Annotated in this window: 57 protein-coding genes, 1 tRNA gene and 1 pseudogene (1 of these 59 cut by a window edge); 25 read left to right on the top strand and 34 right to left on the bottom strand. The window is 69.4% G+C overall.

Features of this window, described 5'->3' with window-relative positions; all coding sequences use genetic code 11:
- The 3 genes in view from MQH10_RS26820 to MQH10_RS11410 are tightly spaced (at most 46 nt apart) and all read left to right on the top strand, a layout consistent with a single transcriptional unit that may run on beyond the window.
- On the top strand, positions 1-1426 hold the final stretch of the coding sequence (locus tag MQH10_RS26820; RefSeq protein ID WP_242564181.1) for an autotransporter outer membrane beta-barrel domain-containing protein. 1604 nt of this gene lie to the left of the window's left edge; the window shows 1426 of its 3030 coding nt (coding positions 1605-3030); its start codon lies off the left edge, out of view; it ends in the stop codon at positions 1424-1426.
- 3 nt (positions 1427-1429) lie between these two features.
- Positions 1430-1705, top strand: coding sequence for a hypothetical protein (locus tag MQH10_RS11415; RefSeq protein ID WP_242564180.1), 276 nt, complete (start codon positions 1430-1432; stop codon positions 1703-1705).
- Positions 1706-1751: 46 nt separating this feature from the next.
- Positions 1752-2138, top strand: a complete 387-nt coding sequence (locus MQH10_RS11410) for a VOC family protein (RefSeq protein ID WP_242564179.1) — start codon at positions 1752-1754, stop codon at positions 2136-2138.
- A gap of 9 nt (positions 2139-2147) precedes the next feature.
- Here MQH10_RS11410 and metW read toward each other — a convergent pair whose 3' ends face one another.
- Positions 2148-2801: a methionine biosynthesis protein MetW gene (gene metW / locus MQH10_RS11405; RefSeq protein ID WP_242564178.1), complete on the bottom strand. Its 654-nt coding sequence runs from the start codon at positions 2799-2801 to the stop codon at positions 2148-2150.
- Entirely contained in the window at positions 2798-3955 is a 1158-nt protein-coding gene (gene metX, locus MQH10_RS11400) for a homoserine O-acetyltransferase MetX (RefSeq protein WP_242564177.1), read from the bottom strand. The genes metW and metX overlap by 4 nt, the downstream gene beginning before the upstream one ends.
- Before the next feature lie 93 nt (positions 3956-4048).
- Between metX and MQH10_RS11395 the strand changes: the two genes are divergently transcribed.
- The 4 genes from MQH10_RS11395 to MQH10_RS11380 all read left to right on the top strand — a co-directional run bounded on the left by MQH10_RS11395 (position 4049) and on the right by MQH10_RS11380 (position 7502).
- Positions 4049-4546, top strand: coding sequence for a SixA phosphatase family protein (locus MQH10_RS11395; RefSeq protein WP_242564176.1), 498 nt, complete (start codon positions 4049-4051; stop codon positions 4544-4546).
- Between the two features lie 5 nt (positions 4547-4551).
- Positions 4552-4893: a DUF952 domain-containing protein gene (locus MQH10_RS11390; RefSeq protein ID WP_242564175.1), complete on the top strand. Its 342-nt coding sequence runs from the start codon at positions 4552-4554 to the stop codon at positions 4891-4893.
- Complete coding sequence (locus MQH10_RS11385; protein ID WP_242564174.1) at positions 4890-5933, top strand: quinone-dependent dihydroorotate dehydrogenase; 1044 nt, start codon at positions 4890-4892, stop codon at positions 5931-5933. Before MQH10_RS11390 ends, MQH10_RS11385 begins: the two co-directional genes overlap by 4 nt.
- Positions 5934-6185: 252 nt before the next feature.
- The gene (locus MQH10_RS11380) at positions 6186-7502 is read left to right on the top strand and encodes a sensor histidine kinase (protein ID WP_336605082.1); all 1317 of its coding nucleotides are present in this window, start codon (positions 6186-6188) and stop codon (positions 7500-7502) included.
- Between the two features lie 163 nt (positions 7503-7665).
- Here the strand turns inward: MQH10_RS11380 and ggt are convergent, their stop codons facing one another.
- Positions 7666-9345, bottom strand: a complete 1680-nt coding sequence (gene ggt, locus MQH10_RS11375) for a gamma-glutamyltransferase (RefSeq protein ID WP_272886880.1) — start codon at positions 9343-9345, stop codon at positions 7666-7668.
- Between the two features lie 141 nt (positions 9346-9486).
- Between ggt and MQH10_RS11370 the strand changes: the two genes are divergently transcribed.
- On the top strand, positions 9487-10509 hold the full coding sequence (locus MQH10_RS11370; RefSeq protein WP_242564173.1) for a P1 family peptidase: 1023 nt from the start codon (positions 9487-9489) through the stop codon (positions 10507-10509).
- A gap of 97 nt (positions 10510-10606) precedes the next feature.
- Positions 10607-10683, top strand: a tRNA-Arg gene (locus MQH10_RS11365).
- 176 nt (positions 10684-10859) lie between these two features.
- On the opposite strand, the gene MQH10_RS11360 is transcribed toward MQH10_RS11365, so the two are convergent.
- Both MQH10_RS11360 and MQH10_RS11355 read right to left on the bottom strand, forming a co-directional pair.
- Positions 10860-11387, bottom strand: coding sequence for an SMI1/KNR4 family protein (locus tag MQH10_RS11360; RefSeq protein WP_242564172.1), 528 nt, complete (start codon positions 11385-11387; stop codon positions 10860-10862).
- On the bottom strand, positions 11384-11986 hold the full coding sequence (locus MQH10_RS11355) for a hypothetical protein (protein ID WP_242564171.1): 603 nt from the start codon (positions 11984-11986) through the stop codon (positions 11384-11386). Before MQH10_RS11355 ends, MQH10_RS11360 begins: the two co-directional genes overlap by 4 nt.
- A gap of 705 nt (positions 11987-12691) precedes the next feature.
- On the opposite strand from MQH10_RS11355, the gene MQH10_RS11350 reads away from it, so the two are divergent.
- The 4 genes from MQH10_RS11350 (at position 12692) to MQH10_RS11335 (ending at position 16585) form a co-directional block, all read left to right on the top strand.
- Positions 12692-13147: a hypothetical protein gene (locus tag MQH10_RS11350; RefSeq protein WP_242564170.1), complete on the top strand. Its 456-nt coding sequence runs from the start codon at positions 12692-12694 to the stop codon at positions 13145-13147.
- 92 nt (positions 13148-13239) lie between these two features.
- Positions 13240-14982 (top strand): copper resistance system multicopper oxidase, encoded by a 1743-nt coding sequence (locus MQH10_RS11345; RefSeq protein WP_242564169.1) that lies wholly within the window; start codon positions 13240-13242, stop codon positions 14980-14982.
- Complete coding sequence (locus MQH10_RS11340) at positions 14982-15902, top strand: copper resistance protein B (RefSeq protein ID WP_242564168.1); 921 nt, start codon at positions 14982-14984, stop codon at positions 15900-15902. The genes MQH10_RS11345 and MQH10_RS11340 overlap by 1 nt, the downstream gene beginning before the upstream one ends.
- A gap of 68 nt (positions 15903-15970) precedes the next feature.
- A complete protein-coding gene (locus MQH10_RS11335; protein ID WP_242564167.1) occupies positions 15971-16585 on the top strand; it encodes a hypothetical protein in 615 nt (204 codons plus the stop codon).
- Between the two features lie 2 nt (positions 16586-16587).
- Here MQH10_RS11335 and MQH10_RS11330 read toward each other — a convergent pair whose 3' ends face one another.
- The 3 genes from MQH10_RS11330 to MQH10_RS11320 form a co-directional block, all read right to left on the bottom strand.
- The gene (locus MQH10_RS11330; protein WP_242564251.1) at positions 16588-17427 is read right to left on the bottom strand and encodes an alpha/beta fold hydrolase; all 840 of its coding nucleotides are present in this window, start codon (positions 17425-17427) and stop codon (positions 16588-16590) included.
- Positions 17428-17737: 310 nt separating this feature from the next.
- A complete protein-coding gene (locus MQH10_RS11325) occupies positions 17738-18181 on the bottom strand; it encodes a MarR family winged helix-turn-helix transcriptional regulator (RefSeq protein ID WP_242564166.1) in 444 nt (147 codons plus the stop codon).
- A gap of 93 nt (positions 18182-18274) precedes the next feature.
- Positions 18275-19381: a beta-N-acetylglucosaminidase domain-containing protein gene (locus MQH10_RS11320; protein WP_242564165.1), complete on the bottom strand. Its 1107-nt coding sequence runs from the start codon at positions 19379-19381 to the stop codon at positions 18275-18277.
- Between the two features lie 32 nt (positions 19382-19413).
- Here MQH10_RS11320 and MQH10_RS11315 point away from each other — a divergent pair, with 32 nt between their 5' ends.
- The 3 genes from MQH10_RS11315 to MQH10_RS11305 are packed head-to-tail and all read left to right on the top strand — an operon-like array spanning position 19414 to position 24292.
- A complete protein-coding gene (locus MQH10_RS11315; protein ID WP_242564164.1) occupies positions 19414-20844 on the top strand; it encodes an MBOAT family O-acyltransferase in 1431 nt (476 codons plus the stop codon).
- Positions 20845-20846: 2 nt separating this feature from the next.
- Complete coding sequence (locus tag MQH10_RS11310) at positions 20847-22406, top strand: alginate O-acetyltransferase AlgX-related protein (protein WP_242564163.1); 1560 nt, start codon at positions 20847-20849, stop codon at positions 22404-22406.
- A gap of 23 nt (positions 22407-22429) precedes the next feature.
- Complete coding sequence (locus MQH10_RS11305; protein ID WP_242564162.1) at positions 22430-24292, top strand: tetratricopeptide repeat protein; 1863 nt, start codon at positions 22430-22432, stop codon at positions 24290-24292.
- Here the strand turns inward: MQH10_RS11305 and MQH10_RS11300 are convergent.
- The 3 genes from MQH10_RS11300 to MQH10_RS11290 are packed head-to-tail and all read right to left on the bottom strand — an operon-like array spanning position 24278 to position 27267.
- Positions 24278-25318, bottom strand: coding sequence for a tetratricopeptide repeat protein (locus tag MQH10_RS11300; RefSeq protein WP_242564161.1), 1041 nt, complete (start codon positions 25316-25318; stop codon positions 24278-24280). The two genes, MQH10_RS11305 and MQH10_RS11300, sit on opposite strands and share 15 nt — an antisense overlap.
- An 8-nt stretch (positions 25319-25326) precedes the next feature.
- Entirely contained in the window at positions 25327-26433 is a 1107-nt protein-coding gene (locus MQH10_RS11295; RefSeq protein WP_242564160.1) for a 2OG-Fe(II) oxygenase, read from the bottom strand.
- 30 nt (positions 26434-26463) lie between these two features.
- The gene (locus tag MQH10_RS11290) at positions 26464-27267 is read right to left on the bottom strand and encodes a class I SAM-dependent methyltransferase (RefSeq protein ID WP_242564159.1); all 804 of its coding nucleotides are present in this window, start codon (positions 27265-27267) and stop codon (positions 26464-26466) included.
- A gap of 80 nt (positions 27268-27347) precedes the next feature.
- Here MQH10_RS11290 and MQH10_RS11285 point away from each other — a divergent pair, with 80 nt between their 5' ends.
- Positions 27348-28610, top strand: coding sequence for an MgtC/SapB family protein (locus MQH10_RS11285; RefSeq protein WP_242564158.1), 1263 nt, complete (start codon positions 27348-27350; stop codon positions 28608-28610).
- Here the strand turns inward: MQH10_RS11285 and MQH10_RS11280 are convergent.
- Positions 28607-29008 carry a hypothetical protein gene (locus MQH10_RS11280; protein WP_242564157.1) on the bottom strand — a complete coding sequence of 134 codons (402 nt, stop codon included), beginning with the start codon at positions 29006-29008 and terminating at the stop codon, positions 28607-28609. The genes MQH10_RS11285 and MQH10_RS11280 overlap by 4 nt on opposite strands.
- Before the next feature lie 118 nt (positions 29009-29126).
- Between MQH10_RS11280 and MQH10_RS11275 the strand changes: the two genes are divergently transcribed.
- Complete coding sequence (locus MQH10_RS11275) at positions 29127-29396, top strand: hypothetical protein (protein WP_242564156.1); 270 nt, start codon at positions 29127-29129, stop codon at positions 29394-29396.
- Between the two features lie 3 nt (positions 29397-29399).
- Here the strand turns inward: MQH10_RS11275 and MQH10_RS11270 are convergent, their stop codons facing one another.
- The 3 genes from MQH10_RS11270 to MQH10_RS11260 all read right to left on the bottom strand — a co-directional run bounded on the left by MQH10_RS11270 (position 29400) and on the right by MQH10_RS11260 (position 31406).
- A complete protein-coding gene (locus tag MQH10_RS11270) occupies positions 29400-30056 on the bottom strand; it encodes a DUF4118 domain-containing protein (RefSeq protein WP_242564155.1) in 657 nt (218 codons plus the stop codon).
- Positions 30057-30153: 97 nt separating this feature from the next.
- On the bottom strand, positions 30154-31260 hold the full coding sequence (locus tag MQH10_RS11265; protein WP_242564250.1) for a glutamate carboxypeptidase: 1107 nt from the start codon (positions 31258-31260) through the stop codon (positions 30154-30156).
- Positions 31261-31265: 5 nt separating this feature from the next.
- On the bottom strand, positions 31266-31406 hold the full coding sequence (locus MQH10_RS11260; RefSeq protein WP_242564154.1) for a hypothetical protein: 141 nt from the start codon (positions 31404-31406) through the stop codon (positions 31266-31268).
- A 162-nt stretch (positions 31407-31568) separates the two neighbouring features.
- Here MQH10_RS11260 and MQH10_RS11255 point away from each other — a divergent pair, with 162 nt between their 5' ends.
- Complete coding sequence (locus MQH10_RS11255) at positions 31569-32765, top strand: MFS transporter (protein ID WP_242564153.1); 1197 nt, start codon at positions 31569-31571, stop codon at positions 32763-32765.
- Here the strand turns inward: MQH10_RS11255 and MQH10_RS11250 are convergent.
- From MQH10_RS11250 to MQH10_RS11180, 15 genes and pseudogenes are all read right to left on the bottom strand, one after another.
- A complete protein-coding gene (locus MQH10_RS11250) occupies positions 32762-33631 on the bottom strand; it encodes a glycosyltransferase family 4 protein (RefSeq protein ID WP_242564152.1) in 870 nt (289 codons plus the stop codon). The genes MQH10_RS11255 and MQH10_RS11250 overlap by 4 nt on opposite strands.
- Positions 33532-33975, bottom strand: a complete 444-nt coding sequence (locus tag MQH10_RS11245) for a hypothetical protein (RefSeq protein WP_242564257.1) — start codon at positions 33973-33975, stop codon at positions 33532-33534. The genes MQH10_RS11250 and MQH10_RS11245 overlap by 100 nt, the downstream gene beginning before the upstream one ends.
- Entirely contained in the window at positions 33972-35087 is a 1116-nt protein-coding gene (locus tag MQH10_RS11240; RefSeq protein WP_242564256.1) for a hypothetical protein, read from the bottom strand. Before MQH10_RS11240 ends, MQH10_RS11245 begins: the two co-directional genes overlap by 4 nt.
- A 793-nt stretch (positions 35088-35880) precedes the next feature.
- Positions 35881-36633, bottom strand: a complete 753-nt coding sequence (locus tag MQH10_RS11235) for an ABC transporter ATP-binding protein (protein ID WP_242564151.1) — start codon at positions 36631-36633, stop codon at positions 35881-35883.
- On the bottom strand, positions 36630-37466 hold the full coding sequence (locus MQH10_RS11230; RefSeq protein WP_242564150.1) for an ABC transporter permease: 837 nt from the start codon (positions 37464-37466) through the stop codon (positions 36630-36632). Before MQH10_RS11230 ends, MQH10_RS11235 begins: the two co-directional genes overlap by 4 nt.
- 87 nt (positions 37467-37553) lie before the next feature.
- The gene (locus MQH10_RS11225) at positions 37554-37964 is read right to left on the bottom strand and encodes a DUF6152 family protein (protein ID WP_242564149.1); all 411 of its coding nucleotides are present in this window, start codon (positions 37962-37964) and stop codon (positions 37554-37556) included.
- Positions 37964-38728, bottom strand: coding sequence for a hypothetical protein (locus MQH10_RS11220; RefSeq protein WP_242564148.1), 765 nt, complete (start codon positions 38726-38728; stop codon positions 37964-37966). Before MQH10_RS11220 ends, MQH10_RS11225 begins: the two co-directional genes overlap by 1 nt.
- Positions 38729-38735: 7 nt before the next feature.
- Complete coding sequence (locus MQH10_RS11215) at positions 38736-39116, bottom strand: DUF6152 family protein (RefSeq protein ID WP_242564147.1); 381 nt, start codon at positions 39114-39116, stop codon at positions 38736-38738.
- Positions 39117-39153: 37 nt separating this feature from the next.
- On the bottom strand, positions 39154-39909 hold the full coding sequence (locus MQH10_RS11210; RefSeq protein WP_242564146.1) for a hypothetical protein: 756 nt from the start codon (positions 39907-39909) through the stop codon (positions 39154-39156).
- A gap of 135 nt (positions 39910-40044) precedes the next feature.
- Entirely contained in the window at positions 40045-40434 is a 390-nt protein-coding gene (locus MQH10_RS11205; protein ID WP_242564145.1) for a VOC family protein, read from the bottom strand.
- Positions 40418-41194 (bottom strand): arsenate reductase/protein-tyrosine-phosphatase family protein, encoded by a 777-nt coding sequence (locus MQH10_RS11200; protein WP_242564144.1) that lies wholly within the window; start codon positions 41192-41194, stop codon positions 40418-40420. Before MQH10_RS11200 ends, MQH10_RS11205 begins: the two co-directional genes overlap by 17 nt.
- 58 nt (positions 41195-41252) lie before the next feature.
- Positions 41253-41402, bottom strand: coding sequence for a DUF2256 domain-containing protein (locus MQH10_RS11195; RefSeq protein ID WP_242564143.1), 150 nt, complete (start codon positions 41400-41402; stop codon positions 41253-41255).
- A pseudogene (locus tag MQH10_RS11190) lies at positions 41402-42885 on the bottom strand (cryptochrome/photolyase family protein). Before MQH10_RS11190 ends, MQH10_RS11195 begins: the two are co-directional and overlap by 1 nt.
- Positions 42886-43625: 740 nt before the next feature.
- Positions 43626-44549 carry an ImmA/IrrE family metallo-endopeptidase gene (locus tag MQH10_RS11185; protein WP_242564142.1) on the bottom strand — a complete coding sequence of 308 codons (924 nt, stop codon included), beginning with the start codon at positions 44547-44549 and terminating at the stop codon, positions 43626-43628.
- A gap of 4 nt (positions 44550-44553) precedes the next feature.
- The gene (locus MQH10_RS11180) at positions 44554-44934 is read right to left on the bottom strand and encodes a helix-turn-helix domain-containing protein (RefSeq protein WP_242564141.1); all 381 of its coding nucleotides are present in this window, start codon (positions 44932-44934) and stop codon (positions 44554-44556) included.
- Between the two features lie 159 nt (positions 44935-45093).
- Here MQH10_RS11180 and MQH10_RS11175 point away from each other — a divergent pair, with 159 nt between their 5' ends.
- Genes MQH10_RS11175 through MQH10_RS27080 form a run of 3 tightly spaced genes read left to right on the top strand, consistent with a single transcriptional unit; the run spans position 45094 to position 47926 of the window.
- Positions 45094-46200: a multiubiquitin domain-containing protein gene (locus MQH10_RS11175; protein ID WP_242564140.1), complete on the top strand. Its 1107-nt coding sequence runs from the start codon at positions 45094-45096 to the stop codon at positions 46198-46200.
- Positions 46197-47597, top strand: a complete 1401-nt coding sequence (locus tag MQH10_RS11170) for a ThiF family adenylyltransferase (protein ID WP_242564139.1) — start codon at positions 46197-46199, stop codon at positions 47595-47597. Before MQH10_RS11175 ends, MQH10_RS11170 begins: the two co-directional genes overlap by 4 nt.
- Positions 47594-47926 (top strand): ubiquitination-like system serine protease family protein, encoded by a 333-nt coding sequence (locus MQH10_RS27080; protein ID WP_419720767.1) that lies wholly within the window; start codon positions 47594-47596, stop codon positions 47924-47926. Before MQH10_RS11170 ends, MQH10_RS27080 begins: the two co-directional genes overlap by 4 nt.
- On the opposite strand, the gene MQH10_RS11165 is transcribed toward MQH10_RS27080, so the two are convergent.
- Positions 47923-48876, bottom strand: coding sequence for a hypothetical protein (locus tag MQH10_RS11165; RefSeq protein WP_242564138.1), 954 nt, complete (start codon positions 48874-48876; stop codon positions 47923-47925). The two genes, MQH10_RS27080 and MQH10_RS11165, sit on opposite strands and share 4 nt — an antisense overlap.
- A 19-nt stretch (positions 48877-48895) precedes the next feature.
- Positions 48896-49468 carry a DUF6932 family protein gene (locus MQH10_RS11160; RefSeq protein WP_419720766.1) on the bottom strand — a complete coding sequence of 191 codons (573 nt, stop codon included), beginning with the start codon at positions 49466-49468 and terminating at the stop codon, positions 48896-48898.
- Positions 49469-49843: 375 nt separating this feature from the next.
- Between MQH10_RS11160 and MQH10_RS11155 the strand changes: the two genes are divergently transcribed.
- Together MQH10_RS11155 and MQH10_RS11150 are read left to right on the top strand one after the other, a co-directional pair.
- Positions 49844-50899 (top strand): glycosyltransferase family 2 protein, encoded by a 1056-nt coding sequence (locus tag MQH10_RS11155; protein WP_242564136.1) that lies wholly within the window; start codon positions 49844-49846, stop codon positions 50897-50899.
- Positions 50899-51261 (top strand): DMT family transporter, encoded by a 363-nt coding sequence (locus MQH10_RS11150; protein ID WP_242564135.1) that lies wholly within the window; start codon positions 50899-50901, stop codon positions 51259-51261. Before MQH10_RS11155 ends, MQH10_RS11150 begins: the two co-directional genes overlap by 1 nt.
- 217 nt (positions 51262-51478) lie before the next feature.
- Here MQH10_RS11150 and MQH10_RS11145 read toward each other — a convergent pair whose 3' ends face one another.
- Both MQH10_RS11145 and MQH10_RS11140 read right to left on the bottom strand, forming a co-directional pair.
- Positions 51479-52219, bottom strand: a complete 741-nt coding sequence (locus MQH10_RS11145) for a PIG-L deacetylase family protein (RefSeq protein ID WP_242564134.1) — start codon at positions 52217-52219, stop codon at positions 51479-51481.
- Position 52220: 1 nt separating this feature from the next.
- Positions 52221-53069 carry a GNAT family N-acetyltransferase gene (locus MQH10_RS11140; RefSeq protein WP_242564133.1) on the bottom strand — a complete coding sequence of 283 codons (849 nt, stop codon included), beginning with the start codon at positions 53067-53069 and terminating at the stop codon, positions 52221-52223.
- 111 nt (positions 53070-53180) lie between these two features.
- On the opposite strand from MQH10_RS11140, the gene MQH10_RS11135 reads away from it, so the two are divergent.
- Positions 53181-54566 (top strand): hypothetical protein, encoded by a 1386-nt coding sequence (locus MQH10_RS11135; RefSeq protein WP_242564132.1) that lies wholly within the window; start codon positions 53181-53183, stop codon positions 54564-54566.
- The last annotated feature ends 131 nt before the right edge of the window (positions 54567-54697 follow it).

Genomic DNA, 54697 nt, shown 5'->3' with positions numbered 1-54697 from the left:
CGTGACCAAGGGCCGGCTGACGGCGACCAACCCCCAGAGCGTGGGGCTGACCAGCCTCAATCTCGGTGCGGCGGGCGAGCTGATGATGACGGTCGATCCGACCGCCAACGCCAACACCCGCTTCGACGTCGCCGGGGCGGCCAACATCGCCACGGGCGCCAAGATCGGCCTGCGCCTGACCTCCAAGCTGACCGAGGCGCACAGCTACACCCTGATCAAGGCCGGCGCGCTCACCGCCGGGACCCTCGACCAGAGCCTGCTGGGTTCGACCCCCTGGCTCTACCAGGCGACCTTGCGGGTCGATCAGCCGCAGAACGCCGTGGTCGCCGACGTCCGCCGCCGCACGGCCAAGGAGGCGGGGCTCAACAGCGCCGAGGCCCAGGCCTATGAGGCGGTGTTCGCCAATTTCGACCGCGACGCCGGCGTGCGCGACGCCCTGCTGGGCAAGACCGAAGGCGCATCTTTCGCCAAGCTCTACGACCAGTTCCTGCCTGACCACGCGGGCGGCCTGTTCCAGGTGATGGCGGCCGGCGCCCAGGCGGCCGGCCGGGCCACCGACCAGGACGCCCCGCGCCTGACGGGCGACGGCCTGCGCGGCTGGACCCAGGAGATCGCCTTCATCGTCCGTCGCGATCTCGACCGGGCCTCCAGCTATGACGGGACCGGCTTCGGCGTCGCCGGCGGGGTGGAGACCCCGCCGACCGACCTGGGGGTGCTCGGCCTGCAGACCAGCTTCCTGGGGGTGAACGTCGACGAGAAGGGCTCGGCGGCCGCGGAATCCCTCGACGGATCCCTGGCCCAGGTCGGCGCCTATTGGCGCGGCGGCGACGCGAACCTGACGGCGGCCGTCTCGATCAATGGCGGCTACGCCTGGATGAAGAGCTCGCGCGCCGTCTCCGACGCCGGGGCCGGGCTGCAGCGCCTGGCCAAGTCGGACTGGCATGGGACCAGCCTGGCCGCCCACGCCGATCTCGGCTGGCGGTTCGACGCCGGCGCGGTCTTCGCGCGGCCGGAGGTCACGGTCGACTATTTCCGGCTCCGCGAGGACGGCCGCCAGGAGCATGGCGGCGGCTCGGCCATCGACCTGAAGATCGATGACCGGACGGGCGAGCAGCTTGCCGCCTTCGCGGGCGTCACCCTGGGCGGCCGGTGGGGCGGGGAGAGCGCCTTCGCCTGGACCCCGGAGCTGACGCTCGGCTGGCGTCAGGTGTCCGGCGACGGGGCGGGCGTCACGACCGCCCGCTTCGTCGCCGGCGGCCCGGCCTTCTCCATCGCCGCGCCGGACCTGTCGGGCGGCGGCGGGGTGGCCCGCATCGCCCTGCGCGCCCAGGGCGAATATGTCGACCTCACGGTCGAGGCCGGGGGCGAGATGCGCGACGGCTATGAGACCTATGACGCCCGGGTCGCGGCGCGCCTGGTGTTCTAGGCCATGGGCGGTCCGGAGGTGCTCTCCGGCCTGGCGGCGATCGCGCTGGGCGTGGCCGATCTCTGCCGCCAGGGCGCGACAGAGGGCTGGCTGAGACTGTCGGCGGTGATGGCCTTTTTGGGCCTAGCTGTCGCCATCGGCCTGGGCGTCGCCGACTGGCGGGCCGTGGCCGAGACGCCGCTGGTGGTGATCGCCTGCATGGGCCTGGCCGAGCTCGCCCTGGCCTGGGCGGACGTCCGTCGCCTGCGCGGCCTGCCGCCGCCGTCCTGGCTGGCGTGAGCGGGGGGCCTGGACTAGGGGTTGGAAAACCCAGGAGGAGACGCCCTTGAAGATCCAGCCCTTCCTCATGTTCCAGAACGGCCAGTGCCAGGCCGCGCTCGACCTCTATGTGTCCCTGATCCCCGGCGCCCAGGTGCTGGAAATCGCGCATTTCCCGGAGGGCCAGGGCGCGCCGGCGATCATGCGCGCCGTGCTGAGCCTCGGCGGCCAGACCGTGATCTGCAATGACAGCCCGGTGAAGCACGCCTTCGACTTCACCCCGTCCTTCTCGCTGTTCGTGGACTGCGAGACCGAGGCCGAGGTCGACCGACTGGCGGCGGCCCTGGGGGAGGGCGGCTCGGTCCTGATGCCGGTGGGCGACTATGGCTTCAGCCGCCGGTTCGCCTGGGTCTCCGACCGCTTCGGAGTCTCCTGGCAGATCAACCTGCCCTGACCGCCCGGCCTAGCCGAACAGGTCCTGCCGGGGCGCGGGCGCCGCGTCGGCCTTGCGGCTCAGCAGGAACAGGCCGGTCTCGGCGCGCCAGTTCTCGATCGCCCGGGTGGGGTCGATCGGCCTGGCCGGCTTGCCGTTGGACAGAGCCGCGCAGGCGTCGATCCGCAGGTTGAGGTCGTCGCACAGGGCGGTGAAGTCGTGCAGGGTGCAAAGGTGGATGTTGGGCGTCGAATACCAAGGGTCCGGCAGGGCCTTGGTCTCCGGCATACGGCCCTTGGCGAGCAGGGCCCAGCGCACCCGCCACTGGCCGAAATTGGGCACCGAGACCACCGCCTTGTCGGCGATCCGCAACAGCTCCGACAGCACGTGCTTGGGCTCGCGCATCTGCTGCAGGGTCTTGGACAGGATGGCGTAGTCGAAGGCCTGGGTCGGGAAATGGTCGAGGTCGCGGTCGCCGTCCCCCTGCACCACGGCGAGGCCCCGCGCCAGGCAGGCCGAGACGCCCTTGGTGGAGATCTCCAGCCCCTGGCCGTCGCAGCCCTTTTCACGGGTCAGGAGTTCGAGCAGCTCGCCCTCGCCGCAGCCGACGTCCAGCACCCGGCTGCCGGGCCGCACCAGGCGCAGGATCTCCTTGAAGTCCTCGCGGATCGGGCCGGCCGTCACGCGATCCCCCGCTTTTCCGCCGCCGCGGCCAGGAAGCCGCGCAGGGCTGAATCCAGGGCCGGCTCATCCAGGAAGATGGCGTCGTGGCCCTTGTCGGTGGTGATCTCGGCGAAGCTGGCGCGGCAGCCGGCGGCGTTCAGGGCGCGCACGATGTCGCGGCTCTCGCTCGTCGAATAGAGCCAGTCCGAGGAGAAGGAGAGCACGCAGAACCGCACGTCGCGGGCCTTGCGGAAGGCCTGGGCCAGCACCCCGCCGTGCTGGGCGGCGAGGTCGAAATAGTCGAGCGCGCGGGTGATGTAGAGATAGGAGTTGGCGTCGAACCGGTCGACGAAGCTCGAGCCCTGGTGGCGCAGATAGCTCTCCACCTGGAAGTCGGCGTCGAAGCCCCAGGACAGGCCGTCACGCTGCAGCTCGCGGCCGAACTTCCGCTGCAGGGCCGATTCCGACAGATAGGTGATGTGCGCGGCCATGCGGGCGACGGCCAGACCCTTGTCCGGGCGCACGCCGGCCAATTCATAGGCGCCGGCCCGCCAGTCGGGATCGGCCATGATCGCGGCGCGGCCGACCTCGTGGAAGGCGATGTTCTGGGCCGAATGGCGCGGCGCCGCGGCGATGCAGATCGCCGAGAACAGCTTTTCCGGATAGTCCGCCGCCCACTGCAGGACCTGCATCCCGCCCATGGAGCCGCCGACCACGGCGAACAGGGTGTCGATGCCCAGGGCTTCGACCAGCATCTTCTGGGCCCGCGCCATGTCGGCGATGGTGATCACCGGGAAGGCCAGGGCATAGGGCGCACCCGTCTCCGGATTGATCGAGGCCGGGCCGGTCGAACCCATGCAGCCGCCGATCACATTGCTGCAGATGATGAAGTAGCGGGCCGGGTCGAGCGGCAGGCCGGGACCGACCACGCGGGTCCACCAGCCTGGCTTTCCGGTCACCGGATGGGTCGAGGCCAGATACTGGTCGCCGGTCAGGGCGTGGCAGACCAGGACGGCGTTCGACTTGTCGGCGTTGAGCTGGCCATAGGTCTTGTAGGCGATTTCGAGCGGCGCGATCTGGGCCCCGGAGTCCAGGCGCAGGGGCTGGTCGATCGGGAACCGCCAGGTTCCGCCGCCGGACGCCGCGTCGAGGGGGACTGTCGCCGTTTCGCTCATCGCGCCGCTTGGACAGCGGGGCGTATTATCTGTCAACCGCTTCGCGCGCGCGCTCTGGCCGGGTATGAACCTTGTCAGGGCTATGGAGTGAGTATGGACCGGCTGATCCTCTTGCGGCACGGCGACGCCGAGCGGGACTCTGAGAGCGGCGACGATTTCGACCGCCGCCTGTCGTCGCGCGGCCAGGCCGAGTCGACCCGCATGGGCGAGACCCTGGCCGAGATGGGCCTGATCCCGGACCTTGCCCTGGTCTCCGCCGCCGCCCGGGCCCGCGAGACCTGGGCCGCCGTCGCGCCGTCCTTTCCCAAGGCCCAGGCCCGGTTCGACGACGCCCTCTACCTGGCCGAGGCCGAGGTGTTCCGCCGCGCGGCGCTGGCCGCCGGCGCGGCGACCGGTTGCGTGCTGGTGGTCGGCCACAATCCCGGCCTGCAGGAACTGGCCATCCGCCTGCTCATGGAAGCCTCCGCCGGGGGCGCCCTGATCTCCCGCGTGCAGTCGGGCTTTCCGACCGCCGCCGCGGCGGTGTTCCTCATCGATTCGGCCGGGCGTCCGCACTATGACGGGCTGTTCTTTCCCAGGGACCGGACCTGATTCCGATGAGGCGCATCTACAAGATCCTGCCACGCGCCGACTGGGCCGAGGTCGAGATCGCCGGCGTGTTCGACGGCTCGGCGGTCGATCACGCCGACGGCTTCATCCATTTCTCCACCGCCGCCCAGGTCGCCGAGACCGCGCGCCGCCACTTCGCCGGCCAGGTCGATCTGGTGGTGTTGGAGATCGAGTCCGAGGACCTGGGCCCCGCCCTGCGCTGGGAGCCCTCTCGCGGCGGCGACCTCTTCCCCCATCTCTACGGCGTCCTGGACAAGGCCAAGGTCCGCGCCGTCCATGAGGCGCCCCTGGGTCCCGACGGGATCCCGGCCATCGGGATCCTGCCATGAGCCTCTTGCACGACGGCGTCGCCCGCGCCCTGCACCTGCTGGACGCCGAGGACGCCCACGGGGTGACGATCCGCGCCCTGGAGGCCGGTCTCGGACCGCGCGCCGCCGCCCCCGACCCGATCCTCGCCACCACCGTCGCGGGGCTCGCCCTGCCCAATTGCGTGGGCCTGGCCCCCGGCTTCGACAAGAACGCCCAGGTGTTCGGCCCCATGCTGGCCGCCGGCTTCGGCTTCGTCGAATGCGGCACGGTCACGCCCCTGCCCCAGGCGGGCAATCCGCGGCCGCGCCTGTTCCGGCTGAGCGAGGACCAGGCGGTGATCAACCGCATGGGCTTCAACAACCAGGGGGTCGAGGCCTTCGCCGCCCGGCTCGCCCGCCGCGGGCCCGGCGTGGTCGGCGCCAATATCGGCGCCAACAAGGACGCGACCGACCGCATCGGCGACTATGTGACCGGCCTGACCCGGCTCTGGGGCCTGGCCAGCTATTTCACCCTCAACATCTCCTCGCCCAATACGCCGGGCCTGCGCGCCCTGCAGACCAAGGCGGCGCTGGAGGAGCTGCTGGGCCGCACGGCCGAGGCCGCCGCCGCCCTGCCGGCCGCGGGGCGCGTCCCCATGTTCCTCAAGGTCGCGCCCGATCTGGAGGACGGCGAGGTCGAGGCCATCGTCGAGGCCGTGGTGGCCCACGGCCTGTCGGGGATCATCGTCTCCAACACCACCATCACCCGCCCGGCGCTGAAGAGCCGCCACGCCGGCGAGACCGGCGGCCTGTCCGGCGCGCCCCTGCGGCCGCTCGCCCAGTCGATGATGGCCGCCTTCCACGCCGCGGCCGCCGGCCGAACGGCCCTGATCGGCGCGGGGGGCATAGCCTCCGGCGCCGACGCCTACGCCCGCATCCGCGCCGGCGCCCAGGCGGTCCAGCTCTATTCGGCCATGGTCTATGGCGGGCCGGGCCTGGTGACCCGAATCCGGCGCGATCTGGCCGCCCGCCTGCGCGCCGACGGCTTCGGCGCCGTCGCCGAGGCGGTGGGCGCAGCTTGACCTTCGGGCCTTTCCCCTGGGACGCGAGGCGGGGCCGCGTTGCTCTCCACCTCGCGATGACGTAACGGGGAGTCGTCATGGCCGACGCCCCTGAGCCTCAGACGTCCTTGAGGCGCCCCGGAAGGCGCTTCTTCTGGCCGGGCGGCCTGTCCGCACGACTGCTGATCCTCACCACCCTGTTCGTCGCGCGCCGGCGCGCTCGCCCTGCCGCCGACCCTGGCGGCCTTCGAGGAGCAGTGGCTTCTCGACCGGGTGCGGGCGGCCGAACTCGCCTCGCTCTCCACCGAGGTCGCCCCCGACCGCGGCGTCACCAAGCAGCTCTCCGACCAGCTCCTGACCGGCGCCGGGGTCGAGACCATCGCCATCCAGGCCGACGGCCTGCGCCGGCTGGTGCTGCAGGGCCCGCGCCTGGCCCAGGCGCCCTATCTGGTCGACCTGCGCGACCAGGCGCCGGTGTCGTGGATCACCGCGCCCTTCCAGACCCTGTTCGGCGGCGACGGCCGCATGGTCCGGGTGATCGCCGAGCCGCGCTTCCGCAAGGCCGACTTCGTGGAGATCGTCGCTCCCGACGCCGAGCTGAAGCGGGCGCTGTCGGACTATGTCGGCCGGCTGATCCTGGTGGTGGGCTTCGTGGCGGGCCTGGCCGGCCTCCTGGTCTATCTCTCGCTCAATCTGTTCCTGGTCCGCCCCATGCAGCGGATCACCTTCGCCATGGAGCGGTTCCGCGCCGACCCTGACGATCCGGCTTCGCACCTGGAGCCCTCCGGCCGCCGCGACGAGATCGGCCGCGCCGAGGTGGAGCTCGACCGCATGCAGGCCGACCTGCGGGTCGCGCTCAACGCCCGCGCCCGACTGGCGGCGCTCGGCGAGGCGGTGGCCAAGATCAATCACGACCTGCGCAACATGCTGACCAGCGCCCAGATCGCCTCGGAGCGGCTGGCGGCGGTCAAGGACCCCCAGGTGGCCCAGGCCATGCCGCGTCTGGAGCGGGCTCTGGACCGGGCCGTCAAGCTGGCCTCCGACGTGCTGGCCTATGGCAAGACCCAGGAGCCGGCGCCGGACGCCCGACCCGTGCCCCTGGCGGATGCGCTGGAGATGGCGGCGGAAGAGGCGCGGCTGCTCGACAAGGCCGTGCGGTTCTCCAACGAGGTCGACCCCGCCGTCCAGGTCCAGGCCGATCCCGACCAGCTGCACCGCATCCTGGTCAATCTCCTGAAGAACGCGCGTGAGGCCATCGAGCAGCAGGCCGGCCGCGACGCGCCGGGTGTCATACGGGCGAGCTTCGTCCAGGAACCGATGTCCGGCCTGATCCGCCTGGCCGACAATGGTCCGGGCGTGCCCGACCGCGCCCGCGAGCGCCTGTTCCAGCCCTTCGCCGGCTCCAGCCGCCCGGGGGGCGCGGGCCTGGGCCTGGCCATCGCCCGCGAGCTCGCCCAGGGCCACGGCGGCGATCTCAGCCTGGCCGACAGCGGGCCGGAAGGCGCCGTGTTCGAACTGCGTCTGCCCGGCGTCCCGCCCCGCCTCGACAAGCCGAAACGGGCGCGGCGGAAGAAGCCGACGGCGGAGTAGGGGCCACACCCCTACCGCTCATCCCGGCGAAAGCCGGGACCCAGATGGACAAGCTCAGAGGCTGGCTCCATGGGCGCGGAGCCGCTCCAGTCCGCTACTCAGTTCTGGGATCTGGATCCCGGCCTTCGCCGGGATGAGCGGATTGTGGAAGGGGCCGGGAGCCTCAGGGCTGCTTCGCCACGCCCTCGCGGCGGGGATCGGCGCCGCCGTCCAGGCCCTTAGGCGTGACCATGATGCCGTGAAGGCCGGAGCCCTCGCCGCCGAAGCCGGCCATCACCTTGACCCCCTTGGCGGCCAGGCCGTCGACCACCCCCGGCGCGAACTTGGCGGGCTCGGAGGCGTAGGTGTCGCCGCGGGCGATCAGGTTCGGCAGGGCCACGGCCTCCTGCATGGTGAGCTTCCAGTCCAGCACCCCGACCAGGGCCTTGAGGTTATAGGCCAGGATCGCCGGGCCGCCGGGGGAGCCCACCAGGCCGGCCAGCTTGCCCTTGCGGTCGAGGATGATCGCCGGGGCCATGGAGGAGCGCGGGCGCTTGCCGCCGGCCACCGCATTGGCGGCGGCCACGCCGTCCTTCTCCTTCGGGGCGAAGGAGAAGTCGGTCAGCTGGTTGTTCAGGAAGAAGCCGTCGACCATGCGGCCGGTGCCGAAAATGCTTTCGACTGTGGTGGTCATGGACACCGCGTTCCCGGCGGCGTCGACGATCACCATGTGGGTGGTGCCGCCCGGCTCCTTGGTGGCGTCCGGCGCGCGCACGCCGGCGCCCTTCGGCTTGCCCGGCTCCGGCGCGGGGCCGGCCTTGTCCGGGTTGATCAGGGCGGCGCGGGCCTTCAGATAGGCCGGGTCCAGCAGGCCGGCCATCGGCACATCGACGAAGTCCGGGTCGCCGTAATAGCGGTCGCGGTCGACATACATCAGCCGCTCGGCCTGGCTCATCAGATACCAGCCCTGGACCTTGTCCGGCCCGTACTTGTTGATGTCGGTGTTGGCGAGGATGCCCAGCCCCTCCAGCAGGGCGGGACCGCCCGACGGCGCCGGCGGGGTGCAGACCACATAGACGCGGTAGGGGCGGCAGACCGCCTCGCTGACCTTGGGCTTGTAGGCCTTGAGGTCGGCGAGCGTCATGGTCCCGGGCAGGGGTCCCTGGGTCGTGCGGTTGACGATGTCCTGGGCGATCGGGCCTTCCAGCAGGGCCTTGGGGCCCTCGGCGGCGATCTTGCGCAGGGTCGCGGCATAGGCCGGGTTCTTCAGGGTGTCGCCGGCCTGGTACTTGGTCCCGTCGGGCTTGGTGAAATAGGCGACGGCGTCCGGCTCGCGGGCCTGGGGCGCGGGGCCGGTGATCATGCCGGCCAGGCGGGGGCTGACCACGAAGCCCTGGTCGGCCAGACGCTCGGCGTCGACGAACAGGCCCGACCAGGCGAGCTTGCCGTGCTGGGACTGGGCAAGCGACAGCATGGCGACGGCGCCCGGCACACCGGTGGCCCGGCCCGAGAGCAGGCCCTGGAGGAAGGGCAGGGGCTTGCCGTCGGCGCCCAGGAACATGTCCGGCGTCGCGCCGGCGGGCGCGGTCTCGCGGCCGTTATAGGCGGTCACCTTGCGGGTCTTGGCGTCGTAATAGGTCATGAATGACCCGCCGCCGAGGCCGGAGCTCTGCGGCTCCACCAGGCCAAGCACCGCCTGGATCGCCACGGCCGCGTCCACCGCCGAACCGCCGCGGCGCAGAACGTTCAGTCCCGCCTCCACGGCCAGAGGATTGGCGGCGGCCACCATGCCCTTGGAGGCCGGGGCGGCGGCGGCCGGGGCCTTCGGCTTGGCGTCTGCCGGCGCGGCGACGGCGGCGGACATCGCCAGGGCGGTGGCGAGGGCGAGGACTGAACGCTGAATGGAGGACAAGGCGGACCCGCGGAACAATGGCTTCAAGTGATGGGGCCAACATAGCGAGCCGCGCGTGGACAACAAACGCCTGGGCGTGCACTTCCTGCGCTCATGAGCGAAAGACCCTCCGCCGCCCCCGGTTTGCGCAATCTGATCACCGACGTGCCCGGCCTGAAGATCGGCCAGGCCCAGGACGCGGCCGCCCGCACCGGCGTCACCGTCATCCTGCCCGACGACCGCGCCGTGGCGGGCTGCGACGTGCGCGGCGGCGGCCCCGGCACGCGGGAGACCGACGCCCTGAACCCCGAGAACCTGGTCGATGCGGTCGACGCCATCGTGCTGTCCGGCGGCTCGGTCTATGGCCTGGCCGCCGCCGACGGGGTCACCGCCTGGCTGGGCGCGCGGGGCCGCGGCTATGGGATGGTGACCCGGCCGGACGTGCCGCCCTCGCCGGTGGTGCCCGCCGCCATCCTCTATGACGTGGCCAATGGCGGCGACCGCGCCTGGGGCGAGGATCCGCCCTATCGCCGCCTGGGCCGCGAGGCGGTGGCCGCCGCCGGCCTGGAATTCGACCTCGGCACGGCCGGGGCGGGCTATGGCGCCATGGCCGGAAGTCTCAAGGGCGGAACCGGCTCGGCCTCGGTGGTCGCCGCCGACGGCCTGACGGTGGGCGCCATCGTGGCGGTGAACAGCTTCGGCTCGGTGGTCGCGCCCGGCGGCAAGGCGTTCTGGGCGGCGCCCTACGAGTTGGCCGGCGAGTTCGGCGGCCTGGGCGCGGCGGGCATCTCCGCCGGCCCCGACGACTGGGGCCTGGCCAAGGCCGACCCTCAGCAGCGGATGAACACCACCATCGCCTGCGTGGCCACCGACGTGATCCTCACCCCCGCCCAGGCCCGTCGCGTAGCGATGATGGCCCAGGACGGCCTGGCCCGCGCCATCCGCCCGATCCACGCCCCCTTCGACGGCGACGTGGTCTTCGCCCTGTCCACCGGCCGCCGGCCCTTGGGCGAGGACGCCAATTTCACCCTGGCGCGGATCGGGGCGCTCGCCGCCGACTGCCTGGCCCGCGCCGTGGCCCGCGGCGTCCACGCCGCCGCGCCCTGGCCCGGGGTGCGGGCCTGGCGCGACCTCTGAGGCCGGCTTTAACCCCGCCGCGAAATTTCCTGCTCAGACCGGCTTGCGCTTTCCGCACGCCGCGACTAGGTTCCGCGCCCTTGCCGTAAGGCACTGCGCGCCCGTAGCTCAGCTGGATAGAGCATCAGACTACGAATCTGAGGGTCGGACGTTCGAATCGTTCCGGGCGCGCCATTTCTTCCTGAAAATCAGTAGTCTGGAAGTTAAGTCGTGGGGCCGCCACGCCTCTAGGTTAGGATGAAGACGGGCTTAGGGGCGGGCCTTGGCTCAAGGTCGATCTTTTGGAGGCCATTTGTCCACGCTGGTGTGCTGGGACGATCTTCAATCGGCCGGCTAGAGTCGCTCCAACATCAGCCCGTGGCCCATATGGCGGGGGCCCGGGGGCACTTCTCGATATCGGGATCGATATCCAACTCCCAGCGCGGCCGCCAGCCCTCAGCATATGCCCGGTCACTGTCGGCCAGGAGCAGCAAGAACGCGCCGACTGAAGACCCTGCCGCCCATTCCGGTTTCTCATAACTGCGCTCATGGTCGAAGAAGTAGACGGCTGGAGCTTCGGGGCCCGAGGTTAGATCCAGTCCATAGAAATTACCGCACCCGTCGTCGAAGAGTGGCACTGCGTCAGCGTGCAAGAGCTTGGTTATGAGTTCGTCGGGCGTGCGCCAGCCGACGTGCTCGTTCCAATGAGGGGTGATGGCGGAGAACTCGCCAATGCCCGCAATACGTTCCCGATAGAATTCAACCAGGTCCGGGGGCAACTCTCGCCCCAACAAATCGCGGACGTGCTCTACAATCCTGCTTGAGTGGTCCTGGCGCTCACGCTTGAGAAGTCGTCGCTCCTCCAGTTGGCGCGCTGCCTCATGGATGGAAATTTTCAAATTGGTCCCCCTTCCCGTGGCGGCGTGTTGGAGCGCGGCACCCCTGCGCGGCGGATGTAGGCTTCGACCATTCTATCAATGCGCAGTTTGGCCTCCATTAGCTCCGCTTGGGTTGGCAACCTTCCCTTCAGCGATCTGCTGAAGTCGGCCCAGGCGCGGGTCGCGATGTCGTGGGCTTCTCCTCGCAGGCCCCATAGGTTCGCGAGCCTATTCGGATCGGCATTGGGTTTAAGGTGCGCCCACTCAAGCGGATCGCTATGATGAACCTCCGCCTGCATCGCCTTTGTGGGGATGCCGTTCGCGCGCGCGAGCTTGGTCCTGGCAGCTCTCCTAAGAATGTTTTTTTGGGTCTCAGTCAGGGCTTGCGCCAGCTTCTGAGCGCCGCGTTGCCAGGGCTCGCGATTGACGAAATTCAGCGGCATTTCGACCGCATCTGCGATGAGCGGCCGGCTTGCAATAGCGGCACCCTCGATACCTAACACAGCTGCGACAGGCGCCAGCGCGGGAATTGCAAGCCAACTATTCTGCTTGTCGATGTCGCGCGCGGTCTGAGCAAACTCCGTCTGCTGTCGGCGGAGTTCAACAAGATCGTCGGGCATCGGCGCGTACAGCCTACCGTATGATGTTCCCTGGGAGCTCTGGGGCTTCTGGTGAGTGACGCCGGCTCCAGATGATTTACTTGTAGGAACAGTCGGCCAGAAGATTGCGTTAGATTGCGCCGTAGCGACTGCGGGAGGGCCCCAGACCGTCGATCGATCACACGCCCGCCTAGCCTCACCACGTCTGCCGTTCGGGGGGCGGACAGATTTTCACCGGTGCTCGTTGAAGCAGCCCAAATCGCCCGGCCTGAATGTTCCGCCCAATTGCGAGCGGCAACCTCGATAGCGCGACGTAGGATGAACTCTGGCGTTGTCTCACCTTCGCTCAGCAGCGCCGGATGGCTGCTATCCATGAAAACCTCATCTTTGTCTTTGATTGCTCGGTGGACGGCGCAAGCCAGGCGCGCGACTCCAACTGCTAGGATCATCGCACAAACGTCAGGCAACGACAAGAACAAAAAGAGAACATATGTATCGAGACAACGGCTGATCTCTTAGGGGCGTGCCGTTCCCATGGCCGCAATTTGGCACGCCACCGCGCTTGATCGTCGGAGAATCGCCCACCCACGCTCTCAATGCTCCGGCGCCACCACCGCACAGCCGAACGCCCCAATCAAAGCCCCGCGGCTCCCCACGACGTTAGGTTGAGGCTTCACAATTCGCGCGCCTCCATCTAAGTTCCCCATATGTTCCATGGGGGCTTCGATGAAAACCGCAGAGATCAGCTTTCAATTCCCGGTCCTGGGCTTCACCACCGGCGGCGAGATCTGGGGTTTTCCGGATCTTGATCGGCTCACGAAATGCGGGCCCAGAACGCTTCGGGACAACATGCAGGACGGGATGGAGCTGATCGACGCGGACGGGCGGCGCTGGCGGGTGCGGTCGATCACCCGGATCGGCCGCGCCGGGGGCTGGTGGACCATGTTCTCCCCTTTCGGTCCGTCGCAGTGGCGGATCGAACAGGATCTGGAGCCGATGGAGCCTGTCACTCTGGCTGAGGTTCAGCGCCGCGCCTGCGCAGCGATGGAGGGCTTCGCACAGGATTATATGGACGGCGACGACCGTAGCGAGCTGGACGGCACGCTCGGCAAGGTGAGGCGGACCACCACGATTGGCGAGATCTATCCCCTCCTGAACCCCGACACCTTCGAACCCTGTTGATCCCAACCGCACCGCCTATATTGACGCGGCGCATTGTTTCGCTCCGGGGCGCGTGATCTAGGGCCCGGACGACGTCGTTCAGGATCACACCCATGCCCCGCCTTCCGCTGGATCGCCGAACCCTGCTGCGGGGCGCGGGCGTTGCGGGGGCTGCGGCGGCGCTGGACGGCCTCCTGCCGGCCTGGGCGCAGAGCGCCGGAATGGGCGGGATGATGGGTCATATGGCCGCCTCGGGCGCGGTTCCGCCCGCCGGACCCACCCTTGTGGGCCCCGACATCGCGCTGTCGGTCGGTGAGATCCATTTCGAGATCGACGGCAAGCCCGCCCATGCGGTGGGCATGAACGGCACGGTGCCGGCGCCCCTGATCCGACTGCGCGAGGGGCAGTCGGCGCGGATCAAGGTGACCAACGGCCTCGACGAGGACACCTCGGTCCACTGGCACGGCCTCTTGCTGCCCTTCCAGATGGACGGGGTGCCGGGCCTGACCTTTCCGGGGATCAAGCCGGGCGAGACCTTCACCTACGAGTTCCCGGTCATCCAGTCGGGGACCTACTGGTATCACAGCCATTCCGGCCTGCAGGAGCCGATGGGCCACTATGGCCCGATCATCATCGATCCCGCCGGCCCCGACCCCATCGCCTATGACCGCGAGCACGTGGTCATGCTGTCGGACTTCAGCCCGATCCATCCCCACGCCCTGATGCAGAAGCTGAAGCAGCAGCCCGGCGTGTTCAATTTCCAGCGCGAGACGGTGGCGGGCCTGCTGGCCGGGAAGGACCAGCCGCTGAAGGACCGGATGGAATGGGCCAAGATGCTCATGGACCCGGCCGACATCTCCGACCTGACCGGGGCCACCTTCGCCTTCCTGATCAACGGCCATGGGCCGGGCGACAACTGGACAGGCCTGTTTACGCCCGGCGAGCGGGTGCGGCTGAGGTTCATCAACGCCGCGGCCCAGACCATCTTCAACATCCGCATCCCCGGCCTGAAGCTGACCGTGGTGGCCGCCGACGGCCAGCCGGTGCGCCCGGTCGAGGTCGATGAGTTCCAGATCGGCAACGCCGAGACCTTTGACGTCATCGTCCAGGCCTTCGAGGACAAGGCCTTCACCCTGGTCGCCGAGGCTGTCGACCGCTCGGGCATGGCGTGCGGGACGCTCGCGCCGCGGCCCGGCATGAGCGCCGAGGTTCCGCCGCTTCGCGCCCGGCCGCTGGCCACCATGCGCGACATGGGCATGGACATGCCGAAGATGGCCGGCATGTCTGGGGGCGGCATGGACATGTCCATGCTCAATCCGAAGAACGCGCCCCAGGTGAAGATGGGGCCCGGCGTCCAGTCGATCGCCCCCATGCCGACGTACCGCACCGGCGAGCCGGGGCAGGGGCTCGAGGGGCTGGATCACAGGATCCTGGTCTATACCGACCTCGCGGCGCTGGCGCCCAACCCGGACACGCGCGCGCCGAGCCGCGCGCTGGAGATCCACCTGACCGGCAATATGGAACGGTTCATGTGGGGCTTTGACGGGGTCAGCTATGCCGACGGGCCGCCGCCCTATCCGTTCCGCAAGGGCGAGCGGGTGCGGGTGACCCTGGTCAATGACACCATGATGGCCCACCCGATCCACCTGCACGGCCACTTCTTCGAGCTGGTGCAGGGAACCGCTGGCCACATGCCGCGCAAGCACACGGTGGTCGTGGCGCCGGGGGGCAAGGTGGATTTCGACTTCACCGCCGAGCCGGGCGACTGGGCCTTCCACTGCCACATGCTCTATCACATGCACGCCGGCATGTTTCAGGTGTTCGCCGTGCGGCCCTTCGACGGGGAGGCCGGCTGATGCGCATCCCCCTGATCGCCCCCCTGATCGTCCTCGCGCTTCTGTTCCTCGCCGGCCCCGCCGCGGCCCAGGCGACCCACGACATGTCCGGCATGGACATGAGCCATATGGACATGGGCCATGCGGCTCCGCCCGCCGCCGCGCCGGCCGAGGGCGAGGCAGGCCCGCCGTCGGTCGCCGAGACCCCGACCGCCCCGCCCCCGGTTCCGACCGACCACGCCGCCGAGCGCTACTATTCGCCCGCGGCCATGGCCGCGGCCCGCCAGGTGCTGCGGACCGAGCATGGCGGCATGCGCATGTCCAAGGTGATGGCCGATCTCCTCGAGTATCAGGCTCGCTCCGGCGGCGACGGCTATCGCTGGGCCGGCGAGGCCTGGACGGGGGGCGACCTCAACCGGCTGGTCCTCAAGACGGAGGGCGAGGGCGCCGTCCGCGGCGGCGTGGAGGCGGCCGAACTGCAGGCGCTCTATTCCCGCGCCGTGACCCGCTACACCGACCTGCAAGTCGGCCTGCGCCAGGACTTCAAGCCCACGCCGTCTCGCACCTATCTGACCGCCGGTTTCCAGACCCTGCTGCCCTATTGGCTGGAGACGCAAGGGGCTGTGTTCCTGTCGGACAAGGGCGACCTGCTGGGCCGGCTGGAGGGGACCTATGACCTGCGCCTCACCCAGCGCCTGATCCTCCAGCCCCGCGTCGAATTGAACCTCGCCGCCCAGGATCAGCCGCGGATCGGGGTCGGCTCGGGGCTCTCGACGGCGGAGCTGGGCCTGCGCCTGCGCTATGAGCTCAAGCGCGAGTTCGCCCCCTATGTCGGGGTCTCCTATGACCGCCGTTTTGGCCGCACCGCCGACTATGCCCGCGCCGCCGGCCGGGAGGTGGAGGCGACCAGCGTCGTGGTCGGCGTGCGCGCCTGGTACTGACGGCCAAGCGCGCCGGGCCGTGCTAGGGAAGCGTCACCGCGCGCTCCCCGCCCGACCCGGATGTTTCGATGACCCAACGCATGCAGGACCTGGCCGCGGAGATCGTCCGCCTGCAGGGCGAATTCGACCGCGAGATCGAGCAGCGCCGCCGGGCCCTGGGCTGGGCGCTCAAGGAACAGATCGGTGAGTTCGAACACGGCATCGCCGCCCAGCACCGCAAGCTGCGCATGACCTTCGTGAAGTATTTCGGCGGCACCAGCTGGCCGATCGTGCTCACCTCGCCGGTGATCTATTCCCTGATCGTGCCCATGGTCATTCTCGACGCCTGGGTCAGCGCCTATCAGGCGATCTGTTTCCGCGCCTACAAGATCCCGCGGGTGAAGCGCCGCGACTACATCGCCTTCGACCGCAGCAAGCTCAAATATCTCAACGTGATCGAGTCGCTCAACTGCGCCTTCTGCGCCTATGCCAACGGGGTGGTGGCCTATGTACGCGAGGTGTCCAGCCGCACCGAGCAGTACTGGTGCCCGATCAAGCATGCGGTGAAGATCACCGATCCCCACCGCCGCTATTACGGGTTCCTGGAATATGGCGACGCCGAGGGCTACCGCGCCCGGCTGAAGGCCTTCCGCGACCGGCTGGGGACCGAGTCCCCGCCGACCGCGGCCGATCGCGACGCCTGATCTCAGGCCTTGAAGAAGGCCAGCAGGTCCGGATTGATCACGTCCGGGTGGGTCGAGCACATGCCGTGCGGCAGGCCCGGATAGGTCTTCAGCGTGCCGTGCTTGACCAGCTTGATCGCCAGGTGGGCGGAGTCGGCGATCGGCACGATCTGGTCGTCCTCGCCGTGCAGGATCAGCACCGGAACCTCGATCTTCTTCAGGTCGTCGGTGAAGTCGGTCTCGGAGAAGGCCTTGATGCAGTCATAGTGGGCCTTGGCGCCGCCCATCATGCCCTGCCGCCACCAGTTCTGGATCAGGCCCTGGGAGACCTTCGCGCCCGGACGATTGAATCCGTAGAACGGGCCGGTCGGCACATCGAGGAAGAACTGGGCGCGGTTGGCGGTGAGCGCCGCGCGGAAGCCGTCGAACACCTCGATCGGCAGGCCGCCGGGATTCTTGTCGGTCTTCAGCATGATCGGCGGCACAGCCCCGATCAGCACCGCCTTGGCCACGCGGCCGCCGCCGCCGTACTGGGCGACATAGCGGGCCACCTCGCCGCCGCCGGTCGAGTGACCGACATGGATGGCGGCCTTCAGGTCCAGATGGGCGGCCAGAGCCGCGACGTCGGCGGCGTAGGTGTCCATCTCGTTGCCGGTGTCGGTCTGGCTTGAGCGACCATGGCCGCGCCGGTCATGGGCGATGACCCGATAGCCCTTGCCCAGGAAGAACATCATCTGGGCGTCCCAGTCGTCGGCGGTCAGCGGCCAGCCGTGGTGGAAGACCACCGGCTGGGCGGTCTTGGGACCCCAGTCCTTGTAATAGATTTCGGTCCCGTCCTTGGTCGTGATCGTGCCGCTGCTCATGGTCTTGGTCCCTGTGGTTTGAGGTGAGGCCGCCTGGGCGGTCCGGGTGGACGGCAGGATCGCCGCCGCGGTCAGGCCCACGCCGGCGGCGATGACGCCGCGGCGCGACGCGCCCTGGGGATGCTGGGGTTCCATCTGATCCTCCGTAGACTGATCGCGATAAAAGATATCGCGATAATCAACAGGGCTAAGGGATCACCTGAGGGTTGTCCACGAGAAACTTGTCGCGACACAGAAATTTGTTGGAAGGGCTGAGACACCGGTGTCAGGTTCGCGTGCGAACGATGACTCCGCAGGCGTGGGCGCCTTTTCAGGCGGCGCCGGTGCGGCCCAGGGCCTCGATCAGGTCCTGCACCTGGGCGTTGAGTTCAAGGCTCTGGTCCAGGCTCATGCCCGAGCGTTCCAGCAGGGTGTCGCCCAGGCAGGGGGTCTTGGCCAGGGTGGCGCGGCCTTCGTCGGTCAGCCGCACCTGGACCTGGCGCTCGTCGGCGGGATTGCGCTGGCGGCTCAGCAGGCCCGAGGCCTCCAGCCGTTTGACCAGGGGGGTGATGGTGCTGGAATCGAGCGCCAGGGTCTCGGCTATGCCGCCGATGGTCAGGCCGTCGGCCTCGCTCAGCACGGTCAGCACCAGATACTGCGGATAGGTGATGCCCATCTGGTCGAGCATGGGCTTGTAGACGCGATTGACGGCGATGGTCGCCGCATAGAGCGAGAAGCAGAGCTGGTTCTTCAGCGGCAGGACGGGCGCGGGCACTCAAGAGTCCTTCGAATGGGTCCGGACATCCAGAGTGTCATAAAATCACCTGTCGCGATAATATTTAAGACTCCTCCATCATCGCGCGGGTGATCACATAGTCGCCGTCCAGCCAGGCGATGACCTCGCGGGCGCCCGGATGGTCGAAGGCCCCGAACCGGCGGCGCAGGCGCTCGGCTGATTCCTCCAGCCGGTCGCGGCGAGGTCCTGCAGCCACATCAGATTGCGCAGGGTCAGGTCGCCGAGCTCCTCGCCCAGCACCTCGCGGGCCGCGGCGCGGGTGGAGCGGGCGTACTCATAGGCGTCGCCCTGGGCGTAGCTGTGGGCCAGGGTGATCAAGGGAATCCGCGACAGCACCGGCTGCAGGGCCGGATTGACCGCGTGGCCGGCCAGATGCGGCGCCAGGCTGGCCGGCCGGCCGATCATGCCCCGCACATGCAGGAAGGGGCACATGCGCGGCCCGTCATTGACCGGATAATTGTCCCACAGGATCGGCTTGCGCCGCATCACGCCGGCCACCCGCTCCAGATGGCCGGGGCTGTAGGCCGCCGAGCAGACCTCCTCGCCGGTCCAGAACATCTCGATCGCAGGGTCGAGATCGCGGCCCAGGTCCTCGAGATAGCCGGCGGGCCGGGCGCCGAACACCGCGTCGAGCACCGGATCATCGCTGTAATAGGTGGGGCAGAAGATCAGCCGCTCGGCGCGCGAGCGCTCGGCGATCCAGTGCAGGATCTCGACCTGGTCGCGGGCCAGGCCGTCGACGTCGCCGCGCATGTCGTCGAACAGGATGGCCAGGTCGTGCACGCCCGCGGCGTCCAGCTCGGCCAGCTTGTCGGCCAGCGCCGCCTTCGCCTCAGGGCCAAAGTCCAGATAGAGCTCATAGGGGCTCAGGCCCACGCCGAACCGCACGCCCTCGGCCGCGCAGTGGGCGGCGAGCTTCGACATCTGCGCGTGTTCGGCGGCGGGATGGGCCTCGCGCCAGCGCCGCCGCAGGAAAGGGTCGGCCTTGGGGGCGTAGAGATAGAAGCCGTAGCCGTGGGGCTTGAGCGCGGTGACCTGCTCGCCCGGGCCGTCCAGGACCAGGGGCGGCCGTAATAGCCCTCGATGATCCCCAACTCGACCGTCATCGGCGTCCTCCCCAGGTGGCCAGGCATCTCCATAGCACGGGCTGACAGGGACGGTTCCAGGCCCTATCAGCATGAGCGTGGCCGTCGGGCGGGGGAACAAGACGGGTGCTGTTCAGCTCCATCATCTTCATCTTCTATTTCCTGCCGCTGTTCCTCATCGGCTACTACGCCAGCGGCTGGCGGACCGGCGCCCTGCTGGTCGGCAGCGCGGTGTTCTACACCTGGGGCGAGGGGGCCTATGTCCTGCTGCTGGCCGCCCTGATCGCGGCCAATTGGGCGGGCGCCCTGGCCGTGGCCCGGTCAGGGCGCGGCGCGGGCCTCTGGCTGGGCGCCCTGATCGTCCTCGACCTCAGCGTGCTCGCCTATTTCAAATATGCAGGCTTCCTGGCCCACAATCTGAACGCCGTCCTGCCCGGCGATCCCCTGCCGGAGATCGCCCAGCGCCTGCCGCTGGGCATCTCGTTCTTCACCTTCCAGCTGATCAGCTATGCGATCGACGTGCGCCGCGGCGCGGTGGCGGTCGAGCGCGATCCCCTGAAGTTCGCCGCCTATATCCTGATGTTCCCGCACCTGATCGCCGGGCCCATCGTCCGCTACGCCCATATCCGCGACGAGATGCACGGCGACCGCCGCCGCTCCGGCCATATCGGCCTGGGCGTCCAGTACTTCATCACCGGCCTCGCCCAGAAGGTGCTGGTGGCGAACACCGTGGCCCATCTGGCCAACTTCGCCTTCGACAGGACGGGCCCCCTCGACGGAACCACCGCCTGGCTGGGGGCGGTCGCCTATACGCTGCAGATCTATTTCGACTTCGCCGGCTATTCCAACATGGCGATCGGCCTGGCCTTCATGCTGGGCTTCACCTTCCCGAAGAACTTCGACCACCCCTATGCGGCGGCCTCGATCACCGCCTTCTGGCGGCGCTGGCACATGTCGCTGTCCAGCTGGTTCCGGGACTATATCTACATCCCCCTGGGCGGCAATCGCGGCGGCCGGCTGGCGACGGTGCGCAACCTGATGATCGTCTTCCTGCTGACCGGCTTCTGGCACGGCGCGGCCTGGACCTTCGTGCTCTGGGGCCTCTATCACGGCGCCTTCCTGATGCTGGAGCGGTTCGGCCTCGGCCGGCTGCTGGAGCGGGCGCCGCGCCCGGTCGGCCACCTCTACGCCCTCCTCGTGGTGATCTGCGGCTGGGTGCTGTTCCGCGCGCCGGACCTGCCGCACGCGCTCGCCTATCTGCACGCCATGACCGGCGCCGCCGGCTGGACGCCCCAGGGAATCGGCCTCGTCCGCACCCTCAATCTCGAGGTCGCCGCCGCCCTGGTCCTGGGCGGCCTGTTCGCCGCGCCCCTGGCCCCGGCCCTCATGGCGCGGGCGGGCCGGCCCATGGTCGGCCAGGCCGAGCATCTCGAGCCCCGCCTCGACACCGTGGCGGTCCATGCTGCGCCCGCTTGGCTGCTGGTCGCGGGCTTCGCGCTCAGCGTCGCCATGCTGACCAACGCCAGTCTCAACCCGTTCCTCTATTTCAGGTTCTGACCATGGACGGACTTGACGCCCACTGGCGGCGCCTGATCGGCGCGGTGGTCTTCCTGATGGCGGCGGCCTTCATCCTGCCGGGCCTGATCCAGCCGCCGCCGCTTGGGGAAAACCGCGAGCTGACCCGCCCGCCGCCGCTGCCGACCCGGCTCAGCGACGCCCAGGCCTGGCGCGACGCGGTCGACCAGGCGGTCGCCGATCGGTTCCCGGCGCGGCGCTTCACCATCCCGGCGCTCAACGCCCTGCGCCTGGCGCTTGGGGTGTCCGGATCCGAGCGCGTGATCGTCGGCCGGCAGGGCTGGCTGTTCTATGACAACGGCAGTCATCTGGGCACGGCCCGCAACCTGCCGCCCATGACCGACATCGAGACCCGCGCCTGGCTCCAGGGCCTGGCCGGCCGCACCGAGGCTCTGGGGCCGACGCCCTATCTCGTGCTCACCCCGCCGCTGAAGGAGACGGTGTTTCCCGGGCTTGCGCCCCGCTGGATGGGGACGCCGTCCCCCGATCGGCCGGCCCTGCGCCTGGCCCGGCTGGCGCGCGAGGCCCAGGTCGGCGTGCTGATCTATCCGCATGACGCGGTCGCCGCCCAGGGCCCCCACGCCTATAGCCGGCACGACACCCACTGGACCGGCTATGGCGCCTATGGCGGCTATGTCGAGCTGATGGCCGCCCTCAAGGCGCGGGGCGTGGGCCAGGGGCCCCGTCCGCTCTCCGCCTTCGTCCGCGAGCCCCTGGCCCCCGGCAAGCAACAGGCCGACCTCGCCGGCATGGAGGGGGTCAAGGCCTTCGTGCGGATCGACGCCCCCAGCCTGATCGATCCGGCCGTCCAGGGGCGGACCACGACCACCTGGCTCAGCGACAACCACAGCTGGACCGGCCCGCGGGTGATCGACACCGGCCAGGTCGGCAAGCCGACCCTGCTGCTCACCGTCGACTCCTTCTCCAACGCGCTGCTGCCCCTGCTCTATGGCGACTTCAGCCGGCTGATCGTGGCGCATAACCAGGACGGCGCCTGGCGGCCGGATCTGATCGCCGCCTACCACCCCGACGCCGTGGTGCTCGAGGTCCTGGAATCCGGTCTGCCCAGCAGCCTCGCCCAGGCCCCGCCGGCCTCGCCGGATGCGCTCGATCGGATCGGCGAGGCGCTGGCCCAGGCGCCCTCGACCCTGCGCCCGGTGGGGAGCCTGGCCTCGGCCCTCGATCACGCCGCCCCGGCCGCCTGCAATGTCGAGGCGGCCAGCCTGCAACCGGCCCGACGCGGCGGCTGGCGGTTGAGGACGACGGGCTGGATCGCCGATCCCGGCGCCGGGCCGGGCCTCGCGGCAGGGTTGGCGCGGCTGACGGGCCCGGGCGCAGACCTGGTCGGCGAGCTCAGCGTGAATCTCGAACGGCCCGACGTTGCGGCCGCGCTGCGCAAGCCAGGCGCGCGGCTCAGCGGATATGACCAGGTGCTCGCCAGCCGCGCGCTCGCCCGCGGGGACTATGCGGTCCGGGTCTATCGGCGAACGGCTCAGGGATGGGTCGTCTGCCCCGCCGGCCGACCCCTGGCCGTGCTAGGCTGAACCATGGCCGGAGCCCGGACGTCATGATCAATATCGCCGAGGTCGAACGGGCCGCCTATGGGCGCGCGCCGAACGCCCTGGACCTGGCGCTGGACGCCCTGGGCGCCTTGACCGGTGACGCGCCGGTGCGCGCGGGCTACCGGTCCGCGCCGGACATTTCCGCCACGCGCCTGGCCTATACGCGGCTGGCGGCGGTGTTCACGACCCTGCTGAGCGCGCCGGACCTGGAGATGGAGGAGGCGACGCTCCTGCGGCTCCTCTTCGCCCACCGCGACCTTGTCCGGCTCTATGCGGGCAGTGACTTCGACGGGGCCGAGCCGGGGCTGCTGGCCCTGTTTCCCGAGGGCCTGGCCCAGGCGCGGGGCGCGTCCCGCTCGAAGCTCGCCGCCTATCTGGCCCTGCTCGATCTGGACACCCGCCTGGACATCGATTTCCAGGCCCTGTTCGACCTGCCCCCGGACCTGGCTCTGCTGTCCTATCTGTCGCTGATCATCCAGTCGCCCGTCCGCACCCTGGCCGGGGCGGCCCGACGGGAAGCCCTGCTGGAAGCAGCGCCCCGCATCGAGGGCCTGACCCCCGAGATCCGCCTGCGCGCCATCGTCCTGATCTCCATCGCCTGGATGGATTGCAGCTACGCGTCCGGGCCCCGCAAGCATGCGCTCAAGGCGGTGCTGAACCGCACCTTGCGCCGCATGTGCGACGCCATGGGATTTGAGGATCTGCCGGCCTCGGCCCGCCCGCCGCGCGACAAGCCCCTGATGCTGGTCGCCGCCGAGATCATGCACGCCCGCCATGTGCAGTACCGCTATTTCGGCCAGTACCTGCGTCAGCTGCGCACCCGCTTCCACCTGGTGCTGCTGACCGACAAGATCGAGGTCGACGCCCATGTCGAGGCCCTGTTCGACGAGGTCGTGACCTTCGAGCGCCAGGCCAACGGCGTCCACCTGCCGGAGATCTATGCGCAGTTCCGCAGGATCGCCCCGGACGCGGTGTTCTGGCTCAGCGTGGGCATGCGCCACTGGGGGCCGGTCTTCGCCAATCTGAGGCTCGCGCCCCTGCAGTTCACGGCGATCGGCCACTCGGCCTCCACCTTCTGCCCGACCCTCGACTATTACCTGATCGAGAAGGGCTATGTGTCGGACCCGGCGCTGTTCGGCGAGAAGGTGCTGATGCTGCCCGACGAGAGCCTGAGGTTCGAGCGGCCGCCGGGCGTGGTCTTTCCGCCGCACCAGGTGCGCGAGCGCGCCGATCCAGTGCGGATCGCGGCGCCCAGCAACATGCTGAAGCTGAACCCCGGCTTTCTCACCCTGCTGGCTCGGATCCAGGCGGAGTCGACCCGGCCGGTCGAGTTCCAGTTCTTCCCCAACGCCCGCGGCGGCTCGATCGAGGCGTTCCGGCGCGGCGCGGTGCGGACCCTGGCCGGGGTGACCCTTCATCCGACCCTGAACTACGAGGCCTATCAGGCGGCCCTGTCGGCCTGCGACCTGATCCTCAGCCCCTATCCCTTCGGCGGCCTGCACAGCGTCGTCGACGGCCTACGCCTCGGTCTTCCGGTGGTGGCGATGGAGCGGCCCGAGCCGCATGGCATGACCGACGCCATGCTGCTGCGCATGCTGGACCTGCCGGCCTGGACGATCGCGGCGGACGAGGACGCCTATGTCGCCGCCGCGCTGCGGGTGATCGAAGACGACGCGGTGCGCCTGTCGCTCAGTCGCCAGGCCCTGGCGCTGGATGTCGATCAGCGCCTGTTCGGGGACGCGACGACGCCACTGCGCAGCGAGGTCGTCGATCTGGTCTGGGCGGTCTGGGAGAACCATGCGGCGATCATGGCCAGCGACCTGAAGGCGCTGGAGCTGGCGGACGTGCTGGCCCTAGCCCAGCCCTAAGGCGGCCAGGTCGGCCTCGACCTGGTCGAGCACCGGCGCCCAGTCCCCCGCTGTCTCCTGCCGATAGAGCTTCAGGCTGTCATACCAGGGGGTCGCGTCGCCGCTCAGCCCCCAGCGCCAGTCGACGTCCATGGCGGGCAGCAGCACCCAGCACGGCTTGCCCATCGCGCCGGCCAGATGGGCGACCGAGGTGTCCACGGCGATCACCAGATCCAGGCCCGCGACGATCCGGGCGGTGTGGTGGAAATCCCGCGCCCCGGTCGCCTCGGGTGTGAGATCCCGGCCCAGGGCCGCGAGCCGGTCGGCCGCCGGTCCGCTCAGGGACCGATTGCGGTCATTGGCGTGGCCGGGATTGCCGCGCGTCACCACCCCGACTCCGCCGGTCCGTGGGCCGTCCGCCTCCAGATAGGCGCCGCCCGACAGGGTCTGGCGCGTCACCCCCAGCCGCAGGGGCAGGCTGAAGCTCAGGATCCAGTAGTCGGCCGCGGGCGCCCGGCCGGCGGGCACGCTGGTCAGGATCTTGGCCCCCCGCCCGTCCAGCAGCCGCGCCAGGCTGGCCAGGCTGAAATAGGTGATCTCCGCGCCCCGCGCCCGCAGGTCCGGAAAGAAGCGGGCCAGCTGGATCTGGTCGCCGATCCCCTGCTCGGACAGCACCAGCAGACGCTTGCCCGTCAGGTCCTCGCCGCGCCACTCCGGATAGGGCAGGACCGGCGCCGGGATGTTCAGGCTGGGGATTTCGCGCCGGGCCTCGAACAGAGGCCAGGCCTCCGCATAGCGCCCCTGGGCCAGCCACAGGCGCGACAGGGCGTGGCGCGGAAAGGCGGCGGCGGGATCGATCTCCAGGGCCGCCAGATAGGCCTGCTCCGCCGCCTCGAACCGGCCGAGCGAGGTGTGCAGCACGCCGAGATTATGGTTCGCCCACAGGGGGCGCTCGGCGACCAGGGCGCGGTAGAGCTGTTCGGCCCGCGCGAAGTCCCCGGCCAATTGCGCCGCCGCCGCCGCCTGGAACTGGCTGTCGATCGACATCGGCGGCCTTAGGTCGCCGGAGCCAGGCGGTCCTCGGCCTCGGCGGTCAGGCCGGCCGCGCCCTCCCGCTGCTCGCCCAGATGAGCGCGATTGGCCTCGCGCACCTGGGCGGCGGCCTCGTCGTACAGGAACGGCAGGAAGGCGTAGCGCCGCCCCTTGGTCACCGGGCGGGCCTCGTGCAGCAGGGCGCAGGCGAACACCACCGCGCCGCCGGTCGGCGCCCGGTAGGTCTGAGGTCCGAATTCCGGAAATCTCAGGTCGCCGCCCTCGAAGTCCTCGCTGTTGAGGTTGATCGAGACCGCGAACCGGCGATGGGCCGTGCCCCGCGTGGTGTTGTCCCGGTGGGGGCGGAAGAAGCCGCCCTCCTCGGCGTCATAGCAGGCGACCAGATAGCGCTCGATCCGGGTGGCCTCGAAGCAGAAGGCCTTGGCGATCTCCGGGACCAGCCGCCGGCGCAGGGCGTCGCGCAGTTCCGCCCGCAGGTCCGGCGCCTCGACCAGCACGTCGCGGCGCTTCTTGTAGGGGTCCATCACCGCGACGGTCTTGCCGTCCACGTCGCGCATGACCCCCGAGGCCCGGCCGCCGGTCTGGTCATAGAGGGCGATCAGCCGCCGGCAGAGCTCGGGCTCGAACACCCTGGGCGTGATCAGGGCGGGGGCCGACAGCGGGGTGCGGGCGTGATCCTGCGGCGGGGGCAGGGTGGAAAGCGCGGCGAACAGGCCGGCCTCGGCCCCGACCGGGGCCTTGGCCAGCAACCGCAGGGTGGGATCGAGCAGGACCCAGTGGCAGGTCTGGGCGCCCGCCTCGTCCAGGGCGCCATAGAGCCGGCTGACCGCACCGTCCCGGTCGAGGATCCAGCGCAGGCCGCGCTGATCGCGGACCTGGGCGATGGTCGCCTCGTCGCGCAGCACGGCGAGGGCGGTCAGGGTCTTGTCGTCGAACAGGCCCTGGTGGGCGGCGAGCATCTTCAGCGCCCCGACCCGCGTCGCGTCGTCCAGGGGCAGGAAGCCGATCAGGACGTACTGGCCCCCCAGGCTGGCGAAATCGAAGGCCGGCTGGCTTTCCGTCGGGGCGGTGAACCAGGGGGCGGGCTCGCCACGGGCGAAGTCGGTCATCGCAGGTCTCCGGCCGGATGGCTGAGGCGTCTAGGCCGCCTTGGGCCGCATCACCAGCCACGGCGTCGGCGCGGTGCGCCATTCCCACACCGCCAGCAGGTGGTCCAGGTGGCCGAGCCCGGAGAGCCAGGCGGGCAGGGGCATGGTCTTGCCCTGCTGGTCGATGCGGACGATGTCGTGCGTGGGCGAGAACCGCGCCATCAGCCCGGCCAGGGCGCCGGGCCGGTAGACATCGTGGGTCTCCACGATGATGCTCATCCGCGCCAGGGCCGGGCTCTTGTCGGGCTGCAGGATGTCCAGTTCGGCGCCCTCGGTGTCGACCATCACCAGGCAGCGCTGGTCGGCGAAGGCCTGGAAGCCGTCGGGGGCGAACTCGCCGCCGATCTTCACCCGATCGCTCACCCCGTTCACGGCCGACAGCTGGGCGCAGGCGGCGCGCGCGCGCGGGTCGATGTCATAGGCGTGGACCGTGACCCCGGGCATCATCCGCGCCAGGCCCACGGCGTAATAGCCTTCAGCGCAGCCCACATCGATCACGCAGTCCAGGCCCTGGGTGGCGAAGGCGGCGATGTCGGCGTGAAGCTCGCACTCATAGGTGCCCAGCAGCCGCGGGATCAGCGCGCCTTCGGTCGCTTCCTTGACATAGGTCATGCCCTGGAACGGACCTTGTAGGATGGTCTGGCCGTGGTGCTGGAAATAGGTGTTGGCGATGATCGCCGATCGCCACTTGGCCATCAGCCGCAGGACGTTGTTGAGCTCATCGATCGAGTCGAGCGGCTTTTCGTCCGCGACCCTTTGCTTGAGCATCGTCGCGACGGTCTGGTTTATGTTCATCGGGGAACTATCCGGGTTGGCCAAGCGCGATCAAGCCAAATGGCGATTTGACCGGTCCGACTCCAGAAAGGTCTTACGCCGTGCCGCCCAGCCTGTTTGAACGGCCCGAGGGGCGGATGCTGGTGGCGCTCGCCGTCGGCCTGCTGATCGGCGTCGATCGCGAACGCCGCAAGGGCGAGGGCGGGGCCAGGGGCTATGCCGGCCTGCGGACCTTCGCCCTGGCCGGCCTGATCGGCGGGGGTGTCGGCCTGCTCGGCCAGCCGCTGCTGACGGCGGTCGCCGGCCTGATGATCGGGGCGGCGGTCCTGACCGGCTATCTCCTGGGCGAGCGGCGCGATCCGGGCCTGACCACGGAGGTCGCCTTCTTCGCCACCTTCCTGCTGGGGGTCATCGCCGCCAACCGCCCGGTCCTGGCCGGAGAGGCGGGGGTGGTGGTCGCCGCCCTCCTGGCCTGGCGCACGCCCCTGCACCACCTGGTCCGCGAGAGCCTGAGCGAGCAGGAGTTGCTCGACGGCCTCAGCTTCGCGATCGCGGCCCTCGTCGTCCTGCCCCTGCTGCCCGATCGCGCCGTGGATCCCTGGGGCCTGATCAATCCCTTCCTGTTCTGGCGGCCGGTGGTGGTGCTGATGGGGCTGAGCGCGCTCGGCTATGTCGCCCTGCGCCTGGCCGGGGCGCGCTATGGTCTCCTGGTGGCGGGCCTGGCCGGGGGCCTGATCTCCTCGACCGCGACCATCGCGGCCATGGCCGGCCGCGCCCGCGGCGACGCGCGCCTGGTCCCCTCCGCGGCGGCGGGCGGGGTCGCCTCCATGCTCTCCAGCCTGGCCTATCTCTGCGCCCTGGTCGCCGCCGCCCGGCCCCAGCTGATGATCATCCTGGCCGTGCCGATGGCGGCCGGCGGGCTGGGCATACTGGTCTACTCAGCCCTCCTGGCCCGTCGCAGCGTCGGGGCGCTGGAGGAGCGGGTCGATCCGGGACGGGCCTTCAATCTCAAGGTCGCCCTCACGTTCGTGGTGCTGGTCACCCTGTTCACGATGCTGGCGCGGGGTCTGGACCTGTGGCTCGGCGAGGCCGGGATCCTGGCGGGCGCGGCCCTGACCGGCCTGGTGGACGCTCACGCCGCGGCGGTGTCCATGGGCGCGCTTGCGCTCAGCGGGGCGGCCTCCGACCGTGCCGCGGCGACGGGCGTATTGCTGGGGCTTTCGACCAACATGCTGGTCAAGGCCCCGACCGCCTTCGTGCTCGGCGGCCGGGCCTATGGGGTGCGGGTCAGCCTCGGGGCCGCGGTGCTGCTGGCCGGCCTGTGGGCGGGCGCGGTCCTGCAGGGCGGCGGGTTCGGTCTCTAGGCCGCGGGGCGGGGCGCGAAACGGGCGCGAAACCGCTCCACCACCACCGGCGCCAGGGCCGCGGCGATGCCGCCCGTATCGGCGATCAGGTTGTTCCAGGCCCGGTCGTGGGGCAGGCCGCGCAACACCTGCAAGAGCTCGAGCGCCGCGGCGAACACCACATAGCCGACGCCGATGCGCCGGATCTGGACGCGCGGCATCGCCGCCGCCCCGGCGATCGCCGCAATGTAGAAGGCCGCGAAATGCTCCAGATAGTGCGAGTGCAGCACCTTGGGCAGCAGCCAGCCCGGGGCGATGATCGCGATGAAGATGGCCAGGGCGGTCACGCCAAACGCCAGTCGGGCGCCGACGGCCAGCAGGCCGGTGTCGGGATAGGGCTGAATTGGCTCGGTCGTCATGGCTCGGTCGTCGGTGCTGCGGCGCCGGGTCGATCCGACGCACGCCCATCTAAGCCTCCCGCGCCGCCGGGCGCCAGGGCGTGGGGAAATCCTTCGGGAATCATGCGAGGTTCCCACCATGTCCAGTCAGCCCGGCCTGCCGGAATTCGACCTTCCGATGATCTTCGGCGACCAGGTGGCCGGCCTCGGCTTCCAGGCCGGGACCTTCCGCGTGGCCCTGGCGGCCAATGTCACCGACGGCCAGGGGCGCGAGCATCTGGTGAAGTCGGGGTTCCTGATCCTCAGCCCCGACGGCATGCTCGAACTGCGCAGCCAGATCGATCAGATGCTGATCGAGCTCGAGCGCAAGGGCGTGCTCAATCTGCGGCCTGAGCGCCTCGACGGCTGAAGCTCAGCGGGCGACCGCGGCCGCGGCGGGCGGCAGGATCAGGGCGGGTTCGGCGGATGAAGGCGCGGGCGATACCGGCGCCGCCTCGGGATCGATGACGACGCCCACCCGTCCGGCGAAATCATGATGCAGATTGGCGATCCGCAGGGAATGGGCCGAGGCCCGCTCCAGAGCCGCCGCCAGGGCCGGGTCGCGCTGGCCCTCGGCCTGGATCGCCAGCAGGCCGGAGACCTGCCGCAGATGGTCTGTCACCTGGCTCGACAGGTCCTGCAGCCGCTCGGCCTCGTCACGGGCGCGGGCCTCGGCGGCCGCCTGGCGCAGGGCCAGAGCCTCCAGGGCGCGGATCAGGCCGGTGATCAGATAGATGGCGATGGCCGAGGTGGCCACGAACAGCGCCACGCCCACCACATTGGCCCAGGTCAGCTTCCACTCGAAGACCGGTGGCGCGAAGCACCAATAGGCCAGCGCCGCCGAGAGGCCGGTCGCCAGCATGGCCGGCCGCGGCCCGAGCGCATAGGCCGACAAAAGCACGACCGGATAGAAGACCGTATAGATCTGGGTGGTCCCGAAGACCGGGGTCAGCAGGAACCGCAGCACCAGGCCAGTGGCCACCAGGCTGACCGCCGAGACATATCGCAACCGCTCCTGGTCCGCGGCCAAGTCTCTGGATCTGCTTTGGAAAATCGAACGCTGGTCGGTCAAGTGCGATGCTCTGGCGAACGTCCACCCATAACGGGTTGTTGCAGGCAGTCCAGCCCTATCGCGCCGGTTTGGGCGGCGCGGCGCCCAGTTCCATCACCAGCTTGGTCAGAAGGTACAGCCTGGGCGTGACCGACTTCATGTCCATGAACTCCTTGGTGGAGTGAAAGCCGCCGCCCACCGGGCCCAACCCGTCCAGGGCGGGGATACCCGCCTCATAGGCGAGCGCTGATTCGGAGGCGCCGCCATTGCCGCCGAGGCCCAGCGTCAGGCCCAGCGGGGCGTAGATCGCCTGGGCCCGGGCGGCCAGCGCGTCGGTCATCGGATTGTTGGGCAGGGGCGGGAAGGAGTTCTCGCGGGTCACCGTCACCTTGGTGTCGGGCACCACCGTGGTCTGGGCGGACTTCTCGAAGCCCGCCACCACCGCGTCCAGGTCGGCCTTGGAGCGGATCCGCACATTGATCTGGGCGCGGGCGTCCTCGGGGATGATGTTGTAGCGCGAGCCGGCGTTGATGATGGTCAGATTGACCGTCGTGCCCGATCCGGAATGTGGGAACTGGTCGACGGTCGCCAGCTGGTGGACCAGCTCGGTCGCCGCATTGCGGCCGTCCTGCGGGGCGACCCCGGCATGGGACGCGCGGCCCTTCACGTCGATGTCGATGGTCGACGAGCCCTTGCGCCAGACGGTGATCACGTCGGGCGAATCGCCGGGCTCCAGGTTCAGCTCGACGTCGTGCTCATGCACCAGCTTGTCGATCAGCTTGCGGGTGCCGGGCGAGCCGCGCTCTTCGCTGGTCTCGATCAGGAAGGTGATCTTGGCGAAGTTCTTGAAGCCCAGCTGATTGAGCAGCTTCAGGGCGAAGACGCCCTCGACGACCCCGCCCTTCTCGTCGGTGATCCCGGGGCCATGGCCGACATCGCCCTCGATGCTGAACGGCCAGCCCGCCACCGTGCCTGGCCCGAATACCGTATCGATGTGGCCGATCAGCAGGATCTTCGCCTTGCCGGTCCCGGTCAGGGTGGCGACTGTGTTCTCGGGCAGGCCGTCGATCTCGGCGGGCACGCTCTCGACCGTCATGCCCAGGGCCTTCAGGTGCGGGATCAGCACGGCGGCGACCTTGCGGCCGCCCTCGACGTCGCCGGTGCCGGAATCGATGTTCACCACCTGCTTCAAGAGCTCCAGCTGGGCGGGCCGCGCGCCTCGGCCGCGGCCCAGACCTTGGCGTCCTTGCCGGCCGCCTGGGCGGCGCCGCCCAGGCCCAGAACCATCGCCGCCGTCGCCGCGCCGCAGAGCCAGGTGGAAGTCGTCATCGCGCACCCCAATATCGAAACAGGCGCGGACAATGACCCTGCGTCGCGCGGCGGGCAAGGGCGGCGCGCGCCGGTGCGGCAGGGCAGGCTCAACTGCATCCAGTGTGGCGTTTCGCCCCCGGTTCAGGTTCAGATGGCCGCGGTTCCAAGGGGGAGGACGCCATGGCCGCCGCGGCCGAGACACGCATCAATTCCAGCCTGGTGGTGGCGATCTGCTTCTTCATCGCCGCCCTGGAGGGCTACGACATCCAGGCCTTCGGCATCGCCGCGCCCCAGTTCGCCCCCCTGCTGCACCTCAATCCCGGCCAGATGGGCTGGGCGGGCTCGGCCACCATGGCCGGGCTGATGCTGGGCGCGCTCGGCGGCGGCTGGATCGCCGACCGCGTTGGGCGCCGGCCGGTCCTGGCCGTGGCGGTCGCCGCCTTCGGCCTGTTCTCGGTGGCCACGGCGCTATCCAACAGCTTCGAGACCCTGACCCTCGCCCGGTTCCTGACCGGGGTCGGGTTCGGCGGGGCCATGCCCAACCTCATCGCCATCGCGACCGAGATCAGCCCGGTCAGCCGGCGCGCGGCGACCACCACCAGCATGTTCTGCGGCCTCCCGGCCGGCGGCTCCCTGGTCGCCCTGATCGCCCACCACGGCCAGCAGATGATGGACTGGCGGCTGATCTTCCTGATCGGCGGCGCCCTGCCCCTGCTGCTCACCCCGGTCATCCTGCTGTTGCTGCCGGAGACCCGCCCGACCCACGCGCCGGACGCCGACCGGCGGGTGGTGGCCGGCGTCTTCGCCAAGGGCCGGGCCATCCCGACCCTGCTGATCTGGGTGGTGTTCGGTCTGGACCTCCTGGTCACCTATCTGCTGCTCAACTGGCTGCCGACCCTGGTGGTGGCCAAGGGCTTCACCCCGGCCGAGGGGGCGACCGCCTCGCTCTGGTTCAACGGCTTCTCGATCGTGGGCGCCCTGGTTCTGGGCTGGCTGGCCGACCGGGTCGGGTTCCGCTGGCCCGCGACCCTCATGTTCCTGGCCCTGGCCGGCGCGCTCTACGGCCTGGCCAATGCGGCGGGCCTGCCCCTGATCCTGGTCTGGGCGGCGGCGTCCGGCTTCATGGTTGTGGGCGGGCTCTATGTGCTCTACGCGCTCGCCCCGATCTACTATCCGACCCCGATCCGCGCCGCGGGCGCCGGCGCTGCCATCGCCGTCGGACGCCTGGGCTCCATCGCCGGGCCGATCCTCGCCGGGAACCTGCGCGCGGACGGCTACAGCCCCGACCAGGTGTTCGCCGCCATGATCCCCGCCGCCCTGATCGCGGCGGCGGCGGTCTGGGGCCTGATGACGATCGGCAAGCCGGTCGAGGACTAGCCCCGCGTCGCCGCCATCGCCGCCTGCTTCACCGTGTCGGGCAGGGTGGTGAACCACGCCTGGGGGGACAGCCGCTCGGCGATCCGTCGCTTGCCGGCCTCGGCCAGGCGCCGGCCCAGCTCCGGCTTGACCCGCAGCCGGCGCAGCGCCTCGGCGGCGGCCTCCAGGTCGGGCTCGGCCCAGATCTGCCCGCGATAGATGCCTTGCGGGTCCTCCACCGGCACGGACCGGGCGGGGACCATCAGGGCGCAGGTCTCATCCATGAAATCCAGATTGCCCGACCAGGCGGTGGCGATCACTGGCGTGCCCAGCGCCATGGCCTCGGCCGGGGTCAGGCCGAAGCCCTCCGCCCGGTGCAGCGACACCAGCACGTCGGCGGCGGCGATCAGGCGCTTCACCCGGCCATAGGACCAGGTGGCGTCCTCGATCGTCACATTGGCCGGGGCGAGGGCCCGCAGGGCCGCCAGGGCCTGGGGAAAGCGCGCGCCGTTCTGCGTCTTCAGGATCAGCTGGGCGCCCGCGTCCTCGCCGAAGGCCTTGGCGAAGGCCGCGATGACCCCCTCCGGGTTCTTGCGCGCCGCCGAGGAGTTGAAGTCGAACAGGGCCACGGCCAGGAAGCCCGGCGGGCGGGGCTCGGGCGGGATGTCGCGGTAGTCCTCCAGGAAGAAGGGATGCGGCACCACCCGCACCGGCGCGGCGGCGTCCCCAAAGGCCTCGGCCGTATAGCGGCTGGGCGCCCAGATCTCCTCCACCAGGCCCGCGTCCTTCATCCATGCCGCCGGCGCCTTGGGCAGCTCCCAGGCCCAGTAGCCATAGCGCGGGCCCTGCAGACGGCGGGGATCGAGTTTCGCCAGGGCCGCGACCATCTCCGGCGGATTGAGGTGGAAGATCCAGGGGCGGCCGGCAGCTTGGGCTGGGGCGGCGGCAGCCAGTCGAGCCGGGCGCCGGTGACATCCACCCGCTCAACCGGCACGCCTAGGGCCTCGAAGGCCCGCGCCGCCTGGCGGGCGGAGGCGGCGATGCCGTGAGAGGCTTCGAACCAGCCCACCACCCGCACCGGGCCGCGCCAGCTCTGCGCCTCATGCGGCGCGGCGGCGGCCTTGCGCACCTGGGCCTCCAGGAGGCGGCCGAGCAGGGGTTGGGCCCCGTTGCGCAGGCCGGAGGGCGCGAGCCGGCGCCACAGCCGGCGGGCGGGATCGAACAGGCTCACGGCCGCGCGGCCGAGCGCCAGGCGACCCCCTGGGCCAAAAGGGCGACCGCGTCGGCGGGGGCGAGGCCCGGATCGGTGGCGAACACCACCTGGGCGACGCGGGCCGGCGGGGCGGCCGGATCGCCGGCGGCGGTGCGGAACCGGTCGGTCGCGGCCTCGAACACCACTTCGTCGCCCAGGGCCAGATCAGGCCGCCAGGTCTCCACCACATGCAGCCGCCGCGCCTCGCCGTGGCCCTGGGGCCGGCGCGCCAAGGGCGCGGCCGGGCGGCTCATCAGGACGGCCAGCCGCCAGGCCGGGTGGCTGCGCACATTGGCCGGCAGGTCGGCGACGTCGATCCCGACCTCGGCCAGGCCGCCGCCGATCAGCCAGCGCAGGAATCCGAACCGCGACTTCAGGCCGGTCAGGGGGAACAGCTTCTGCAGGTCGGTCCGCGCTTCCCACAGCTTCAGGAACAGCCGCGGGAAGGGCACGCCGCGCGCCATGATGGTGGGGGCGTCGAGGGTCGGCCGCGCCGCCGGCGGCCATCCGGCCCGGCCGGCCAGGCCATAGGCCGCCAGTTCGGGATCCAAGGTCTCGCCCAGCGCATAGGCCGCCGCCCGGGCGGCCAGGTCCGGGGTGATGGCTTCGCCCAGGAAGCGCGGATCGAACCGGCCGGCCAGGGCCTCGGGCCCGATCAGCCAGGCCTTGAGCCCGGCCTCGTCGGTCGCGAAGCGCTCGCGCAGGTCCTTGCGCGCCGCCAAGAGGGCGCCGATCGCCGGCGGCGGCCATTGGGTGATCAGGGCCTGGGCGAGCTCCTCAGAGCCGGCCAGCCAGGGCGCCTCAGGCGGTGTCGCGGGGCTGCGGGTGGTGGCCCGCGGCGCGTCCAGCCAGATCTCGGCCTCCGGCGTCAGGCCACCGCCGAAATCCTCGCCCCGGCGCGCGGCGTCCAGCATGCGGCGGCGCTCGGCCGCGGTCACCAGCCGGCCGGAGGGCAGGGCGCGGTGGCCATAGGGCGTGGCGCTGGCGCTGGCATGGCCATTGGCCAGCATGACCTTGGCGTAGTCGGCGCAGAGCTTGGCCAGCGGCGATCGGGGCGCGATCCGGATGCGGTCCTGGTGCTTGGACAGCACTCGGGCCGGGCCGGGTCGAAGCCGGAGAAATGGAAGAACACCAGGGGCTCGCCATCGACGGTCCAACCCTCGGCGTCCTGGCCAGGACCCGCTCCTCCAGGTTCCAGTAGGCGAGGTTCAGCGCTGGGGTCCGCAGGAGCGCCAGGTCGCTGACGAAGCCCGGCGCGAGGTCCATCCACTTCTGGTCGGTGAACAGGCCGGCGGCGAAATCCACCCGGCAGTCGAACTCCAGCCGCGCGCCCCACCAGTCCAGCAGGGCCGTGATCTGTGGCTCGTCGCGGACCGCCATGAAGCCGAGATTGTAGGCCCCCGAGGCGAGGATCACCCGGTCGGAGGGATTGGCCTCGCCCTTCAGCGGTCGGGTCAGGTGCGGCGTCAGCACCAGGGGCGCCCGGACCAGGCCCTCGCGCACGGCCGCCAGCGGCCGATAGACGAAGATGTCGGGGTCCAGATAGACCGCCTGGCCGATCTGCGGCCGCGCCAGCAGGGTCTTGAACGCGTGCGGCTTGATGGCGGTGTTCAGTTCGATGGCGTCGTAATAGGCGCTCATCGCCGCGAAGTTCGGGACGAAGTCGCCGGCGTCCAGCACCTCGATGTCCGGATCGGCGAAGGTCATCGGCCCGTCGGAGGCCACCACCACCCGGCGCAGACCGGGCTCGGCCGCGGCCAGGCTGTCCATCAGGGTCTGAGCCTGGGCCTGGTAATTGCGCGAGACGATGGTGAAGACGACGTCCAAGGGCTTCCCGCGCAGAGGCTGACCGGTGGGCAGATGTAGCAGGCCAGGTTCGTCCCGTCAGGCGGCGGCGAGCAGCTGGTCCATCTTCTTGACGTCGACCATGGGCGAGGCCACGCCCGCGTCCATCCGCATGACCTTGTTGCAGTAGAGCCGGATCAGGTCGAGGTCGTGGCTGGCCAGCACCAGGATGCCGGCCCGCTCCACCAGGCTGAGCAGCCGGGCGTGGGCGATCTTCTGGAACTGGGCGTCGCCGACCGCGATCCATTCGTCCATCAACAGCACGTCGGCGTCGACGGCGGTGGCGACGGCGAAGGCGAGACGCGCCTGCATGCCGGCGGAATAGGTCTTGAGCGGCATGGCCAGGAAGGGACCCAAGCCCGTGAAGGCGCCGATCTGGTCCATCTTGGCCTCGATCTCCTTGGCGGAGAGGCCGGCGATGCGCCCGCGCAGCCGGATGTTCTCCAGCCCCGTGGCCGAGGGGTCGATGCCCAGGCTCAGGTCCAGTAGCGGGGCGATGCGGCCATTGACCTCGATCGTGCCTTCGTCCGGCTCATAGGCGCCCGACAGCGCCCGCAGCAGGGTGGTCTTGCCCGAGCCGTTGTGGCCGATCAGGCCCAGCCGGTCGCCGGCCTTGAGCTTGAGATTGAGGCCCTGGATGGCGGTGACGTCGGTCGCGCCATGGTGCGCGCCCAGCTGGCCGCCGACCGCGACGCGGGCCAGGTGTTTCTTCAGCGACTTGGCGTCCACCCCATAGACGGGGAAGCGCATGGTCAGGTCGGTGATGGTGATCGAGACCGGGGGCGGCTTCATAGGTAATGCACGATCCGGCGGCGGATGACCGCGAAGACGGAGAAGGTGGCCGTCCAGCCGACCACGGCCATGGTCGCCAGGACGGCGTAGCTCAAGCCCGACGGCATGCGCCCCATGAGCGGCGAACGAATGACGTCCAGCATGTGGAAGAAGGGATTGAACACCAGCACGGCGTGCTTGGCCAAGATGCCGTGGCCCGGCAGCCAGAACACCGGGGTCAGGAAGATCGCGAACTGCATGATCGAGCCGACGATCTGCGGGATGTCGCGGAACCGGGCCGAGGCGAGCGCCACCGCGAAGCTGATCCAGATGACATTGGCCAGCGTCAGCGCCAGGCCCACGACCGCCAGCGGCACATTGGCCTTGCGCCAATAGCCGTACCAGATCAGCACGCCGACGATGATCACCGTGTGGTGCGCCAGGTTGATCAGGTTCCGGAAGGCCGTCCGCCAGATGAAGGTGAACATCGGCAGGGAGGTCTGGCTGAGCATCCCCTTGGCGGCGACGAAGGTGTCGCAGCCCTCGATGATGGTGAGCGAGATCATGCCCCAGAAGACGATGCCGATGGCGACCCACGGCATGAATTCGTCGAGCGCGATGTGGAACAGCTTCGAATAGATGAAGCCGATGCCCAGGACCATCAGGGCCATGGAGAGCGTGATCCAGAACGGACCCAGGATCGAGCCGCGATAGCGCGACACCACGTCGTGCCAGGCGAGCGACCAGGCCAGTCCCGCCTTGTGAGTGGAGGCCCGCAGGTCCGCGAGCGCCATGCTGAACTCATGCAGGGTTCCACGGCGGCCCGTGCGCAGCATGTGTTCGGCGATCTGCATTCAGGCTCCTGACGAGTGGGCGCTGGTAACAGGTCGCATTTTGCGGTGCAAGCACGGCGCCCGGACCGGGCGCGCGGCCCGGGGTCGCTACGGCGCCGAGACGGAGTCGGCGTTCCACATCTGCACCCCGTCGGCGGTGGTCACATAGATCACGCTGCCGGCCCGGCTGCCGTCCTTCATCGGGTGCATGAAGATGCTGACCTTGTCGCCGGGCTTGAAGCTGTCGTGCTTCCAGCCCTTGCGCGCCACCAGGTTCGGGGCGTGGCATTCGAAGCCCCAGGTCTCCGGCTGGCCGCCGTCCTTGCCGGGCGCCAAGACATAGAGCCAGACGTGCGGCATGCTCCAGCGGAACTCGGTGACCGTGCCGGTGAGGGTCACGGTCTTGTCGAGGGCGAACATGTTGAAGCTGTGGTGCGCCTGGGCCGGGGCGGCGAGCGCCAGGGCGGCCAGGCCCAGGGTCAAGACCCCGCGGCGGGCGATCATGGACGTCGCGCCCATCACTTGGCCCCCGGATTATAGGCGAGCTTGGGGTCGAGCATGCGGGCGGCCTCGCTGTCTATGTCCTTGATGGCCTTCAGGTCGGTCGCCTTCAGGGCCTCCAGGTCGGGTTCGCAGACCGCCTCGAACCGCTCGGTGTCGGCGGGCATGCGGTCGTATTTCAGGGTGACGGTCCAGGGCGCGGTCAGGGTCTTGGGATCGGTGACGGTGAGGGCGTCGATCAGGGTCTTGCCGCCGTCCTCCAGATGCAGCCGCTCGGTGATCTTGGTCGTGGCCCCGCGCGGCAGGCCGAACACCCCGCCCCGGTCGTTGAAGCCCGCCGTGTCGATGACCAGGGTCTCGCCCTCCCAATGGCCGACGGAATAACCGTTCCACGAGGTGTCGGGATCGGCCGGCATCGGCCGGTCCAGATAGATGGTGCGCGGCTCGTCATTGCCTGGATCATGCTCGGAGAGCACCACGAGGCGGCCGGCGCCGGCCAGGATCTCGATCGGCGACTTCCACTGCATCATCGCCGGGAAGCCGGTCGGCAGGCACAGCATGTTGCTGACGCTGCGCACGAAGCCCCCCTCGCGCGCCTTGGCCGCCTTGGCGCGGCGGGCGGCCAGCTCGGGAACCACCGGCGGCGGATTGGAATCCCGGGCCGCCTCGACCCGCCCGCGATAGTCCCAGAAGCCGGTCAGGTCGGGCGCCGCATGGGCGGTTCCGGCCAGCATCAGGGCGGTCAGGCCCGCGAGGATCGGTCGATGGAGGCGCAGGGTCATGGCGTCCTCACATCTTGTCGTTCAGGACCTGGCCCGAGGGCGTGGTCACCTTGACCATCAGCCCGTACTTGGCCCCGTTCTTCATGGGGTGCAGGACCAGCGGCACCTTGTCCCCGGCCTTCAGCGACTTGGCCGACCAGCCGCGGCGGCCGATGATGTTCGGCGCCGAGCATTCCACGGTCCAGGCCTCGGTCGTGCCGTCCGGCATGGCCGCCACCACCTGCAGCATGGCGTGCGGATTCTGCCAGGTGAAGGACACCACGGTGGCCTCCAGCGGCACGTACTTGGCGTTGTCGTACATGTTGAAGGCGTGGTGCGCCTCGGCCCCGCTGGCGGTCAGGGCGGCGGAGGCGGCAAGGCCGGCCAGGGCGGTGCGGCGAAGGGTCATGAAGGGCTCCGGGGAAGGGTCGGGGGGCAGGGCGCGGTCACTGGTCGCCGGGCGGCTTCTTGTAGTCGGGGTCCCCCTGGAACCGCTCCGACCAGCCGGGCGCGTCGACCTCGCAGACATATTCCCACAGCTGGGTTCTGGGTTCGGTGCGGTGGTACCTGTAGGTCACGGTCCAGGGGGCGATCAGCACGTTGGGATCGTCGAAGGTCATCTGGTTGACCAGGGTCTGGCCGCCGTCCGCCAGGCTGTAGCGCTCGGTGATCTTGGTGGTCAGCGACATCACCCCGCCGAAGCCGAAGGGCATGTGGCTGATGCGGTCATTGAGGCCGGTGGTCTCGACCACCAGGGTCTTGCCCTCCCAGTGGCCGATGGCGTCGCCGTTCCAGCTGGGCTCCTGGTCGGTCAGGTGGGTCTTGCGGTCGAGCGCGATGGTGCGGGGCAGGGTGCTGCTCTCCGACAGCATGGTCACCCGGCCCGGCGTCTCCAGGATCTCCAGGGCGAATTCGTTGGTCACCATGCTGGGCATGCCGACCGGCAGGCACTTCTTGCCATTGTCCGAGAGCACCGCGCCGCCGTTCTCGCGCTTGGCCCGCTTGGCGTCGGCGATCGCCTTGACCTCGGGTTTCAGGGGCGGGCGGAATTCTTCCTGGTGGTCATAGGTGTGCTGGTCGAGCAGCCAGACCGCGGTCAGGCCGGGGGCCGGGGCGGCGATCGCGGCCGATCCGCCGGCAAGGGCCAGGCCGAACGCCAGGACCGAGACGGCGCGCGCGTGGGACTGCCCGATGCCTGCCATGACGCCCCCTTCGCGAACCCGCGCGGGGCCGACCACTCAGGCCCCGGGGACCACTTTAGCGAGCCCCCGACCCCCGTCTTCCGGGCGGGCGTTGGCAGCACTTTCAAACGGAACCAGGGGGTGGCCGGGCCGGGGTCAGCGTCCGGCCGGCTGGAACAGCTCGACCACATTGCCGGCCGGGTCGCGCAGCAGCACCTGCTTGCCGCCGGGACCCGACAGGATCTCGTTGCGGAACGGCGCGCCGGCGGCCTTCAGCCGGGCGACCTCGGCCTCGATGTCGTCGACGATCAGGTGGATGCGGTTCCAGCCGCCGGGGCCGGGGACCGCCCCGTCGGGCATGGGCCGGCCGGCCGAGCTCGCCGGCCCGCTCAGCAGCAGCCGCAAGGGCCCGCGCGCCACGTCGGCGAAGGCCGGCGGAAAGCTGGTCAGCACCTCGAAGCCCAGCAGGCCGGTGTAGAAGTCGACCGCCGCGGCGACGTCGTCGACCATGTAGCGCACGCTCACCATCTCACGCGGTTCGGTCATAGGACTCTCCTTCAGGATCAGGGGCGGCCAGGCGGGCCAGCAGATATCCGATACGGGTCTCGAGCTCGGCGGCGGTGGCCTGGAACAGGGGATAGGTCACGGCGTCGTCCTCGCCGGTCGCGGGATTGGGCAGGCTCCAGTGGACGAGCTGGGGCTCGCCATGATGGACGGGGCAGGCCTCGCGCACCCGGTCGCACAGGCTGATCACCCAGTCGAAATCCTCGCCCGCATAGACCTCGACCGACTTGGGGGTCTGGGCCGACAGGTCCAGGCCATAGGTTTCGGCCATCACCCGCACCGCGTTGGGGTGCAGGGCCTTGGGGTGGCTGCCGGCGCTGAAGGCTTCGATCGCCCCGCCCGACATCGACCGGGCCAGGGCCTCGGCCATCTGGGAGCGGGCGCTGTTGCCGGTGCACAGGAACAGCACCCTGACCGGTCCCGCGATCGCCTCGCCCCGCGCCGGCGGGATCAGCTTCAGGCCGGGATGCAGGGCCCCACCCGCCGCCGACAGCTCGCGGCCCACCCGCTCCAGGTCCAGGCCGTAATAGGTGTCGCGCCCATCGGCCGAACTGCGCCTCGCCGACACCAGCCGCCCGGCCTTCAGCTTGGCCAGGTGGTAGGAGACCAGGTTCTGCGGCTCGCCCACCAGGCCGGTCAGCTCGTGCACCATGCGGTCGCTGCGCGCCAACTCTCCCAAGAGCCGCCACCGCAAGGGGTGGCCGGCGAGCTGCAGGACGGCGGGGGGCGCGGACGGGGTCATGCCCTCTAAATACATCAATCAGGATTGATGCATCAAGATCATTTGATGCGTTCCACCCCTACGCCTTCGACCGTCGCCCACGGCAGGCCTCGGAGCAGTAGCGGACCTCGTCCCAGACGCGGGCCCACGTCTTGCGCCAGACGAACGGCCGGCCGCACACGACGCAGGTCTTGGCCGGCAGGTCGGCCTTGGCGACGCGCCGGGCCATCAGAGCCGCCCCGCCCGCATGGCGGTCAGATGCGCCTCAGCCTGCTCCCGCAGGGCCGCCTGCCTGGCCTCCCCCATCTTGTCCCAGGTGGAATAGACGTAGGGCATCCGCGCATTGCGGCTGAACCGCTCCCGGTGGCGGGCCATGAAGTCCCAATAAAGCGCGTTGAACGGACAGGACCGCTCGCCCACCGACACGGTGGGGTCATAGGCGCAGCCCCCGCAGTAATTGCTCATCCGGCGGATATAGGCCCCGCTCGCCGCATAGGGCTTTGAGGCCAGGAGCCCGCCGTCGGCGTGCAGCGCCATGCCCAGCGTATTGGGCGCCTCCACCCACTCATAGGCGTCGGCATAGACGGCCAGGTACCACGCGTGGACCGCCCTGGGATCGAGCCCGGCCAGCAGGGCGAAATTGCCGGTGATCATCAGCCGCTGGATGTGGTGCGAATAGGCGTGCTCGCGGGTGTGGGCCAGGACCTCGCCCATGCAGGCCATGGCCGTCTCGCCGCTCCAATAGAGCCAGGGCAGGGGCTCGTGGGCGTCGAGCGCATTGCGCTCCAGATAGCCCGGCATGAACCGCCAATAGATCCCGCGCACAAATTCCCGCCAGCCCAGGATCTGGCGCACGAACCCCTCCACGGCGTTCAGCGGCGCGGCCCCGGCCCGCCAGGCCGCCTCCGCCCGCCGGCAGATCTCCAGCGGATAGAGCAGGCCCGCGTTCAGATAGGCCGAGAGCAGGGAATGGCGCAGATAGGGCTCGCCGCGCACCATGGCGTCCTGGTGGTCGCCGAAGCCGGGCAGGATGTGGGCGATGAAGTGGTCCAGCTCCTTCAGGGCCTGGCGCCGCGTCACTGCGAAATGGAACGGCTCCAGCTGGCCATAGCCGTCCGGGAACCGCCGGCGCACCAGGTCCAGCACCTCCAGCGTGATGGCGTCCTTCTTGAAGCTCAGCCGGGGCGGGCCGGCCAGCCCCTTGTCCGGCGGCTTTCGGTTGTCGGCGTCATAGTTCCAGCGCCCGCCGGCGGCTTGCCGTCCGCCTCCATCAGCACCCCGTGGCGCCTGCGCATGTCGCGATAAAAGTACTCCATCCGCAGCTCGCGCCGCCCCTCGGCCCAGGCGTCGAACTCGGCGTGCGAACACAGGAACCGGGTGTCGGGCAGGATCTCCAGCGGCGCGGCCAGCGCCAGCCGCAAAGCCTCGAACGCCTCGGCCAGCCGCCACTCGCCGGGCTCCGTCACCACCACCCGGTCGGGCGCAAGGTCCTCGACGGCGCGCAGGATCTCGCCCTCAAGGCTCTGGCTGTTGCCCGCGTCCTCCAGGGCCACATAGCGCACGCGATAGCCCGCCGCCCGCAGCGCCGCCGCGAAGTGGCGCATGGCCGAGAACAGGAAGGCGATCTTCTTGACGTGGTGGCGCACATAGCTCGCCTCGGCCATCACCTCGGCGATCAGGAACGTGTCGGCGGCCTTATCCGCCCCCGCCACCACCTCCAGCCGCGTCGAAAGCTGGTCGCCGAGGATCACGCGGAGGGTCGACAGGGCGGGGGTTCCTTGAGGCGGGGCGGCGGAAGCGGGTGATGGTACGGGCGCCCGTCACGCGCGGATGCGCGGGCGAAGCCCACCCAAGAGGCGCCTGACGCCGCGCGGCGTCGCCTCGTTCCGTGCGGCGGAAACAACCGGCATCAACGATGAGAAGGACCACGGACATCCTAACCCGGAGGGCCCGAAATCGCCGACCTGTTTCGACCGGGCGGGTTTGACGTCAACATGGACGAGGGGGTTTGGGATGACGGTGGGTTGGGTTAAATTATTGATTATAAATAGTTTTAATGTGAAAAATGGGTGAGGTCTTGTGCGGGCCCTGGGTGAGTGGGGGCGTTCCGGCGCGCCGGAGGGTGTCAGCGGATTCTCGCTTGGCGGGGGCGCCTTGCCTTGAGAGACGCAGGGTCAGCGCGCGACTTCGAGCCTCAGGATCTGACCACCGCCCACGCCCCCGCTCTCCCGCTCATTCCCGCGAAGGCGGGAATCCAAGCGGGGTCGGGAAGGACCGCAAAGGTTGGAGTGCAGCACGATTCCGGTGCGGCGAGTTGGCAATGGGGGGGTGCCCGTCTTCCGGCCTAGAAGTCGGCTAAGGACTCTTGTCTGACGTTCGGATGGTCCGGTTGTTGCCGGCTCCAAGCCGCCCACCATTCCTCCGAACAGGTAGAAGTTGACGGAGTGCCTGGTTATGCAGCGGGCAAGTAGAAGCGCCTTGCGCTGAGCGTTTTGACGGCATGGATGAGAATGAAGACGTTGTGACCGGTAGAGAAGGACTCGGCGACACAATCATGCTGTTCGCCGTTGAGGTCCCTCAGCCCGATCGACCGCTTGCCCGACGACTTGCGTTTGCCGACCGGGATCAGTCTGCCAAGCTTGTCGTCGGGCGTGTAGCTTGCTTTCCAATCGTAAGCGCCGAACAGCGCGGTGAAGCCATCACTCTGGATGGCGCGTCGCAGTTCCGCGCGAAACCCATCCCCTTCGACAAGCTCCGGCATGTTCAACACCACGACCGCGCAGGTGCGCGGGCTTTTTGAGACATATTGGCGAATGGCTGCGTAGTTGGAGGCGTTGAAGCGGCGGGCGAGGTTGACCGGCGTCCAAATCTCGAAGGCCTCGCTCTCGGCCATGTCCCGGAAAGTGTCCAGCTGAAACAGGACCTCCGAGGCGAAGACGTTGGCCTCGCGGTCGAAAAGCTCGGCCGTCGAAGCGTCGAGCGCCTTCTCGCAATCCTCGACCAGGGTGTACATCGGCCGCTGCCAAGCCATGAATCCATGACCGGCCTCATGCAGGCGCACAAAGCGTTTCTTCACCTCGATCAGCGTCTTGCTGATGTAGACCAACCCTGCAGAGGCGTGGAACAGGCCGATGACCTTGGTCAGGGCCCGCTTGACGGCTTGGCCGGCCGCTTCGGCCTTGGACCGCAGCTTGGCGATGAAGCTGGGGTTGAGAACGTCCTCCTTAACCTCTTCGACCTTGGCGACCGCCATGATCTGAGCAACCGGCGTCGGAAAGACGCCGAGCGCGCCCGCTTCCCGCAGGGCGCGCTCGGCTTCTTTGCGGACGCGGGCCCACTGGCCGGGCGTCAAACTTGAGTCGTCCGGCCGGGGCATTTGTCTACCTCCGCTTGGAACGGATGTAGGTCAGGTAGTCGAGCAACTCGCTCTCCTCCTCCGCCGAGAGATTGTCGATCGCGAAGGTCGCCGCGCGACCGTGCTTCTCCCCATCCACGCGTGTGACGGCAGGCACGATGTAGCCGGCGCGCTCCATTAGTGTCTCGTAAGCGACGCCGAGTGCTGTGGATAGCGCGTACAGAATATGTGGAGATGGTTTGGTAATTTTCCCGCTCTCAAGTTGGCTTAAATATGCATTCGACACTTCTTTACCTGTCGCTTCTTCCACATCGCGCAACGTCATCTGCACATCCTGCCGAGCTTTCTTTATGAAAGGGCCGAGATTGTTCGCCGTCGCGGGCTCCATTGGTTTGTCATCGGGCATCGATCCTCCTGCTTGGGTTTCCGGACGCGCCGTCCATAGGGCTAAAGGTAGGTCCGGACGCTAAGTTCGTCAAGCAAGCTAAGTGGATGCTTGACGAACTTAGCACGCTCACTCATGTTAGCGGACACCGGCGCTGGGCCGGCGATGATGGAGACGACCATGGACGGTGTTTCGGAAGCCGCGCTGGATCGCGGCAAGGTGCGCCACACGATCGAGGTGGCGGATGAATGCCTCGCATTTCGGCCGGTGCTTATTGAAAGCCTGACGCCTACCGGTGCTCAGCTCGCCGCCGCGGCGGGGGTCGGGGCAGGAGAGGCTGCCGTGCTGCAGGTATTGGCCAACGGCGAGCTGGACGACATCCGGCCGGATCAGGTCGTCGATCTGAAGCGCGGCGACGGCCGCTTCATCATCGCGACGAGCGACCGGCTCTACTGGTTCACGCTCGACGGGGAGCGCTTCGACTGGCCGTCGAAGGTCATTTCCGGCGGCCAGGTCCGCAAACTCGGCCATGTCCCGCCCGAATGGGACATCTACCTTGAACGGCGGGGCGAGCGGCTCCGCGAGATCGGCCCCCAGGAACTGGTCGACCTCGACGCGCCGGGGGTGGAAACCTTCGTCAGCCGTCCGCGGGTCTGGAAGCTCAACGTCCAAGGTGTGATCATCGAGTTGACCGCGCCGACGATCTTGGTCGAGACCGCTATCGAGGAGGCGGGGTTCGACCCGAAGAAGGACTGGCAGATCTTCTTGAAGGTCGCTGGCGAGCCCAAGCGCCCGGTGGAATTGACGGACACTATCGATCTGCGGACCCCAGGCATCGAGAAGCTGCGTCTCACGCCCAAGCACGTCCACAACGGCGAAGTGCCGGCCAAGCTTTGCCGCGCGTTTGCTCTGCTGGAAGCCGACCTGCGCCATCTCCAGGCCCTGGGTTTGCGCTGGGAAACCGTCGTCGAGAACGACCGGCGCTGGCTAGTGATCCACGATTACCCCGTGCCCGCCGGCTATACGGTGCGGTCCACGCGCCTGGCGCTGGAGATTCCGCCGACCTATCCGGGGGCGCAGATTTATGGCTTCTACGCCTATCCGCCGCTGGCCTTGGCGTCGGGCGCCGCGATCGACTGCACCCAGATGAGGGGCACGGTCCACGGTGTCGAATTCCACGGCTGGTCCCGCAACCGCGGCACCGTCCAATGGAACCCGGCGACCGACAATGTCTCCACCCAGCTCACCTTGGTGGACGCCGCCTTGAACAAGGAAGTCGGCGAATGAGCCCCGAGGCGACCCTGGCCCTCGGCGGAGCCTTGCACGAGCAGGTTCGCGCCCACCTCTTCCCGGGGGACGGCCTTGAAGGCGCGGCCATCTTGGTCTGCACGCGCACGCCAGGCCCGCGCGTGCGCCTCTTGGCCCGGGACGCGATCCTAATCCCCTATGGCGAATGTGTTCGCCGCCAGGCCGCGATCACCTGGCCGGGCGACTATATCGAGCAGGCGATCGACAAGGGAGACGCCGAGCAGCTCGCGCTGATATTGATCCATTCCCATCCAGGGGGTCTGTTCGCCTTTTCCGACGTCGACGACGCTAGCGACAGTCAGGTCATCCCGAGCCTGTTTCAGGCCTACGGCGACCTGCACGGCTCGGCGATTATGACGGACAACGGGGCGATCCGGGCGCGGCTCTATGCGCCGAACTTCACCCAGCGGCCGGTCGACCTAGTCACGGTGGCAGGGCACGACCTCAGCTATTGGTGGGAGGCGGACGCGCGGCTGTCCGGACCCTCACGCCGCCCGATGGCCTTTACCGGCGCCATGACCGCGCAGCTCGGCAGGCTCACGGCGGTGGTCATAGGTGTTTCGGGAACCGGTTCAATAGTGGCGGAGCAGCTGGCGCGTCTCGGCTTTAACCGGGTCATCCTCATCGACTTCGACGAGGTTGAGGGGCGCAACCTCAACCGCATCCTCAATGCAAAGCTCAGCGACGCCGAAAGCCGACGGCTGAAGGTGGCGATGTTCGCCGAAGCGATCGCGTCCTATCGCGGCGACGGTGTCGCGGGGCCCGTCGCAGCCTCGGTCCTGACGCGCGAGGCCGTGCTCGCGGCGAGCCAGGCGGACGTGATCTTCTCCTGCGTCGACACCCTGGAGGCGCGGCAGATCGCCGACCTCATCGCCGCCGCGTTTCTCATCCCACTGCTCGACGTTGGCGTGGTGATCCCAGTGCGCAAGGCGGGGGAGGACCTTGCCATCGCCGACGTTTGCGGCCGTATCGATTACGTGCAGCCCGGAGGATCGACCCTCCGGGATCGCGGGGTCTATTCACCCAATAGCCTGAGGGCGGAATACCTGCGTCGGTCGGCGCCGGAGGCGCACCAGCAGGAACTGGAAGCCGGCTACATCAAGGGGCTGATTGAGGAGGCGCCGGCAGTGATTAGTTTGAACATGCGCGCGGCCTCAGCCTGCGTGAACGAGTTCGTCGCCCGCGCCTTTCCCTACCGCCAGGAGCCGAATCGTCTCTACGCTCGGACCCAATTCAGTCTCGCCGCATGTGACGAGGATTTCAGCTCGGAAGCTGCCTTCCCCGCAGCGGCCAATCCGATGTTGGGCCGTGGCGCCTTGGAGCCGCTGCTAGGCCTACCGGCGCTGGCGCCGATCATCGACGGTGATTTGCAATGAACCCGCGGGCCTGGTGGCGAAAGACCTGGGGGCGGTGGGGTCCGCGACGCAGGCTGCGCGTCGTCACCGGAGACAGTTTACCGGGACGCCTCCCCAAACGAGACCTGGTGCTTGCCCGCGATGACGACGAGGACTGGTGCGTCGGGATGCTCTGCCCCTGCGGCTGCAACAGTCCCATCGAGCTACTGGTGATCCAGGAAGCCACGCCGCGCTGGGATGTCAGCGTCGACCCCGAGGGCTTTCCGAGCCTTCGACCATCAGTGTGGGTGCAGACGGGATGCCGCTCCCATTTTTGGCTCCAGGGCGGCCGGGTACGCTGGTGCGCTTAGAGCGGGTTCGCCTGTGCCTCGTCGGTCTTTTCGAGGCTGACCAAGGTATGGCTTTCCCGCACGACGACGGCATCGTGCAAAATTCGCCGCACGCGCATAACCGCCTTGGCATCCACGTTGACCAGGTCCTTGTTCAATTGAGCCAGTTGATCGGCGCGCAAAGCGCGATCCACCCGCCCACGAATGGTTCCGAAGTCGGCGGTTCGGAACTCGAACTGATGCGCCTCCGGCAGCATGCCGGCGAGCTGACCCTCTAGCACCTCCTCGGCGTCCTCCACCGTCGTCGAGGTTGCGCGCTCGGCGGCGCGCGTGACCGCCTCGGCCCCGAAGCTGCGGTCGAGGTCGCCAGCCACCAGGCGGAGGGTGGCGCCGTTCTGGCGCATGAGCTCGAAGAATTCTCGCGCCGTGCCGAGCAGGCGCTGATCGATGGTCTCGACGGCGGAGCGGAACTCCTCCTCGTCGGGCTCTCCGAAAGCGTCTAGCAGACGCGTCGCGTCATCGACGGCGGTCTTCAGCTGGGTGTCGAAGAGCCCCGGTTGAGCCTCTATCTCTTCGAGGAGAAAGCCGAACGAGCCCCGGACGATGTTGGTGATGTGCAGGGTCGCGGCGCTCTTGTTCGGGACGATGCCGCGCTGGCCGAGCCCGCCAGTTTCGTGCGCCAGCATCTTGGCGACGATGTCCTGGAATTTGGTCACCGCGCTGCCGGCGAACTCGCTCTCGATCCCGCGCGAGCCCAGGACTGGCCGGCCGCCAAAGAACAGCATGGCGGACGCCGTCGGCGTCTCGACCTCGTCGGCCAGGCTGGCGATCGTCTGCTGTAGCTCCTCCAGGCGCGCCTCGAGACCGATGCGCGTCATGACGTCTTCGTCGGTGAGCTGAGCGAGAAGACCGGTCACAGCCGAGCGATCCGCGTAGGCGAAGTCTCGTTCGAGTTTGCGATTGCTGGCCATTGGCTTGTACCTGTTCGAACTATGGTGCCGGCACAGGGTGGAGCGCCAGCGCTGCTTCGGCGGCCAGGTCGTCGGCGACGTCTTCCAGCCGAACTTGGAGCATGCCTTTCCAAAGCTCATCGACACGGCGATGGGAAAACAATCCCAACCAATAACGCGTAACGTTGACGAGGGCTTCCGGCGATCCGTTCAGGTCCACCGCGAAGAAATCGAGGTTGTAGGCGGCTTTTACCTGGCCCCGTCCGAAGAGGTTGAGATTGGCGCGCATCAGCATGGCCAGTTGATTCGGATCGACGATGCCGGGCGGACGGTAAAGAAATGTCACCACATCCAGGTCCTGCGGATCCTTCTGTTCGACGAAGCTTCCGTCCAGCCACTGAAACCCGCGGTCGAACCCGATCGCCCGCAGTGCGGCACGATGGTTCAGCCATCCGGTCAGGATGGCCCTGCGCTCGCCTGTCGATCCGAGGGTTGTCACGACCTCCAGAGCGGTCACCGCGTAAGGTGAAAGGTCCTCCGCAGCTCCCCCGGGGCCGTTTGGACCGACGTAGGGTGGCAGAACGCCATCGATCGTAAACGCGGGGATGGGCATGCGTTCGAGGATTGGTTCTCGTCGGTACCCCAGCGCCGTTGTTGGCTACGAAGGGGAAGTTCGGTGATTCACTGTCGATGACGCTATCGTCTGTTGCCCATGTGCGCCACCCACGGGCCGTTCTAGTCGATCAAGTACAGGCGGCTTTCGAATTTGGCCCAGCTAAACCCGCGGCTAGGCATCGAAGGCAATGTCCGCTTCCCGGAGCGCTGCCAAGGTCCGCTCCTGGCGCAAAGTAGCCCTCACCGCCCCAGCCACCAGCAAAGCCCACCGCCACTCCGCCTCAGCCCCCCACCCCCATGGACGCCGCTCCACCCTCCATGGTAGCCGGGGCCTCTGCCGGGTCCCCCGCCGGCGCCTGGGATCTTTGTCGCCGTGGCCACCGCCGCTCCGCCTCTTCGCCGCACTGCGGCCCGTCGTCTGGGGGATCCCCGGCCGGCGGATCCGCGGCTGGATGAGGCCGGGGTCTGGATCGTGATCCCCTGCTACAAGGTCACCGACCACATCGCCCGCGTCATCGCCAAGATCCCCGCCTGGGTCGAGGGGGTGGTCTGTGTGGACGACGCCTGTCCGGACGGTTCGGGCGATTTTATCGCGGCTGAGATCACCGATCCCCGCGTGCGGCTGGTGCGCTTGCCTGAGAACCAGGGCGTGGGCGGGGCGACGCTGGCCGGCTACGCCGAGGCCGACCGGCTGGGCGGGCGGATCCTGGTCAAGGTCGACGGCGACGACCAGATGGACCTGTCCTATCTGGGTCAGCTGGTGGCGCCCATCCTGCTGGGCGAGGCCGACTATACGAAGGGCAACCGGTTCACCTCGGTCAGCCATCTGCAGTCGATGCCCCGCGTGCGGATCTTCGGCAATGCGGCCCTGAGCTTCGCGGCCAAGGTCTCGACCGGCTACTGGAACATCTTTGATCCGACCAACGGCTTCACCGCCATCGAGGCCAGCGTGGCGCGCCGGCTGATGGACCGGCGGGTGTCGCGGCGGTTCTTCTTCGAGACCGACCTGCTCTATCACCTGGGCGCCCTGCGCGCGGTGGTGCGCGACGTGCCGATCCCGGCCCGCTATGGCTCGGAGGTCTCGAACCTGCGGATCAGCGCCATTGTCGGGCCCTTCGCGCTGAAGCATGTGCAGAATTTCATCCAGCGGATTCTCGGCCAGTACTTCGTGCGCGACTTCAATGTGGCGACGCTGGAGATGCTGTCGGGCGGGGCGCTGATCCTGTTCGGCCTCAGCTACGCCCTGCACTGGCTGATGGTGCGCGTGCCCGGCCACGCGGCCTCCGCCGGGGTGGTGATGGCCGCCGCCCTGCCGGTGATCGTCGGCGTGCAGCTGATGCTGCAGGCCATGAACTTCGACGTGATGAACGCGCCGACCCGGCCGATCCATCCGAGTCTGCGGGCGCTCGAGCGGCTCGAGGCCGACTGATGGAGCGCCGCGACGCCGTCCTCTGCGGCGCCTTCGCGCTCGCCCTGCCGGCGGGTCAGCTGCTGTTCAAATGGGCCTCGATCGAGGACGGCCGGCTGGGCGGGGCCCTGCCCTGGCGGCTGATGCGCAACCTGCCGCTGATCGGGGCGCTGGGCTGGTATGGGCTCACGGCCCTGATCTGGTTCTACATCCTGACCCGGATGCCGCTGTCCAAGGCCTATCCGTTCTCGATCCTGGGCTCGGGCCTGGCGCCCTTGGGCGCCTGGCTGGTGTTCGGCTCGCCGCTGAATTGGAGCATGGCGGCGGGGTTCGCCCTGATGCTGGCGGGGCTGGCGATCATTACGGGATCGCAGAGGGCGTAGGGGCCTGTCGCCCTGGCGGCGGAGCCGCCCCTATTTGAACCACGAAGGTCACGAAGGGCGCGAAGGACACAAAGGGCGCCTGGCTGGAGAGGCGTGGCTTGATCTCTTGAATTGGCGCTTCGCGCCGAAGGGCGGGGTGTCTTCGTGATCTTTGCGCCCTTTGTGCCCTTTGTGGTTCGATGGGCGGCGGTTCGGCCCCCGTCGCGAGCCGACTAGATCAGGCGTCCAGGATCAGGTCGGCGGCGGCGCGGACCTGTTCGTAGGTCACGCCGAAGCGGCGCTCATAGAGCAGGCGGCCGAGGTGGGGGCGGGCGCGGACGCGGGCGGGATCGAGGGTCTGGACCCCGAATCCGCGGCCGGCGAAGGTGAGGAACATGGCTGGCCACAGCCCCGCCCAGCTCTTCCACTGCGAAGGGAAATGGCGGACGCCCGCGGCGAATCTGAGCCACTGGCCGGCGGTCAGGGGCACGCGGGCGACGGGGCCGTTCTCGGGGATGGGATCGCAGGCGCGGAAGGCCGGGCCCCAGGTCCCGCGGCCGTGATAGAGCGCGATCTGGCGGATCTCCGGGGCGGCGGGCAGGAGGCCCTGCAGCCTGACCGCCATGGCGGCGCAGAGGTCGTGGTCGGCGTGGCCGCCCTCCCAGGCGGTGACGGTCAGGCCCGACACCCCTTGCAGGCCGGCGACGATCTTGCGGACCGCGCGCCAGGCGGCGAGGGGATCGGTGTGCAGGGCGCCGTCCTGGACGCCAGATTGAGCCGGGATCACCGCCTCGGGCGCGATCCCCAGGGTCGCCAGGAGGGCGCGGGTCTCGGCCAGGCGCGCGGCGGCCAGGGCCGGGGTGGCGTAGTCGCAGACATAGACGAACCTCTGGTCCCGCCCGGCCCGCGCCAGGGCCGCGATCAGGGGCCAGGCGCAGTACTCGTCGTCGAAATGGGCGAACAGATGGACCTGCGTCATCTCAATAGGGGTCGAAGTCCAGGAAGCTGATCGCCACCTCGCGCGGGTTCAGTTTGGCCGGGGCGCGGGCGCTGAGCGGGCGGTAGATCAGGTTCAGGGGCGAGGGGCGCAACTGCCGGGGCAGGGGCACGAACAGCTGGCGCTCAAGGGTCAGGCGCGGCTCCAGGCCGATGAACAGGCTGGGCCGGGGCGGCGGGCCCTGGTCGGGGAGCTTGGCCGGCAAGAGGGCCAGGCAGTCGGTGACCGGCAGGTGGGTGCGGGCCCAGACGGCGGCCAGGTCGCCCCATTTGGCGGTGCGATAGCGCCCGGTCGGATTGTCCAGCCGCCAGGTGAGGGCGCCCGCGCTCCAGTCGCCGGCCATCTGCACCGGGGCGGCGGTGAACTTGCGGGGCGGGACGGGCAGGAGGCCGGCCGCCAGGGGCGCGACCAGCTGGAAGCCCAGCTTGCGCACGAAGCCCGGCGTCGAATTGGCGTTGGCCACCCCGAACACGAAGTCGAATCCGGCCTCGGTCCCGGCCGCATAGGTCGCCTCGGCCAGCCGGGTGAAAAGGCCGCGGCCCTGGAAGTCGGGATGGGTGGCGGTGTTCAGGCTGAGCAGGCCGCGGGCCGGCGCGCCCTCCAGCGTCATGGCCGACGGGCAGGTGACATAGTGGGCGGCGAGGGTCTCGCCGGCCCAGGCGTCGGCGCCGACCACCGTCCCGGCGGGATTGTCCTGGTAGCGCCAGAACAGGCCCTGAGGGGTGAACTTCTCCACCTCGCCGAACACCTCGCCCAGCAGGCGCCCATAGGCGGTCAGGTTTCCGGGCGTGGTCGCCGCCGGTCGGATGGCGATGTCTTCGGTCTGGACCATGGCCGATCTTGAGCACGGAACGGCGGCCCTCGCCAAGCGGTCGCGCGCCATAGGGTCTTCTCAACCTGGGCGGCTGCGCCTAGGTACAGGGTCATCCAGGACGGGACCCTAATGAACGAACCCAGGACGACCCTGCGCGCCGAAACGGTCGCACGCTACATCCTCGGCGCGGGGTTCCTGGTCATGCTCGCGCTCAGCCTGCCCGGCCAGATGACCTATGATTCCCTGGCCCAGCTGCACGAGGGCCGCGTCGGCGTCCGCGAGACCTGGGGTCCGGCCGCCTACGCCGCCGTGCTGGGCTTCTTCGACCACCTGTCGCCGGGCCCCGGCCTCTATGTGACCGCGAGCGGCCTGATGGCGTTCGGAGCCCTGATCGGCCTGATCGGTCTTCGGCCGCGGACCTCCTGGTGGGGCGTTGCCTGCGCCGGCCTGCTGGTCCTGTCCCCGGCCCTGCTGATCTATCAGGGCATCGTCTGGAAGGACGTCTTGTTCGCCAATCTGGCGCTGGCCGGCTTCGTGCTGCTGGCGCGGGTGGTCCGCGACTGGACGCCCGCCGGGCCCCGCCCCTGGCTCAGCCTGTCGGGGATCGTGGTGCTGCTGGCCATGGCCGCCCTGGTGCGCCAGAACGGGATCGTCGCCGCGCCCATCGCCGCCGGCGTCCTGGCCTGGACCGTGCGCGGCCAGGGCCGCCAGGCCAGCGCGGCCTGGGGGCTCGGCGGACTGGTCGCGGTGATCGTCGCGGCCCTGGTCATCGGCTGGCTGGTCCGGCCGGCCAACGCCGCCAAGATGGACGCCGCCAATCCCGGCATGCGCATCCTGCAGCAGTACGACATCATCGGCGCGGCGGCGCACGATCCCAAGCTGAGGCTGAAGGAGATCGCCGCCATCAGCCCCGCGTCGGAAGAGATCATCCTGCACCGGGCGACCCGGTTCTATTCCGGCGAACGGGTGGACTATATCGGCCTCGACAAGACGGTCGGCCACGCCCTGTGGCGCACCCCGGCCCCGGTGATCGCCGCCCAGTGGCGCGACGTGATCCTGCATCACCCCGCCCCCTATCTGCGCCACCGGCTGTCGGCCTTCCGCTGGGTGTTCCTGACGCCGGCCATCGACAGCTGCAGTCAGATCGCCGTGGGGGTGACGGGGCCCGCGCCGCTCGCCGCCTCGCTGAGCATTCCGCTCGGCCAGGACCCCACCGACCAGTCGCTGACCAACTACGCCAGCTGGCTCTATGACACCCCGGTCTTCTCCCATCTGACCTACGCCCTGGTGGCCCTGGCCACGGCGGTCGTGCTGCTGATCCGCCGCCAGCCCCAGGACGTCGCCATCGCCGGCCTGATGATCGCGGCTCTGGGCTTCGCGGCGAGCTTCCTGGCGGTCTCCCTGGCCTGCGACTACCGCTATCTCTACTTCCTGGACCTGGCGGCCCTGGCCGGCCTGTTCTACCTGACCCTGGACCCGCCGCTCGCGGCGCTCGGCCTGGAGCGCCGGCCATGAGCGCCCGCGCCCTCTGGCCGTCCGCCGGCCTGGCGCTCGCCCTGGCGCTCGGCGCCTGCGACCGCCCCGCCCCGCGCCATAAGCACCTGGCCGACCTGCCGCCCGCCGTGGCCGAGCTCGGCCCGACCCCG

It is taken from the genome of Phenylobacterium aquaticum, assembly GCF_022695515.1.
GTDB classification, from domain to species: Bacteria; Pseudomonadota; Alphaproteobacteria; order Caulobacterales; family Caulobacteraceae; genus Phenylobacterium; species Phenylobacterium aquaticum.
This window is presented reverse-complemented; position numbering and strand designations above follow the sequence as displayed.

Coding starts and splice junctions, on each gene's coding strand:
- MQH10_RS11415 (WP_242564180.1), top strand. CDS start 1,430: ATGGGCGGTCCGGAGGTGCTCTCCGGCCTGGCGGCGATCGCGCTGGGC.
- metX (WP_242564177.1), bottom strand. CDS start 3,955: ATGAGCGAAACGGCGACAGTCCCCCTCGACGCGGCGTCCGGCGGCGGA.
- MQH10_RS11395 (WP_242564176.1), top strand. CDS start 4,049: ATGGACCGGCTGATCCTCTTGCGGCACGGCGACGCCGAGCGGGACTCT.
- MQH10_RS11390 (WP_242564175.1), top strand. CDS start 4,552: ATGAGGCGCATCTACAAGATCCTGCCACGCGCCGACTGGGCCGAGGTC.
- MQH10_RS11385 (WP_242564174.1), top strand. CDS start 4,890: ATGAGCCTCTTGCACGACGGCGTCGCCCGCGCCCTGCACCTGCTGGAC.
- ggt (WP_272886880.1), bottom strand. CDS start 9,345: ATGTCCGCCGCCGTCGCCGCGCCGGCAGACGCCAAGCCGAAGGCCCCG.
- MQH10_RS11370 (WP_242564173.1), top strand. CDS start 9,487: ATGAGCGAAAGACCCTCCGCCGCCCCCGGTTTGCGCAATCTGATCACC.
- MQH10_RS11355 (WP_242564171.1), bottom strand. CDS start 11,986: ATGCCCGACGATCTTGTTGAACTCCGCCGACAGCAGACGGAGTTTGCT.
- MQH10_RS11350 (WP_242564170.1), top strand. CDS start 12,692: ATGAAAACCGCAGAGATCAGCTTTCAATTCCCGGTCCTGGGCTTCACC.
- MQH10_RS11345 (WP_242564169.1), top strand. CDS start 13,240: ATGCCCCGCCTTCCGCTGGATCGCCGAACCCTGCTGCGGGGCGCGGGC.
- MQH10_RS11340 (WP_242564168.1), top strand. CDS start 14,982: ATGCGCATCCCCCTGATCGCCCCCCTGATCGTCCTCGCGCTTCTGTTC.
- MQH10_RS11335 (WP_242564167.1), top strand. CDS start 15,971: ATGACCCAACGCATGCAGGACCTGGCCGCGGAGATCGTCCGCCTGCAG.
- MQH10_RS11330 (WP_242564251.1), bottom strand. CDS start 17,427: ATGAGCAGCGGCACGATCACGACCAAGGACGGGACCGAAATCTATTAC.
- MQH10_RS11320 (WP_242564165.1), bottom strand. CDS start 19,381: ATGCTGATAGGGCCTGGAACCGTCCCTGTCAGCCCGTGCTATGGAGAT.
- MQH10_RS11310 (WP_242564163.1), top strand. CDS start 20,847: ATGGACGGACTTGACGCCCACTGGCGGCGCCTGATCGGCGCGGTGGTC.
- MQH10_RS11305 (WP_242564162.1), top strand. CDS start 22,430: ATGATCAATATCGCCGAGGTCGAACGGGCCGCCTATGGGCGCGCGCCG.
- MQH10_RS11300 (WP_242564161.1), bottom strand. CDS start 25,318: ATGTCGATCGACAGCCAGTTCCAGGCGGCGGCGGCGGCGCAATTGGCC.
- MQH10_RS11295 (WP_242564160.1), bottom strand. CDS start 26,433: ATGACCGACTTCGCCCGTGGCGAGCCCGCCCCCTGGTTCACCGCCCCG.
- MQH10_RS11290 (WP_242564159.1), bottom strand. CDS start 27,267: ATGAACATAAACCAGACCGTCGCGACGATGCTCAAGCAAAGGGTCGCG.
- MQH10_RS11280 (WP_242564157.1), bottom strand. CDS start 29,008: ATGACGACCGAGCCAATTCAGCCCTATCCCGACACCGGCCTGCTGGCC.
- MQH10_RS11275 (WP_242564156.1), top strand. CDS start 29,127: ATGTCCAGTCAGCCCGGCCTGCCGGAATTCGACCTTCCGATGATCTTC.
- MQH10_RS11260 (WP_242564154.1), bottom strand. CDS start 31,406: ATGACGACTTCCACCTGGCTCTGCGGCGCGGCGACGGCGGCGATGGTT.
- MQH10_RS11255 (WP_242564153.1), top strand. CDS start 31,569: ATGGCCGCCGCGGCCGAGACACGCATCAATTCCAGCCTGGTGGTGGCG.
- MQH10_RS11250 (WP_242564152.1), bottom strand. CDS start 33,631: ATGGTCGCGGCCCTGGCGAAACTCGATCCCCGCCGTCTGCAGGGCCCG.
- MQH10_RS11235 (WP_242564151.1), bottom strand. CDS start 36,633: ATGAAGCCGCCCCCGGTCTCGATCACCATCACCGACCTGACCATGCGC.
- MQH10_RS11230 (WP_242564150.1), bottom strand. CDS start 37,466: ATGCAGATCGCCGAACACATGCTGCGCACGGGCCGCCGTGGAACCCTG.
- MQH10_RS11225 (WP_242564149.1), bottom strand. CDS start 37,964: ATGGGCGCGACGTCCATGATCGCCCGCCGCGGGGTCTTGACCCTGGGC.
- MQH10_RS11220 (WP_242564148.1), bottom strand. CDS start 38,728: ATGACCCTGCGCCTCCATCGACCGATCCTCGCGGGCCTGACCGCCCTG.
- MQH10_RS11215 (WP_242564147.1), bottom strand. CDS start 39,116: ATGACCCTTCGCCGCACCGCCCTGGCCGGCCTTGCCGCCTCCGCCGCC.
- MQH10_RS11210 (WP_242564146.1), bottom strand. CDS start 39,909: ATGGCAGGCATCGGGCAGTCCCACGCGCGCGCCGTCTCGGTCCTGGCG.
- MQH10_RS11205 (WP_242564145.1), bottom strand. CDS start 40,434: ATGACCGAACCGCGTGAGATGGTGAGCGTGCGCTACATGGTCGACGAC.
- MQH10_RS11200 (WP_242564144.1), bottom strand. CDS start 41,194: ATGACCCCGTCCGCGCCCCCCGCCGTCCTGCAGCTCGCCGGCCACCCC.
- MQH10_RS11195 (WP_242564143.1), bottom strand. CDS start 41,402: ATGGCCCGGCGCGTCGCCAAGGCCGACCTGCCGGCCAAGACCTGCGTC.
- MQH10_RS11185 (WP_242564142.1), bottom strand. CDS start 44,549: ATGCCCCGGCCGGACGACTCAAGTTTGACGCCCGGCCAGTGGGCCCGC.
- MQH10_RS11180 (WP_242564141.1), bottom strand. CDS start 44,934: ATGCCCGATGACAAACCAATGGAGCCCGCGACGGCGAACAATCTCGGC.
- MQH10_RS11175 (WP_242564140.1), top strand. CDS start 45,094: ATGGACGGTGTTTCGGAAGCCGCGCTGGATCGCGGCAAGGTGCGCCAC.
- MQH10_RS11170 (WP_242564139.1), top strand. CDS start 46,197: ATGAGCCCCGAGGCGACCCTGGCCCTCGGCGGAGCCTTGCACGAGCAG.
- MQH10_RS27080 (WP_419720767.1), top strand. CDS start 47,594: ATGAACCCGCGGGCCTGGTGGCGAAAGACCTGGGGGCGGTGGGGTCCG.
- MQH10_RS11165 (WP_242564138.1), bottom strand. CDS start 48,876: ATGGCCAGCAATCGCAAACTCGAACGAGACTTCGCCTACGCGGATCGC.
- MQH10_RS11160 (WP_419720766.1), bottom strand. CDS start 49,468: ATGCCCATCCCCGCGTTTACGATCGATGGCGTTCTGCCACCCTACGTC.
- MQH10_RS11150 (WP_242564135.1), top strand. CDS start 50,899: ATGGAGCGCCGCGACGCCGTCCTCTGCGGCGCCTTCGCGCTCGCCCTG.
- MQH10_RS11145 (WP_242564134.1), bottom strand. CDS start 52,219: ATGACGCAGGTCCATCTGTTCGCCCATTTCGACGACGAGTACTGCGCC.
- MQH10_RS11140 (WP_242564133.1), bottom strand. CDS start 53,069: ATGGTCCAGACCGAAGACATCGCCATCCGACCGGCGGCGACCACGCCC.
- MQH10_RS11135 (WP_242564132.1), top strand. CDS start 53,181: ATGAACGAACCCAGGACGACCCTGCGCGCCGAAACGGTCGCACGCTAC.